65 protein-coding genes, 1 other RNA gene and 1 pseudogene (2 of these 67 running past the window's edge) are annotated in these 54,750 nt (G+C 45.8%); 28 read left to right on the plus strand and 39 right to left on the minus strand.

The window, feature by feature from the left end:
* The 7 genes from ICN26_RS08145 to dnaX form a co-directional block, all read right to left on the minus strand.
* A protein-coding gene (locus ICN26_RS08145) for a carbohydrate porin (protein ID WP_216267958.1) crosses the window boundary here: on the minus strand, positions 1-70 show its beginning. 1,349 nt of this gene lie to the left of the window's left edge; 70 of the gene's 1,419 nt are visible here — the first part of the coding sequence; its start codon is at positions 68-70; the stop codon falls past the left edge of the window.
* Positions 71-279: 209 nt separating this feature from the next.
* Complete coding sequence (locus ICN26_RS08150) at positions 280-468, minus strand: TA system antitoxin ParD family protein (protein WP_216267959.1); 189 nt, start codon at positions 466-468, stop codon at positions 280-282.
* Complete coding sequence (locus tag ICN26_RS08155; RefSeq protein ID WP_255534446.1) at positions 468-689, minus strand: type II toxin-antitoxin system RelE family toxin; 222 nt, start codon at positions 687-689, stop codon at positions 468-470. Before ICN26_RS08155 ends, ICN26_RS08150 begins: the two co-directional genes overlap by 1 nt.
* Positions 690-724: 35 nt before the next feature.
* Entirely contained in the window at positions 725-949 is a 225-nt protein-coding gene (gene relB, locus ICN26_RS08160) for a type II toxin-antitoxin system RelB family antitoxin (RefSeq protein WP_216267960.1), read from the minus strand.
* 204 nt (positions 950-1,153) lie between these two features.
* On the minus strand, positions 1,154-1,768 hold the full coding sequence (recR, locus tag ICN26_RS08165) for a recombination mediator RecR (RefSeq protein ID WP_216267961.1): 615 nt from the start codon (positions 1,766-1,768) through the stop codon (positions 1,154-1,156).
* A 25-nt stretch (positions 1,769-1,793) separates the two neighbouring features.
* Positions 1,794-2,117: a YbaB/EbfC family nucleoid-associated protein gene (locus ICN26_RS08170; protein ID WP_046330302.1), complete on the minus strand. Its 324-nt coding sequence runs from the start codon at positions 2,115-2,117 to the stop codon at positions 1,794-1,796.
* A gap of 27 nt (positions 2,118-2,144) precedes the next feature.
* Positions 2,145-3,800 (minus strand): DNA polymerase III subunit gamma/tau, encoded by a 1,656-nt coding sequence (gene dnaX, locus ICN26_RS08175; protein WP_216267962.1) that lies wholly within the window; start codon positions 3,798-3,800, stop codon positions 2,145-2,147.
* A gap of 32 nt (positions 3,801-3,832) precedes the next feature.
* Here dnaX and ffs point away from each other — a divergent pair.
* Positions 3,833-3,930: signal recognition particle sRNA small type (gene ffs / locus ICN26_RS08180), an RNA gene on the plus strand.
* A 48-nt stretch (positions 3,931-3,978) separates the two neighbouring features.
* On the opposite strand, the gene ICN26_RS08185 is transcribed toward ffs, so the two are convergent.
* The gene (locus tag ICN26_RS08185; RefSeq protein ID WP_216267963.1) at positions 3,979-4,128 is read right to left on the minus strand and encodes a hypothetical protein; all 150 of its coding nucleotides are present in this window, start codon (positions 4,126-4,128) and stop codon (positions 3,979-3,981) included.
* Positions 4,129-4,175: 47 nt separating this feature from the next.
* A complete protein-coding gene (locus ICN26_RS08190; protein WP_216267964.1) occupies positions 4,176-4,586 on the minus strand; it encodes a hypothetical protein in 411 nt (136 codons plus the stop codon).
* Positions 4,587-5,329: 743 nt separating this feature from the next.
* On the opposite strand from ICN26_RS08190, the gene ICN26_RS08195 reads away from it, so the two are divergent.
* Together ICN26_RS08195 and ICN26_RS08200 are read left to right on the plus strand one after the other, a co-directional pair.
* Complete coding sequence (locus ICN26_RS08195; protein ID WP_216267965.1) at positions 5,330-5,755, plus strand: bactofilin family protein; 426 nt, start codon at positions 5,330-5,332, stop codon at positions 5,753-5,755.
* Positions 5,756-5,803: 48 nt separating this feature from the next.
* Complete coding sequence (locus tag ICN26_RS08200; protein WP_215353875.1) at positions 5,804-6,202, plus strand: hypothetical protein; 399 nt, start codon at positions 5,804-5,806, stop codon at positions 6,200-6,202.
* Positions 6,203-6,221: 19 nt separating this feature from the next.
* On the opposite strand, the gene ICN26_RS08205 is transcribed toward ICN26_RS08200, so the two are convergent.
* The 3 genes from ICN26_RS08205 to ICN26_RS08215 all read right to left on the minus strand — a co-directional run bounded on the left by ICN26_RS08205 (position 6,222) and on the right by ICN26_RS08215 (position 9,470).
* Complete coding sequence (locus ICN26_RS08205; RefSeq protein ID WP_216268436.1) at positions 6,222-6,749, minus strand: HD domain-containing protein; 528 nt, start codon at positions 6,747-6,749, stop codon at positions 6,222-6,224.
* A 511-nt stretch (positions 6,750-7,260) separates the two neighbouring features.
* Positions 7,261-8,859 carry an ion transporter gene (locus ICN26_RS08210; RefSeq protein ID WP_216267966.1) on the minus strand — a complete coding sequence of 533 codons (1,599 nt, stop codon included), beginning with the start codon at positions 8,857-8,859 and terminating at the stop codon, positions 7,261-7,263.
* Between the two features lie 50 nt (positions 8,860-8,909).
* Positions 8,910-9,470: a hypothetical protein gene (locus ICN26_RS08215; RefSeq protein WP_216267967.1), complete on the minus strand. Its 561-nt coding sequence runs from the start codon at positions 9,468-9,470 to the stop codon at positions 8,910-8,912.
* Positions 9,471-9,574: 104 nt separating this feature from the next.
* Here ICN26_RS08215 and ICN26_RS08220 point away from each other — a divergent pair, with 104 nt between their 5' ends.
* The gene (locus tag ICN26_RS08220; RefSeq protein WP_216267968.1) at positions 9,575-9,754 is read left to right on the plus strand and encodes a hypothetical protein; all 180 of its coding nucleotides are present in this window, start codon (positions 9,575-9,577) and stop codon (positions 9,752-9,754) included.
* A gap of 37 nt (positions 9,755-9,791) precedes the next feature.
* Positions 9,792-10,448, plus strand: coding sequence for a putative quorum-sensing-regulated virulence factor (locus ICN26_RS08225; RefSeq protein WP_216267969.1), 657 nt, complete (start codon positions 9,792-9,794; stop codon positions 10,446-10,448).
* Positions 10,449-10,467: 19 nt separating this feature from the next.
* Here ICN26_RS08225 and ICN26_RS08230 read toward each other — a convergent pair whose 3' ends face one another.
* From ICN26_RS08230 to ICN26_RS08240, 4 genes are all read right to left on the minus strand, one after another.
* Complete coding sequence (locus tag ICN26_RS08230; RefSeq protein ID WP_216267970.1) at positions 10,468-11,010, minus strand: TIGR00645 family protein; 543 nt, start codon at positions 11,008-11,010, stop codon at positions 10,468-10,470.
* Between the two features lie 166 nt (positions 11,011-11,176).
* Positions 11,177-11,308 carry a hypothetical protein gene (locus ICN26_RS11035; protein WP_255534447.1) on the minus strand — a complete coding sequence of 44 codons (132 nt, stop codon included), beginning with the start codon at positions 11,306-11,308 and terminating at the stop codon, positions 11,177-11,179.
* 183 nt (positions 11,309-11,491) lie between these two features.
* A complete protein-coding gene (locus ICN26_RS08235; protein ID WP_216267971.1) occupies positions 11,492-12,793 on the minus strand; it encodes a Y-family DNA polymerase in 1,302 nt (433 codons plus the stop codon).
* Positions 12,790-13,278 carry a LexA family protein gene (locus ICN26_RS08240; protein WP_216860403.1) on the minus strand — a complete coding sequence of 163 codons (489 nt, stop codon included), beginning with the start codon at positions 13,276-13,278 and terminating at the stop codon, positions 12,790-12,792. The genes ICN26_RS08235 and ICN26_RS08240 overlap by 4 nt, the downstream gene beginning before the upstream one ends.
* Positions 13,279-13,474: 196 nt before the next feature.
* On the opposite strand from ICN26_RS08240, the gene ICN26_RS08245 reads away from it, so the two are divergent.
* Together ICN26_RS08245 and ICN26_RS08250 are read left to right on the plus strand one after the other, a co-directional pair.
* Complete coding sequence (locus tag ICN26_RS08245) at positions 13,475-14,542, plus strand: tartrate dehydrogenase (protein ID WP_216267972.1); 1,068 nt, start codon at positions 13,475-13,477, stop codon at positions 14,540-14,542.
* Complete coding sequence (locus ICN26_RS08250) at positions 14,539-15,489, plus strand: tripartite tricarboxylate transporter substrate binding protein (protein WP_216267973.1); 951 nt, start codon at positions 14,539-14,541, stop codon at positions 15,487-15,489. The genes ICN26_RS08245 and ICN26_RS08250 overlap by 4 nt, the downstream gene beginning before the upstream one ends.
* 95 nt (positions 15,490-15,584) lie before the next feature.
* On the opposite strand, the gene ICN26_RS08255 is transcribed toward ICN26_RS08250, so the two are convergent.
* From ICN26_RS08255 to ICN26_RS08265, 3 genes are all read right to left on the minus strand, one after another.
* On the minus strand, positions 15,585-16,430 hold the full coding sequence (locus ICN26_RS08255; RefSeq protein ID WP_216267974.1) for a tetratricopeptide repeat protein: 846 nt from the start codon (positions 16,428-16,430) through the stop codon (positions 15,585-15,587).
* 110 nt (positions 16,431-16,540) lie between these two features.
* Entirely contained in the window at positions 16,541-20,047 is a 3,507-nt protein-coding gene (locus tag ICN26_RS08260) for a UvrD-helicase domain-containing protein (protein ID WP_369411817.1), read from the minus strand.
* Positions 20,044-23,028 carry a PD-(D/E)XK nuclease family protein gene (locus ICN26_RS08265; protein WP_216267975.1) on the minus strand — a complete coding sequence of 995 codons (2,985 nt, stop codon included), beginning with the start codon at positions 23,026-23,028 and terminating at the stop codon, positions 20,044-20,046. Before ICN26_RS08265 ends, ICN26_RS08260 begins: the two co-directional genes overlap by 4 nt.
* Before the next feature lie 118 nt (positions 23,029-23,146).
* Here ICN26_RS08265 and trxA point away from each other — a divergent pair, with 118 nt between their 5' ends.
* From trxA to ICN26_RS08290, 5 genes are all read left to right on the plus strand, one after another.
* A complete protein-coding gene (trxA, locus tag ICN26_RS08270; RefSeq protein ID WP_215304272.1) occupies positions 23,147-23,473 on the plus strand; it encodes a thioredoxin TrxA in 327 nt (108 codons plus the stop codon).
* Positions 23,474-23,685: 212 nt separating this feature from the next.
* Positions 23,686-24,948, plus strand: coding sequence for a transcription termination factor Rho (gene rho / locus ICN26_RS08275; protein ID WP_046330324.1), 1,263 nt, complete (start codon positions 23,686-23,688; stop codon positions 24,946-24,948).
* 146 nt (positions 24,949-25,094) lie between these two features.
* Positions 25,095-25,442, plus strand: coding sequence for a type B 50S ribosomal protein L31 (locus ICN26_RS08280; protein WP_046330325.1), 348 nt, complete (start codon positions 25,095-25,097; stop codon positions 25,440-25,442).
* A 99-nt stretch (positions 25,443-25,541) separates the two neighbouring features.
* Entirely contained in the window at positions 25,542-27,269 is a 1,728-nt protein-coding gene (locus ICN26_RS08285; protein ID WP_216267976.1) for an ArnT family glycosyltransferase, read from the plus strand.
* A 3-nt stretch (positions 27,270-27,272) separates the two neighbouring features.
* The gene (locus ICN26_RS08290) at positions 27,273-28,664 is read left to right on the plus strand and encodes an MATE family efflux transporter (protein ID WP_216267977.1); all 1,392 of its coding nucleotides are present in this window, start codon (positions 27,273-27,275) and stop codon (positions 28,662-28,664) included.
* A 14-nt stretch (positions 28,665-28,678) separates the two neighbouring features.
* On the opposite strand, the gene ICN26_RS08295 is transcribed toward ICN26_RS08290, so the two are convergent.
* The 5 genes from ICN26_RS08295 to ICN26_RS08315 all read right to left on the minus strand — a co-directional run bounded on the left by ICN26_RS08295 (position 28,679) and on the right by ICN26_RS08315 (position 31,513).
* Positions 28,679-29,167: a glycine zipper family protein gene (locus tag ICN26_RS08295; RefSeq protein WP_216267978.1), complete on the minus strand. Its 489-nt coding sequence runs from the start codon at positions 29,165-29,167 to the stop codon at positions 28,679-28,681.
* A gap of 35 nt (positions 29,168-29,202) precedes the next feature.
* Positions 29,203-29,691: a hypothetical protein gene (locus ICN26_RS08300; RefSeq protein WP_255534448.1), complete on the minus strand. Its 489-nt coding sequence runs from the start codon at positions 29,689-29,691 to the stop codon at positions 29,203-29,205.
* 109 nt (positions 29,692-29,800) lie between these two features.
* Positions 29,801-30,781, minus strand: a complete 981-nt coding sequence (locus ICN26_RS08305) for a Bug family tripartite tricarboxylate transporter substrate binding protein (protein ID WP_216267979.1) — start codon at positions 30,779-30,781, stop codon at positions 29,801-29,803.
* Positions 30,782-30,791: 10 nt separating this feature from the next.
* Entirely contained in the window at positions 30,792-31,355 is a 564-nt protein-coding gene (locus ICN26_RS08310; RefSeq protein WP_216267980.1) for a disulfide bond formation protein B, read from the minus strand.
* A gap of 5 nt (positions 31,356-31,360) precedes the next feature.
* The gene (locus ICN26_RS08315; RefSeq protein WP_216267981.1) at positions 31,361-31,513 is read right to left on the minus strand and encodes a DUF5993 family protein; all 153 of its coding nucleotides are present in this window, start codon (positions 31,511-31,513) and stop codon (positions 31,361-31,363) included.
* 80 nt (positions 31,514-31,593) lie between these two features.
* Here ICN26_RS08315 and ICN26_RS08320 point away from each other — a divergent pair, with 80 nt between their 5' ends.
* The gene (locus ICN26_RS08320) at positions 31,594-32,367 is read left to right on the plus strand and encodes an enoyl-CoA hydratase/isomerase family protein (RefSeq protein WP_216267982.1); all 774 of its coding nucleotides are present in this window, start codon (positions 31,594-31,596) and stop codon (positions 32,365-32,367) included.
* Between the two features lie 31 nt (positions 32,368-32,398).
* Here ICN26_RS08320 and ICN26_RS08325 read toward each other — a convergent pair whose 3' ends face one another.
* The 5 genes from ICN26_RS08325 to ICN26_RS08345 form a co-directional block, all read right to left on the minus strand.
* Positions 32,399-33,451, minus strand: coding sequence for an alpha/beta fold hydrolase (locus ICN26_RS08325; RefSeq protein WP_255534449.1), 1,053 nt, complete (start codon positions 33,449-33,451; stop codon positions 32,399-32,401).
* A 21-nt stretch (positions 33,452-33,472) separates the two neighbouring features.
* Positions 33,473-34,165: a fumarylacetoacetate hydrolase family protein gene (locus tag ICN26_RS08330; protein WP_216267983.1), complete on the minus strand. Its 693-nt coding sequence runs from the start codon at positions 34,163-34,165 to the stop codon at positions 33,473-33,475.
* Positions 34,166-34,255: 90 nt separating this feature from the next.
* Entirely contained in the window at positions 34,256-34,525 is a 270-nt protein-coding gene (locus tag ICN26_RS08335; protein WP_216267984.1) for a SemiSWEET transporter, read from the minus strand.
* A 4-nt stretch (positions 34,526-34,529) separates the two neighbouring features.
* Positions 34,530-34,922, minus strand: a complete 393-nt coding sequence (locus tag ICN26_RS08340; protein ID WP_216267985.1) for a c-type cytochrome — start codon at positions 34,920-34,922, stop codon at positions 34,530-34,532.
* Between the two features lie 82 nt (positions 34,923-35,004).
* Entirely contained in the window at positions 35,005-36,030 is a 1,026-nt protein-coding gene (locus ICN26_RS08345; protein ID WP_216267986.1) for a substrate-binding domain-containing protein, read from the minus strand.
* 75 nt (positions 36,031-36,105) lie between these two features.
* On the opposite strand from ICN26_RS08345, the gene ICN26_RS08350 reads away from it, so the two are divergent.
* Genes ICN26_RS08350 through ICN26_RS08360 form a run of 3 tightly spaced genes read left to right on the plus strand, consistent with a single transcriptional unit; the run spans position 36,106 to position 38,041 of the window.
* Positions 36,106-36,927 carry an ABC transporter substrate-binding protein gene (locus ICN26_RS08350; RefSeq protein ID WP_216267987.1) on the plus strand — a complete coding sequence of 274 codons (822 nt, stop codon included), beginning with the start codon at positions 36,106-36,108 and terminating at the stop codon, positions 36,925-36,927.
* Positions 36,928-36,932: 5 nt separating this feature from the next.
* Complete coding sequence (locus tag ICN26_RS08355) at positions 36,933-37,808, plus strand: ABC transporter substrate-binding protein (RefSeq protein WP_216267988.1); 876 nt, start codon at positions 36,933-36,935, stop codon at positions 37,806-37,808.
* 8 nt (positions 37,809-37,816) lie between these two features.
* Positions 37,817-38,041, plus strand: coding sequence for a TOBE domain-containing protein (locus ICN26_RS08360; RefSeq protein WP_046330336.1), 225 nt, complete (start codon positions 37,817-37,819; stop codon positions 38,039-38,041).
* 89 nt (positions 38,042-38,130) lie between these two features.
* On the opposite strand, the gene ICN26_RS08365 is transcribed toward ICN26_RS08360, so the two are convergent.
* Positions 38,131-38,712: a hypothetical protein gene (locus tag ICN26_RS08365; RefSeq protein WP_255534450.1), complete on the minus strand. Its 582-nt coding sequence runs from the start codon at positions 38,710-38,712 to the stop codon at positions 38,131-38,133.
* A 140-nt stretch (positions 38,713-38,852) separates the two neighbouring features.
* Here ICN26_RS08365 and ICN26_RS08370 point away from each other — a divergent pair, with 140 nt between their 5' ends.
* The 4 genes from ICN26_RS08370 (at position 38,853) to ICN26_RS08385 (ending at position 41,732) form a co-directional block, all read left to right on the plus strand.
* Complete coding sequence (locus ICN26_RS08370) at positions 38,853-39,308, plus strand: GNAT family N-acetyltransferase (protein ID WP_216267989.1); 456 nt, start codon at positions 38,853-38,855, stop codon at positions 39,306-39,308.
* A gap of 16 nt (positions 39,309-39,324) precedes the next feature.
* Positions 39,325-39,744, plus strand: a complete 420-nt coding sequence (locus tag ICN26_RS08375) for a YbgC/FadM family acyl-CoA thioesterase (RefSeq protein WP_216267990.1) — start codon at positions 39,325-39,327, stop codon at positions 39,742-39,744.
* A 21-nt stretch (positions 39,745-39,765) separates the two neighbouring features.
* Complete coding sequence (locus ICN26_RS08380) at positions 39,766-40,347, plus strand: cysteine dioxygenase family protein (protein ID WP_216267991.1); 582 nt, start codon at positions 39,766-39,768, stop codon at positions 40,345-40,347.
* A gap of 104 nt (positions 40,348-40,451) precedes the next feature.
* Positions 40,452-41,732 carry a DEAD/DEAH box helicase gene (locus ICN26_RS08385; RefSeq protein WP_216267992.1) on the plus strand — a complete coding sequence of 427 codons (1,281 nt, stop codon included), beginning with the start codon at positions 40,452-40,454 and terminating at the stop codon, positions 41,730-41,732.
* Between the two features lie 39 nt (positions 41,733-41,771).
* On the opposite strand, the gene mmsB is transcribed toward ICN26_RS08385, so the two are convergent.
* On the minus strand, positions 41,772-42,653 hold the full coding sequence (gene mmsB / locus ICN26_RS08390; protein ID WP_216267993.1) for a 3-hydroxyisobutyrate dehydrogenase: 882 nt from the start codon (positions 42,651-42,653) through the stop codon (positions 41,772-41,774).
* A 68-nt stretch (positions 42,654-42,721) separates the two neighbouring features.
* Between mmsB and ICN26_RS08395 the strand changes: the two genes are divergently transcribed.
* A complete protein-coding gene (locus tag ICN26_RS08395; RefSeq protein ID WP_216267994.1) occupies positions 42,722-43,015 on the plus strand; it encodes a DUF1330 domain-containing protein in 294 nt (97 codons plus the stop codon).
* Between the two features lie 57 nt (positions 43,016-43,072).
* On the opposite strand, the gene ICN26_RS08400 is transcribed toward ICN26_RS08395, so the two are convergent.
* Complete coding sequence (locus tag ICN26_RS08400; protein ID WP_173942993.1) at positions 43,073-43,261, minus strand: Hc1-related histone H1-like protein; 189 nt, start codon at positions 43,259-43,261, stop codon at positions 43,073-43,075.
* A gap of 313 nt (positions 43,262-43,574) precedes the next feature.
* On the opposite strand from ICN26_RS08400, the gene ICN26_RS08405 reads away from it, so the two are divergent.
* Together ICN26_RS08405 and ICN26_RS08410 are read left to right on the plus strand one after the other, a co-directional pair.
* Complete coding sequence (locus tag ICN26_RS08405) at positions 43,575-45,158, plus strand: rhodanese homology domain-containing protein (RefSeq protein WP_216267995.1); 1,584 nt, start codon at positions 43,575-43,577, stop codon at positions 45,156-45,158.
* A 276-nt stretch (positions 45,159-45,434) separates the two neighbouring features.
* Complete coding sequence (locus tag ICN26_RS08410; protein ID WP_255534452.1) at positions 45,435-45,686, plus strand: TIGR02450 family Trp-rich protein; 252 nt, start codon at positions 45,435-45,437, stop codon at positions 45,684-45,686.
* 52 nt (positions 45,687-45,738) lie between these two features.
* Here ICN26_RS08410 and ICN26_RS08415 read toward each other — a convergent pair whose 3' ends face one another.
* Positions 45,739-46,266, minus strand: a complete 528-nt coding sequence (locus ICN26_RS08415) for a phasin family protein (RefSeq protein WP_216267996.1) — start codon at positions 46,264-46,266, stop codon at positions 45,739-45,741.
* A gap of 114 nt (positions 46,267-46,380) precedes the next feature.
* Between ICN26_RS08415 and ICN26_RS08420 the strand changes: the two are divergent.
* Positions 46,381-46,770: pseudogene (locus ICN26_RS08420) on the plus strand (group II truncated hemoglobin).
* Between the two features lie 27 nt (positions 46,771-46,797).
* Here ICN26_RS08420 and ICN26_RS08425 read toward each other — a convergent pair.
* From ICN26_RS08425 to ICN26_RS08435, 3 genes are read right to left on the minus strand one after another with little or no spacing between them, the layout of a single operon-like run.
* Entirely contained in the window at positions 46,798-48,015 is a 1,218-nt protein-coding gene (locus ICN26_RS08425) for a BaiN/RdsA family NAD(P)/FAD-dependent oxidoreductase (RefSeq protein WP_216267997.1), read from the minus strand.
* 3 nt (positions 48,016-48,018) lie between these two features.
* A complete protein-coding gene (locus ICN26_RS08430) occupies positions 48,019-48,534 on the minus strand; it encodes a hypothetical protein (protein WP_216267998.1) in 516 nt (171 codons plus the stop codon).
* Between the two features lie 41 nt (positions 48,535-48,575).
* The gene (locus tag ICN26_RS08435; RefSeq protein ID WP_216267999.1) at positions 48,576-49,433 is read right to left on the minus strand and encodes an LOG family protein; all 858 of its coding nucleotides are present in this window, start codon (positions 49,431-49,433) and stop codon (positions 48,576-48,578) included.
* A 197-nt stretch (positions 49,434-49,630) separates the two neighbouring features.
* Here ICN26_RS08435 and ICN26_RS08440 point away from each other — a divergent pair, with 197 nt between their 5' ends.
* The 4 genes from ICN26_RS08440 to ICN26_RS08455 all read left to right on the plus strand — a co-directional run bounded on the left by ICN26_RS08440 (position 49,631) and on the right by ICN26_RS08455 (position 52,715).
* Positions 49,631-49,840: a hypothetical protein gene (locus ICN26_RS08440; RefSeq protein WP_216268000.1), complete on the plus strand. Its 210-nt coding sequence runs from the start codon at positions 49,631-49,633 to the stop codon at positions 49,838-49,840.
* A gap of 168 nt (positions 49,841-50,008) precedes the next feature.
* Positions 50,009-50,728, plus strand: coding sequence for an ABC transporter substrate-binding protein (locus ICN26_RS08445; protein WP_255534453.1), 720 nt, complete (start codon positions 50,009-50,011; stop codon positions 50,726-50,728).
* A gap of 118 nt (positions 50,729-50,846) precedes the next feature.
* Positions 50,847-51,728, plus strand: a complete 882-nt coding sequence (locus ICN26_RS08450; RefSeq protein ID WP_216268002.1) for an NAD(P)H-hydrate dehydratase — start codon at positions 50,847-50,849, stop codon at positions 51,726-51,728.
* A 6-nt stretch (positions 51,729-51,734) separates the two neighbouring features.
* On the plus strand, positions 51,735-52,715 hold the full coding sequence (locus ICN26_RS08455) for a DMT family transporter (protein ID WP_216268003.1): 981 nt from the start codon (positions 51,735-51,737) through the stop codon (positions 52,713-52,715).
* 21 nt (positions 52,716-52,736) lie between these two features.
* Here ICN26_RS08455 and ICN26_RS08460 read toward each other — a convergent pair whose 3' ends face one another.
* The 3 genes from ICN26_RS08460 to ICN26_RS08470 all read right to left on the minus strand — a co-directional run.
* A complete protein-coding gene (locus ICN26_RS08460; RefSeq protein ID WP_216268004.1) occupies positions 52,737-52,994 on the minus strand; it encodes a protein tyrosine phosphatase in 258 nt (85 codons plus the stop codon).
* Between the two features lie 90 nt (positions 52,995-53,084).
* Entirely contained in the window at positions 53,085-54,233 is a 1,149-nt protein-coding gene (locus ICN26_RS08465; RefSeq protein WP_216268005.1) for an aminotransferase class V-fold PLP-dependent enzyme, read from the minus strand.
* A 104-nt stretch (positions 54,234-54,337) separates the two neighbouring features.
* Positions 54,338-54,750 carry the 3' end of a DMT family transporter gene (locus ICN26_RS08470; RefSeq protein WP_216268006.1) on the minus strand. 496 nt of this gene lie beyond the right edge of the window, so only the last 413 of its 909 coding nucleotides appear in the window; its start codon lies off the right edge, out of view; its stop codon occupies positions 54,338-54,340.

The following is a 54,750-nucleotide window of genomic DNA, read 5'->3' on the forward strand; positions in this document are numbered from 1 at the left end:
GGGCATGCGCAGTCGTGCTACCAAGGGCGGCGAGCAAGCTCAACAGAAGAACGTAGGATTTGTGGGTCATTCACAATTTCACATTACTTGACATCAATGATCAGCGAATAACTAAAAGTAACTTGTAGTAACTTGAAGCAACTAATGATCAGATCAACCAGGGTAAACACAAGACAGCTCGGTTAGGCACGGCGTGAGATTGAAGCTCAACAGGGGTGCAGACCAAATTATCCCCAAAAAGATGTAATTTACCTAGGGTTTATGTCGGCTTAGTGACCATTAGAGTTCAGGGGATTGGGTATTGAGGATATCTAGCAACATTTGCCCAGTTAACTCTAAATTATTTTCCGCAAGTTTTCCTAAGCGAGTCCAATGCTCAATTTGTTGAAATGGCAATCGACCCTCTAACCTTCCCACTCTCCTAGCATGCATCACTAGATTCTGAGACAACCTAATCACTTTGGACATTACTTGTATATGTGCTTTCGATCACCAATACTCACGACGTGAATGCTGATCTCTTTGTCTTGAATAGAAGCAATAATTCGATAATCGCCGACCCGATAACGCCAGTAGTCTCCATACTCGCTACCTTTTAAGGCTTCGCCAAGAATTCTTGGGTCAGCCTGAATTGCAAGCCTCTCTTTGCAAAACTTAAAAAAAAATTGTTTTAGCCACTTTAGGATCAAATTTTCTTAATTGTTTTTCTGCTGATGGGGCAAACTCAATCAGCCAAACCAAGATTTCGCTCCACCTGGTCTAATGGAATGGCTTTTACTTTGCCACTTTTTAACGCTCTCATACTCTTATCAGCTAGATATAGATCCTCCATATCTTCCATATAAGCCAAAATCGCTTTACGAGCATAAAAGGTTTTAGTTCTTCCAGTTGCCTTGGCTAAATTATCAAGTCTCAATTCAATTTCCTTGGGTAATCGTATTGCCAGCATATGACCTCCTAGTCTTTGCTATACAAGTATAGCAATTATGACGAATTTGTAGGAGGTACAGCAATGACAATTTATTAATTAAAAGAGTTGGGCAAAAAAGTTGTCAAAGTAATTGAGCAACTTTAAAGCAAGAAAGATATTTTATTGGAGTGGTGCCCGGTATTCAACGCTATTGGTAAAAGGGTTTTTGGGTAACCACCCAACTTAACGCCGGTCCATCAGCGCTCTAGCCAGGGTGCCTGCATCCACGTACTCCAACTCTCCACCCACCGGAATACCTCTAGCAATTCTGGTGACTTTGATGCCTTTGGATTTCAGTACTTCACCAATGTAGTGGGCTGTCGCCTCACCTTCACTCGTGAAATTCGTTGCTAGAACCACTTCTCTGACTGGCACTCCAGTATCGGGCGCTTCAATACGACCCAGTAGTCGATCAAAATGAATTTCATTAGGACCCATGCCATCGAGTGGTGAGATACGGCCCATCAATACAAAGTAATTGCCCTTAAAACTCATAGTCTGCTCAACCATGACTTGGTCGGCAGGAGTTTCCACAATGCACAGCAAAGATGGATCACGACGGTCATCCATACACGTGCCACAGATTTGGGTCTCTGAAAAAGTATTGCAACGGGCGCAGTGACCTACAGTCTCTACTGCTTCACCTAACGACTGAGCAAGTACGGCTGCGCCATTGCGATCATGCTGCAGTAGATAGAAAGCCATGCGCTGTGCAGACTTAGGTCCCACTCCAGGCAATACGCGCAATGCCTCGATCAAACGACCAAGGGCATCTTGCGGAGCTTCTTGACGCGCCATTAAATGAACCGTTTTTGGTTAATGATTAAAACGGCAACTTAAAGCCAGGAGGCATTGGCATGCCCGCAGTAGCACCAGACATCACTTGTGAGCTAGCTGCTTCGACTTGTTTGAATGCTTCTGTATAGGCAGTCACTAACAAGTCTTCAAGCATTTCGCGATCATCCATTGCACCTGGATCAATCTGAACACGTTTCATTTCGTGTTTGCCAGAGATGGTGACTTTGACTAAACCACCAGCAGCTTGGCCAGTGACTTCGAGCGCAGCCAATTGCTCTTGCGCTACTTTCATCTTCTCTTGCATCTGCTGGGCTTGTTTCATCAAACCAGCAAGGCCACCTTTCATCATCGCTTTATTTCCTTATGTTTTTAATCTTTAGATTGGCTTAACAGAGCCACCCACTACTTTGGCTCCAAACTCTTTTTCTAATTGCTGAATAAATGGATCTTGTGCAATCATCTGCTCTGCATTTTGCCTTTTCTCTTGATGAATCTGCGCATCTACTTTAGCAACGGTCTTACCTTCGACTTCACCCTTTTCGATGACTACTTTCACGGGTTTGCCAAAGTGTGCAGTTAATGCATCTGCAAGGCGACCAACAGAAGCTTCAGAGGCTAATTGCGGCATGGGTGTTACCACAGTGGCGCGCACGCCTGCAGGTGAATCTTCCCAATCTTGTAACTCTGTCTGAAACGCTAACTGTTGAACTAATCCTTTCACCGGCAACTGTCGGACCAAGGTATGCCAGTCGGGACGATCTGCGCTAGACGCGGTTGGCGCTGATACAGCAGGCTTAGCCACTGGAGCTGGTGCTGGAGCTGCAGACCTGACAGGGGCAGCAGTTTGATTTGCTGGCGCAGAGGGTCTTGGCGCTGATGCTACTGGTGGCGCTGAATTACTGCTTGTACCCACTGCTCTACCTGGAGTTTCATTGCCGGGACGAAAGGCCAACATCCGTAAGAGCGTCATGGCAAAGCCAGTTTGCTCATCGGGTGCTAGTGATAAGTCTGGGCGGCTGGTAATGCTAATTTGATAGAAGAGCTGCGCTTCTTCTTTTGTCAGTGCACTAGCTAAGCGACGAATTTCTGCCGCTTCTGGCCAATCTTCCAATACTGACTCAGGAACGATTTGTGCAGCTGCGATTTTCTGAATGAAGCTGGATAAATCTGCAAGCGCTAATGAGAAAGACATGCTGCGCTCACCCATTTCATTTGAGATGGCCAAAAGTGTTGCGCCATCTTTCGCAATGAGTGCATCTAAAATTTTAATGAGGTAGGCATCATCCAAAGTGCCAAGCATGCCGCGCACGGCTTCTTCGGATACTTTGCCAGCAGCATAGGCGATAGCTTGATCAGTTAAAGACAAAGCATCACGCATCGAGCCTTGGGCCGCTTTTGCTAAAACACGCAGTGCATTGGTTTCACATTCAACTTTTTCTGCGGCAAGTACTTTTTCTAGATGCTCCACGATGAGCGGAACTGGCATTTGTTTGAGATTGAACTGTAAGCAACGCGACAGAATGGTGACCGGGATCTTTTGGGGATCCGTAGTTGCAAGTATGAACTTCACATGTTCAGGCGGCTCTTCGAGCGTTTTGAGCATGGCATTAAAGGCATGATTGGTGAGCATGTGCACCTCGTCAATCATGTAGACCTTATAACGTGCATTACTAGGTGCGTAGGCTGCTTTTTCTAGTAAAGCCGCAATGTCGTCCACCCCGCGATTACTTGCAGCATCCATCTCGATATAGTCAACAAAGCGTCCTGCATCAATTTCTAGGCAAGCTGGGCATTTTCCACAGGGTTCTGAAGTCATACGACCTTGGCCGTCTTCTCCGGTGCAATTGAGGGCTTTGGCCATAATTCGGGCAATCGTGGTCTTTCCGACCCCGCGAGTGCCTGTAAAGAGCCAAGCGTGGTGTAGTCGACCCTGGTCTAAGGCATGGGTTAATGCCTTAACCACATGGTCTTGTCCTACCAATTGGGAGAATGTTTTAGGGCGCCACGAGCGGGCTAAAGCCAATGCTGTCATGTATTCCATTCTAACAAGCTAAAATGGAATTGGACGGGCCTCCCCGCATGGCGGTTTGGATAACCTGGTCAGGTCGGGAACGAAGCAGCCAAACCCAATTCTGTCAGTGCCGGGGGTCGGGCTCGTCCACCTTCCCCTACTCTTCATTAAGGCCTAGATTGCCTTTGTTGCCTTTGGCTCACTTTTTCCAAAAACAAGATAAACGACGGTCAATACCAGCAGCATAGTCGTGGTAGACCCACTTACTACAAATAAACTGGTCAACCGTAATGAGTAGGATTAGCGCTAGAGCTGAAAATATCAGCGCCCATTTAAGAGAAGCATTCATACAAGAAGATCCATTGAGGTTTTTGCATTTAAGAATAATTGACGCACTTAGGACTCTATCTTCATTTTCTTAAACTTATCTAACAGTGCCAAACTCGCCAAGATTTGATTGGCCATATCGGCATCAAGCTCCCCTTTGGCTAGCGCATAGAGCACTTGATCGGCGTGCTCTGCTTCTGGGGCAGCTAGTAGTTCCTTAAAGATTTCTTTTTGTGTCATGCCTAAATGAATCTGTAATGGCACTAGATTGATTTGCACGGCGCCTCCTTTGATGCCAAAGCGCACCTGGGCCATCTCAATGAGTTCACTACGCTGCTTTTCTTGGAGCTGGGTAAATGAGGGCATTTGGGTGCTTGCATTCGCTGCACTCGCAGCAGAAGCGATGGCAGGTCCTTTGCGAGGCTTTTTATATATCAAGTCATCATCCACAAAAGTCTCCAATCTCACGATGTATACCATTCTGCTGAAATACTACCTTGACTGAAGAGTTTTGACTGAACTTTTGTGGGATCGCTTGTACCCTGCAATTAGAAATACTAAATAATCTTCAAAATTTTAAAGATGCCCCAAATCATCCAAATGATGGCTATAACCAGCATGGTTCGAGAATCTAGCTGGATCTTGAATAACTGTAGCTGCCTATGAGAACACTCAATCGAAACTCGCAAAGCTGACCTCCTTCTGTAGAGAAAGGTATTAGCGTAGAGAGTTAGGTTGGTAATGAATAGTGATAAAGGATGAATTGGATGTAGGTAAGTATTGTCCCCTCCTAGACCCTAATTATAAAGACTACTTTTGCGGGCAATAGTTGATCGCCCACGATGACCCTTGCCGCAATGAATTTGCTCAAGTTGTTAAAGCATGTGGGCTTTCGCCCCAACTTCGTATGCGTTAACTAATAAGACAATAACCTTATTTGCATAAGGGATTACATCATTTTTTTGTCATATGTCTACTAATATTTTGATCCGTATATAGATGAATCAAGCACTTAGAAGCTACATGACATTGTTGCATTGCAACTAAATTTCATCTCGTAAAAAATTCAAAAATTGATTGGACAAGATGGCTCTTCAAGAACAAGATAAATCTATGTTGATGAATCAGTTAAGCGTGCGAATGGTCCCGTTTCGACACAGCATGAATTCACTGATTTGTTGGCAACCAAATTTAGCTTCTGAAAAAATGTATCGTGAATAACTATGTTTGATAGAAAACCCTCTAGCTCACAACTGACCTTTACCAATGAAATTGGTTCGGGATCTAAAGTGCTTGGAAACCTCGAGGGCAATGGCAACGTTCGGGTTTTGGGTCATTTTGTCGGCAATATTACAGAAGTAGCAGAGAGTAAAGCAACCTTAGTGATCGACAAAGATGGTGTTCTGACAGGCGATTTGCACTACACCAATCTCATTGTTGCTGGGACGATTGAAGGCACCATTACCGTAGATGAAAAAATTGAGGTCTACCCTAGCGCCTTGATTCACGGTGATATTCACTATAAATCGATTGATATCCATCCCAATGCCAGAGTCAATGGACTCCTCACTTGCTCAGTTTTAGATAAGGGCGCACAAAAGCCATCTGATGTGATTGCCTTTGATCTGACCAAAAAGATCGCCTCATAATCTACTAACGTCAGCTACTACTTCGGATACTACTCAACGGAGTTCTGTATGTCTTTTAGTATTTCACCTAAAAAAGAATTTCACCTTACCGAGCGTATGACCTACCGCAAAGATAATAAAGAAATGCATTGTGGCTTTCTTTGGAAAAGCGGGTCTTTCATTACAGAGAATCCGCCCAATTTTTTAGCCGAATATGATGAAAATATTGGTATTAGCGTGGGGAGTCAGGACTTTACGGAGGTAAACCTCTCTAGCGAAGGTCAGCACCTCATCTACTTCTCTGAGACCGTGCCACAAGATGAGCAAACAGACTTAAATGCCATTTTTCGGCAGAGCAAAACCACAGATGATTTTGATATTGGCTTTCAACACAAAGGTTGGCAATTGGTCGATATGGACATCGTGATGTGGGGTGAATTATCAATCACTAGCAAGCTCGATACCTAGATCCAGTATCAAGGCTCACCTACTGCATTTGCTCAGCCTCTTGTAGTAAGCCATCAAATACCTTTTCTAGCTTGGCATTAGTTCCTCTAACGCCAGCTACCACTGCTTCAGACCAAGCAAAATACTCTTGCTTGCGTTTGAGATCCCAGCCAGCTGGCGGTGCGACCAAAATATCACGTAGATTGCAAATCTTATCGGCGAGTTTGACAAGCTTGGCCTCATGACTAGCAAAGGGGGCGTGAGCAATTTGCAAGCTTTTACGCACCTCTTTGGCAAGCGATTTATCGTCGGTCAACTCTTTCACAATCGCAGTGACTTTTTTACCAAAATGGTTAATTAACTCTTCTTCAGTCGTTTGGGTATCTTCAAGTACATCATGTAGTAAGGCTGCGCACAGCACATCCCAAGACAACACCCCACCCTCATTTACCAAAACATTGACCAGTTCAATTGGGTGATTGATATACGGAGTGATTTGCGCATCTTTACGCCGCTGATTTTTATGCTTCTCGGCTGAAAATGCCAGAGCTTGGACAAAATGATTAATCATGATGTCATCCATTATAGGGATTGCTATGGTCTTTTTCCATTGACTCCTATTCCACAGTCAAGCTATTCAATACTGACTTGACCAATGACTGCGCCAGGCTTTTGTAAGGCCTCTGCACGGCGCGCAACATACTCCGGATTTTTGATCCCAGTATGCCTATTTGCTTATCAACACTATTGCTTAATATTTTTCGGTTTAAAGCCTAGACAGGCTATGTTGGTATTTGCCAAAACTTGAGCGTCTGGGGTTGTCTTAGACTTGATTTCATATAGCTTACAGCCATAGGGAAACCTCTTGTCCCAGGTAATGTAGAAAAATTGACATTCTTTACAGTTCATTGCGAAACCATAACATCAAGCCATAAGCAGCATCAAGTATTACAAACCGGAATTAAAAAAACCACCCAAAGGTGGTTTTGGTGCTGCTTAGCATCCCGGTTGAAATTCAACCGCTCTCTTAAGCATTTATAACCCTCAGCTAACCTAGCCTGAATGGGTCATTAGAAGATCTAGCCTTTATTCTTCGCCTTTTCTCCATCATGCTGCAAGAGTAACTTGAGTACATTGCTTTGTAGTGAGGTGACATTATCTGGGTTCTCAGCAAATTTACCGAGCTCCTGGCGATCCGACACACTGACAATTTGCTGCAGCTTAGAGATGGTGATCTTCAATTGCTCTGCTGCAAGCTCAGGATGCTTTGATAAAAATTCTAGGCTCATTTCGCTTGCAGCAGCTGCCTTATGACCCTTACCGCCATTGGTATCTGGCGCATGTTCTACACCCATCTCTACCTTAGCCTTTTCTAGTAAGCGCGCAAGCTCTCCATGGGATAGATGCAAACGCTTAGCCTCAGCCTCAATGAGTTCTTGCTCATCGGCTGAAATCACACCATCTTCTAGCATGTGATAGAGCTCATTCATCATTCTTTCGCGCTCAATCCGTAGTTGATCACTGAGTGCAGATGAAAGAATCGCTGCCGGAATTGCAAAAATACCAATCCCCAAGAGCGCTATGACAATGGTAACGGCTCTACCTGCAGGGGTAATGGGAGAAATGTCACCATAACCTACGCTGGCCAAAGTAATCACAGACCAATAAATTGCTTGCGGAATATTTTCAAACTTATCGGGCTGAGCTTCATGCTCAAAGACATAACCTAAACAGGCGGCGAGCATGACAAGTAATAGCAAAATGAAAACCGCAGCCTTCATGACAGGCCACTCGCGTTGAATCACAGTAAATAAAGATTGAGTAGCGCCAGAATAACGCGCTAGCTTTAGTAAGCGCATCAATCTAAAGACTCGCAAGAAGCGCAAGTCAAAGAGGTGATGAAGCAGACTCTCTAAATAGAAAGGCGCAATTGCCATGAGATCAATAATGCTCGTTGGTCTACATGCGTATCTTACGCGTCCTTTGAACCAAGCCTGGTACTTAGGATCCTCAGGGGCGCTATAAATCCTCATGATGTATTCTGTCGAGAAAATCACCACTGCAATGGTATCGAGAATAATAAATTCAGAATGTAGGTGGTAACTAATACTGTGGACTGATTCAAAAATTACCGCTAACACGGACACAATGACCCAGCTCACAATAAACATATCAAAGATGTAATGCAGCTTGCCACTGGTCGGTGTTTCATTGACTAGGGCATAAATCTTATAACGATAGGATTTGTCTTTGTTGAGCTCTAAAAACTCGTTGAACGCTGGTGCCAAAGCGCGGAAGAGTTTAAGTAAACGCAGTAAACGTAGGGCTCTTAGAATCCGTAAATCAGCCTCAAAGAAAGCGCTTAAGTAGAACGGCAAGATCGATACCAAATCAATGAGGGCAAATGGGCTCTTGCAGTAAGCAAGACGAGGATATTTAGCCGAACTAAAGGCAGGATCTTCTGGCGCAACATACACGCGCAAGACGTATTCAATCGAAAAGATAGCCAGCGAGACCACATCAAAAATATGAAAGAGGTGTTCCCGAGTTTCGTAAAAAACCGGAATATGCTCAAGCACTAAACCTACCATATTGAGTACGATCATGTACGCAATGAAGCGCTCGAACTGGTTGCAATAATTGGTTTTAATCTGGTGATTAAAGAATAAGTCAAACATCCGCTTACGGATGTGTAAGTTCAAACTAGACAATGAAATCGACTGGAGATTCATAATTTAAATTCTCCAATTCTGATCAGGTAAAAACCGGTATCGCAAAGACTCAGGCGAATTTGTAAGCCGCTGACGAGTCTTTCCCCAGGCTCTAGTGGAGATACTCCGGGAGGCCCTGCCGGATTGGCGGTCAGTTTTTCAAAGATGAGAGCTCCGCTATTGAGCAGATCTGTTTTATTACATTTAGCTGTATATGCTGGACCAGCCGGATTTAAAAGATTGACATAGCTCTCAAAAGGACCTTTGGCTCCAAAAAGTGCTTCAACGCAATTTTTCCAGTGGTTTGGCTTGACACCTTTAATCAATTTTTCATCTTCATCTATCGGTGTGCATGCTGCAGGTTCAATAGAATCATTGGCTTCGCTCTTGCTAGAAAGAGCCTCAAACCAGGCAACGATCTCTTCGGCGTTATCTTGTGATGTTGCTATCTTATCTGCGTTTTGATAGTTTCCTATTCCAAGATAGATCACTAGAAGCACGTTAGCCAATACAATCAAAATAAAGAAATAGTCCGAAACGCGCATGTCGCGAAATAAAATTTGGATATTCTTGCCCAACACGCTCTCCCAGCTTTTCTTTAGTTAATAGCGACTATCTTGCCGCTTTTAATTACTGTATATTCAGATATTGAGTTAATAAGACTGCCACTCGGGGATTATCAATGTTTTTCCAAACGCTTCTGCAAAGTTTAATCAAGAAAAAGCGAGCCAAACCAGCTGAGCCTTCTCAAGAATTATCCCCAATGGCTCAAAACATACTGCAAAAACTGGCTGAGCACGATAAAAACAAGGGTTTATCCCCGGATGATGCCAGTAAGTCAGAACTCCCAGGCAATCAGTAGCTAACTTGGCTTTAAGCCATTCTCTTTGAAGAATTTTATGTCTCAAGCCATTATTTTCGACGTTGAAGCCACCGATAAGACGGATGCCGTCATTATTGAAGCCGCTGCTTTAGATGTCACCTCAATCAATCCATTATCTGTTGGCAACCCTTGGGTGCAACGGTATAACCCAGGCAAGCCAATTAGCTTAGGTGCACTGGCCACCCACCACATCATGGATGAAGAGCTAGTGGACTGTCCGGCTAGCAGCTCATTTAAGTTACCTGTTGGCACCAAGTACATCATAGGTCATAGCATTGATTTTGACTGGGAGGCGATTGGCAAACCTGAAGTCAAACGCATTTGTACCCTTGCCTTGGCTCGTAGTCTTTGGCCGGATCTCGATAGCCATACGCAAAGTGCCCTGCTTTATCACTTTGAACGTTCGACCGCTAGAGAGCAACTGCGTAATGCGCATAGTGCATTAGCGGATGTGTGGATTTGCTCCAAGATACTTGGGCAGATTATTGAGAAGCTCAAACCTGCTTCTCTGGACGCTTTATGGGAAATGTCTGAGAAGTCTCGCATTCCGACGATCATGCCTTTTGGCAAACACAAAGGTGAATTGATTAGCCAGGTGCCGTCAGACTATAAGCAGTGGATGCTACGTCAGGACAATGTTTCTGAATACCTTCGCAAAGCATTGCAGACTTAAAGCTTCGCTTCTGATTACCTTAGTGCTGCTTATATGTTGAGGTCACTAGCTTTTCTGTATACGCAATCGCTACTGCTGAAAATACAAAGGTCATGTGAATAACGGTTTGCCACAGCAAGGTTTTTTCATCGTGTGAGGACGCATTAATAAAGGTCTTGAGCAAATGAATTGATGAAATTCCAATAATGGCAGTTGCCAGCTTCACCTTGAGTACGCCTGCATTGACATGCGATAGCCACTCAGGCTGATCTGGATGGTTCTCTAGCTCCAAACGCGACACAAAGGTTTCCCAACCACCAACGATGACCATCACCAACAAATTAGAGATCATCACCACATCAATCAGACCCAACACAATGAGCATGAGTGCAGTTTCTGTCATATTTTTCTCTGACATCATGCTAATCAGATGGGCCAACTCTAACCAGAACTGCCATACATAAACACCTTGGGCAACAATCAGGCCAATGTAGAGCGGTGCCTGCAACCAGCGGGACATAAATATCCAGCGTGGCAGTGGGCGTAATTTTTTATCTATGAAGGTTTGCTTGTCATCGATCATGTTTGGATTTTATCCATATTTATGACATTTTTATAGCCTCATTACACATATCTTGTGTAGGGGGATTCTGATGACTTTCGCCTTGACTAGGGAATAAGGAATCCGTGATTTCCTTATTCCCCTTCTAGGCAGCTGCTGCTTATTTTTTCTTTACTGCTGATTTTTCTTACTGATACTTGCGGCTAAATACTGGGGCATTACTACGCTCATTGCGCTTGGTGTTTTTTAGTACGGCGCAGTAAGACAAAATCATGATGATTGCAAGTGAAGCGCCGTTAAAGTTATTTAATAGTTCCATTTGATTTCTCCTAGTGTGTGTTTACGTTAATTGGTTTTTGCTTCTATTTTGCTTCTATGTATTCAGAATATTGACTTACTGGCTCACGAAATGAGCTAGTAAAATTTGCTTTGTTATTTGTTGTTTTTTATTCATTTTTTTCATTGTTTGTTCTATTGTTTGTTTCATTTTTTTGCTTGTTCTTTAGCGCACTACTGGCAACTCATCCCACTGTGTGGTGTAGTTTGGTGATTTGTTGCCCGATCTCATCTTCCAGTCTTGCTTGGTGCCAGATGCTGCGGTTTTGATGGCGGCATTCCCAAAGCGGCTATTGATTGAGTCCATAGCCTTCATGAGTCCAGCGGACTTGCCTTTGACTTCCATGTCATCAAATAGCGATTGCTGCATCGTCGGTTTATCAGCCAAGAGATTCAGAATGACTCCTGCTTTCTTGTACTTAAAGCCTGCTTTGTAGATTTGCTTTAAACCTTTTAATGCGGCGCTAGTCAGCGTTAAGGTGTTGTCACTAGGATCACTCAGAACTACTGTGATGCTTTGATGATGTTGTGGCTCAAATGGTTTGTGCGGGTTAGTTTGCACAAAGATTGTGAGCGCGCCCGTAACCGACTTCTGGCTTCTGAGCTTCTCAGCACCTCTTGCGGCATGAGTGGCAACAGACTCAGACAACCCTTCCATTGAAGTCACTGGCTTACCAAAACTTCTTGAGGAAATAATTTGTTGTTTAGCTGGCGCCACTTCTTCTAACTGTAGGCAAGATACTCCGCGCAACTCATAGCAAATACGCTCGATCACAACGCCAAACTGTTGACGCATGGCTTGTGGCGATATTTGTACTAGATCAAATATGCTATGGATCTTGAGCTCTTTGAGTTTCTTGGCAGTCTTCCCACCAATGCCCCACACCTCACCTACCGCTGTCTCGGCCATCCACTGATAGAGCGCTGCTTTAGGCATGGAGCTGATATCACACACGCCAGCAAACTGAGGGTGTTTTTTTGCCAAATGATTTGCTAACTTGGCAAGCGTCTTACTAGCCCCAATACCAACGCATACCGGCAAGCCTGTAGTGTCTTTAACATCTTGCTTCATGATTTGCCCCAAGCTAGTGGGATCAGCATATTGCTTGAGTACTGTCTCGATTTGCAGAAAGCTCTCATCAATGCTGTAGACCTCTAAATTGGGTGTGAACTTTCTTAAGACTTCTACTACTCTGCCACTCATATCGCCATACAAGGTGTAGTTTGATGAATAGGCTTGGATACCATGTTGCTGAGCCAGATCTTTCATCTGAAACCAAGGTGTACCCATCTTCACACCCAGCGCTTTGACTTCAGCACTACGCGCTACGGCGCAACCATCGTTATTCGATAGCACCACCATCGGTACATCTTCTAGCTTGGGCGCAAATACACGCTCGCAAGATACATAGAAATTATTTACATCGACCAGCGCGAAGAGTTGATTAGTTTGGCCGGCTTGGTTCATGCGGACCTTCCGTTTCTGCTGCTAGCGTGGCTGTACTTACGCACTACCCCAACGACCACACCCCAGATTTGGAGTTCGCTGTTCTCATTAAAGGTAATGGGCTCGTAATTGGCGTTCTCGGGCTGCAGCTCAGTTTTGCCACGCAGTTGATAGAGGCGCTTGATGGTGTACTCATCATCCACTACGGCAACGACGATATCTTTGTGTTTTGGCTTGAGGGCTTTATCCACTACTACCTTGTCGCCGTCACAAATACCCGCGCCCATCATCGAGTCCCCTTTGACGGTAAACATGAAGGTGGCTGGCTTGTTTTGGACTAAGTAGCTATTGAGATCCAGACCTTCCTCGGCATAATCGGCTGCTGGACTCGGAAATCCGGCTGAAATACGGTGACTTAAGAGCTTGAACTCATACGCAGAATGAGCTCCTAAGGCCTGTGGGGCCTGGCTTAAGGTCGATTTTGGGGAGATCAGCTGAGTCGTCATAGTGATTAATATACTGTATATCCATACAGTATATGTAAAAACCTGAAAAATGACTCTGTTTTTGTTGTTTTGCTGCTGATCCCCCCTTTTTCTAGTCATAAACCCCAAGTTCTTTAGCAGGGGAAGCACCACATAATGACTCTGAGAATGCATGTAAAAGCGCATGCACTAATCAGAAAATAGCAGTAGGAGACGAATGAAGACTTACAAAATAGCTTCGATTCCAGGTGATGGGATTGGCAAAGAAGTCATACCTGAATGCGAGAAAGTATTAAACGCTTTAAGTAAAAAACACCCTCAGGTAGCCTTTGCCTTTGAGCACTTTGATTGGGGCGGCGACTACTACCGCAAGCACGGCATCATGATGCCTCATGATGGCCTAGAGCCCTTACGCTCTAAAGATGCCATCTTGTTTGGTTCAGCTGGCGACCCTGATATTCCGGATCACATTACGCTGTGGGGTTTGCGTCTCAAAATTTGCCAAGGCTTTGATCAATATGCCAATGTGCGCCCCACTCGCATTCTTCCTGGCATCCAAACTCCCTTGCGCAATTGCAAGCCGGAACAATTGGACTGGGTGATTGTGCGGGAGAACTCAGAAGGCGAGTATTCCGGGGTAGGCGGCAGAGCCCACCAAGGCCACCCAATTGAAGTGGCGTCCGATATGAGCATCATGACGCGTGTTGGCGTAGAACGTGTACAACGCTTTGCCTTTAAGCTCGCGCAGTCTCGACCCCGTAAGCACCTCACAGTCATTACCAAGTCCAATGCCCAGCGACACGGCATGGTGATGTGGGATGAAATCGCTCAACTAGTGGCCAAAGATTTTCCAGATGTGACTTGGGATAAAGAATTAGTCGATGCTGCTACCGCTCGCATGGTCAATCGTCCTGAATCACTCGATACGATTGTGGCTACCAATTTGCATGCGGATGTCTTAAGTGATTTGGCAGCAGCGCTTGCCGGCAGTTTGGGTATTGCCCCCACCGCCAATCTTGATCCTGAAAGACGGTATCCATCGATGTTTGAGCCGATTCATGGTTCGGCATTTGACATTATGGGCCAGGGCTTAGCAAATCCCATTGGTACGTTTTGGTCTGCAGTCATGATGCTCGACTTCTTGGGAGAAAAGGAGCTTGGCAAGATACTCATGCATGCAATTGAAATCATCACTGCTAATCCGAAATTACATACTCGTGATTTAGGAGGCTCTGCAATGATGAGTGATGTGACTAATGCAGTAATTCAGGAGATTTCAAAATGAAAGTGTTTTCACTAATTAAACTTGCCGTACTTTCTTTCAGCTTTATCTCGGTTGTCAGTGCACAGCCATTCCCCGATAAAACGATCCAATACATCATCCCCTTTCCACCTGCTGGAGAGTCGGACTTAGTGGCACGCTATCAAGCCGATATTTCTGCTAAAAAGTTCAAGCAACCGATGGTGGTCATGAATCGCGCAGGTGCCGGTGGTGCACTTGTCTGGAGCGCTCTCAATACCTATCCCGCCGATGGCACCACAGTAGTCGGTGTCAATATTCCCCATACGATCTTGCAGCCATTGCAAGAAGGTATTCAGTACAAGACCGATGACATCAACGCAATCTACTACTACCACTTCACTCCAGATGCCCTCATGGTCTCCGCTGATAGCCCTTATAAGACCTATCAAGATCTGATTGCCGCCGCTAAAAAGGATCCTGGCAAGATCAACCTTGCTGGCTCTGCGCAATATTCTGCAAACCATATGGCAGTAGAGCGCTTAAATAAATTAGCGGGTGTAAAAATTAATTACGTTCCTTTTAAAGGTACGGGAGATTTAATTACTGCCTTAATTGGGATGCACGTAGATGGCGCCATGGGTTATCTACCCTTAGCAATTCAACAAAAATCTAAGGTGCGTACACTGGCGATTGCCACTGAAAAACGTAATCCTGCCCTACCAGATGTACCCACATTTAAAGAATTAGGTCTGAACTGGGTGGATGGCGCCTACCGCGGCGTTGCAGTACCCAAGGCTACGCCACTAGTCTTACAACAAAAACTGTCTGATTATTTTGCACAGCTCAATGCCGACTCTGAAACGAAGAAAAAATTAGAAGACTCGGGCTTTGTGATTGTCGATATCCCACTCTCAAAAATGCCGGCATTCATGAAAGAGAAAATTCCTCAGGCAATGGAAGATGCAAAGAATGCTGGGATGATTAAATAATTACTGAATAAGTTGATAAAGCAATATATTCATTTGTCTTCATAAAAACAAAAGCTACCATGTCGGTAGCTTTTGTTTTGCAGGTAGAGTAAAAATTAGACATCACTCATGAAATCACCGCCACCGCTGTCATCCCATGAGCTTGCGCCACCATCATCCCAAGAGCTGGCATCACGCACACCAAAGTTAGGATCCAAAGATGCTGGACCGCCCACTTGGTTCATATTGGAGTTGGTATTGGCATTGGAATGTCCGTTATCGTGACCGCCCATGAGGTTGCTGGCTAATGCTTGACCAGCATACATACCAGCACCCAATGCAGCGCCAGTGGCAAGACTACCCATCAAACCACTACCCATACCGCCTGCTGCCGGTGCTCCAGGGTAACCGGGACCGCCAGGGCCACCGGGACCACCAGGATAGCCAGTAGGGCCGCCCGGAGTTCCAGGATAACCTGCGCTTGGGGCGTTATAGACCTGTACTGCTTGATCTTTACGACGCTTCATCACAATAATGACGCCGACTACCAAGATGGCAATCAAACCCCAAAAGAGTGGATTGCTAAAAATGGAAGATGAGGGCGAACTAGCAACAGAACTACCTGCGCCACTGGCGAGTTGTACTTGCAGTTTTTGCACGGATTCTGGTTGAGCAAAAGGCAAACCAGGAGCTAAGTTTTGCGCTTTAATGAAATGATCGCGCGCAACTTCTACCTTACCTTCTTTGAGATAAAGCTCAGATGCCACGTAGTGCGCCTTTGCGCTATTCGGATGGTTTTGGAGCACTTCTTTCATCATGGCATCAGCTTTAGCCATCTGCCCAGATTGCACCGCTTTATATACCTCTGGCAAAGTGGCTTCGGCAAATGCGACGTTGCTAGTTAACAGTACCGCCGCTGCGAATACGCCAACAAATAAATGGGTTACTTTACGAATGTTCATCAAGACTCCTTATAGGATGTTTCGTGTGAATTTCATTATCCCTAGTTTGGGGATTTTTGCTATTCCCTACTCATATTGGGTCTTTAGAGGGGATTTCAAGGTCTAAATACTTAGACTATCTCGGCAATCTCGCCCTTGGCAGAGATTAAATAGGCCTTAGCTGGCTTATCTGGGCGTATTCTGGCCAGCTCTTGTTTGTAGTTACTGAGTTGTACCCGGTACTTGTTATGCGCCTCACTGCCCGCCTCGGGGATCGTGAGCTTGTAGTCGAGGATGGCCAAGTGATCGTCAAACTCTACTAAGCGATCTAGGCGGAAACTTTTGCCATCTAGACTAACAACATCAATCTCATTCCAGGCCTGTACCCACTGATTTGCTGTGAGATATTGGGCAAGCTCTTGAGTATGGAGAACAGTATTTGCCTGGTCTAGTGCTTTGTTTGCTAACTCCTCACTAACATCAAGCCAGCGAGCTACTTGATCCACGCTCATAGACTCTGGATTTGTTGCCCCAGTTTGCAGGGTGAGATGCTCTAGCAGTTGATGAAAGCGCACGCCCTCTTCCAATATTTTGGCGTTATCAGGTGTGCTGCTATCTTCTTGAAATATTTCCAAGCTGAAGCCGCTTTCGATATCTTTGATTTGCTGCTCATGACTCGCCTTAGCTGCACTCCACGAAACCTCAAAGTCATCCATCATGAAATTCTTTGGATTGACCGTCTTTTGGCTTACTGGCGCCTGAGTTTTACTTTCTACTAACCCTGCTTGATCTTCAAGGACAGCCAACTGCCCTAGCGTCGCTCTGCCATACCAAGACTTCTCATCTAGGCCTGTAGGATTATTTGCGGTAGGCGCTTTTGCCACACCACTAATCCAAAGTCCCTGCTTTGCTCTGGTCATTGCAACATAGAGCAGATTCCAGTTTTCGTTCTTGCCAATGAGCAGCTCGCGCTCACGCACTTCACTACGAGGATTGGTTAAGGTGGCCGTGGTATACATTGACAAATGACTAGGACTTTCGCTCTCGGGCGGCCAATCCAATAAGACGCCACGATGATCTGCCTTGCCTTCAGTATGGTTCGCGTCGAGCACGATCACAAATGGTGATTCCAAACCTTTTGCCCCATGAATCGTCATCATGCGTACGCGTTTGTTTTTATCTTCCTCAGATAAGTCACTCTCTTCGTCAAGCTCTACCAGATCAGGCTCCGCATCCACGTCACCCTCGTCTGGGGTTTCATCATCATCGCCACGCCGAATGGTGTTGATCTCTTCAATAAAGCGACCCAGACTTGGATAACGGCCGCCATCTTGATTGAGTGCCAGCTCTAGGAAGGCATCGAGGTTCGCCAAGACTTGTGCACGGGCAATTTCTTGAGAGGCACTCGCATATTTGATGCGCACGTCACTCTCTTGATAAATACGATCAAGTAAGTCATGAACTGGCAGACGCTCACCTAGCATGCGCCAATGCTCTAAATACCGCGCCGCCTGCATTAAACTGGCATCTAGACTATCTTGCAGGGCATCCCACCAAGAGTGATATTGATCTGATGTCATTGCCATGGCAAGAATTTGCATTTGATTTTCGGTAAATGCAAAGATCGGGCTTCTCAATACCTGGGCAAGTGGCAAATCATGGCGGGGCGTGACTAAAACAGTTAAGAGCGCGATGAGGTCATCAATCTCTAAGGTATTTAATAATCCACCGAGTCTTGAGCTCTCAAAAGCCAGGCCTGCCTCACGTAGCGCACGCTCAAATTGCGGTAGATACTTGCGACGCTTCACCAACAATAAGAAGTCACTCTCTCTAGCCTTGCGCCAGACTTCTTTTCCATTTTCACGATCGACTACAGGACGAGTCTGCATGAGATGCTGGATCAATGCGCTGACCCGCTGCCCCTCAACGAAGCGCTGAGTGACATCAGCAGTTTGTCGCGCATCTACAATCGCCCGCTCAAAAGCACTGCCCGCTCTTTGCTCAAGCTCTTCGGCCTCGTATTTCACGAGGGGTAATAAATAAGCCTCACCCTCGCTTGAGTATTGTGGGTTTAGAGCATTTCCTGCTGGCGCCTTCCACAGGGTATTTTGCGCTGTAAATGGATAGGACTCAGGCAATTGATCAGTACCGAATATCTGATTGACTGCTTCATTAATTTTCGGAGCATTGCGACGGGTCGTATTTTGATTCAATGAGGCTGCATTCATTTCTTTTAATAAGAAAGCCTGCGCATCATTAAATAATCTCGGGTCAGCACGGCGGAATCGATAAATCGATTGCTTTGGGTCTCCGACGATAAAGACGGTGGGTTTGGATTCATCCTGACCGTAACCCTCTAACCACGCCCGCAAAATTTGCCATTGCAAGGGATTGGTATCTTGAAATTCATCTACTAAAATATGTTTGTACTTCGCATCCAGTCGAGACTGCAAATAGGCTGCATTAGCAGAGTCCGCCATTAACTGACTAACCCCAATTTCCAAGTCATCAAAGTCACGCACACGCATGGACTCTTTTGTTGCGTTAACGTGATCCATCATTGCAGCACTCATTGCAAACCAGGCTTCATTAAGAGCTAAGGCCTCTTGCTCTTTTTTCCAAGCAACAAACTCTAAGAAAGCGCTTGCCCAAGCCTGCTTATAAGTCACATGCTCTTGCTCACGATCTAGCTCACCCTCTTTTTTGAGGTATTTCTTAAGATCACCTGCCGCTTTGTCGTTCGAGGTGCGATTGGTTTCGTCTTGAGTCAAAAATACTGACTGCAATATCGACGCTATCTCCATCACATCACCGCCACTAGCCTTTAAATCCATTGCCATCTGAATGGTGGGCGCATAAGCCATTTCTGTAGCACTGCTATTACTAAAGCAGCGATGCAAATACTCTAAGTCTGCTTTAGCGTTGATACCGTTCCAGACTCCATTGAGCGGATTATCAATCTTTAATCTCGATAAATCCGTTTTGAGTTTTTCTATGGGGGTAGTGCCGTGCGCTTTACATGCATGCGAGAAAAACGTCCAAGCGCCTCTTTGCTTAAAGAGGCTGTAATTACTCATTAAGAACTTTTGCGTTTCACTTGCGCCAAGAGCCTTTAGCAAGACGTCGTAATGCGCCTTAATACCTTCGGGTAAATTACCCCACCAATCATCTAAACACTCATCTTGCAAACGCTTTGCGTCTTCTCGCAAACTAAAGCCAGGCTGAATACCGGTTGATATCGGCGCCACCCCTAAGAGCCTACCAAACCAACCATGGAAGGTATCGATCACAATACCTTGTGGGCTTGATAGTACTTTGGCATAGAGAGACTTGGCGGAAGGCAGTAATACCTTCGCTTCATCGACAGTCAAGCCGCGATCAGTTAAATGCTGGAGCAACTCTTCATCACTAGATTGCGAAAACTCTTCCAACAAACGATAGAGACGATCACGCATCTCTTGCGCTGCTTTTCTGGTGAAAGTGAGCGCGAGGATTTCTTGAGGCTTAGCTCCTGCTAGTAGAAGGCGAGTCATTCGAGTGACTAATAGCCAAGTCTTTCCGCTACCTGCGCATGCAGATACGATTACGGAGCGATGGGGATCGCAAGCAATATTGACCGGGAATGTAGAGTTACTCACCACATCCCCTTTCTGCAGATGCCTCTGGCTTCGCAATACTGACAAACACTATCGGGTGCAAATGCCATTAGAGGTTTACCAGACCACAGTGATTGCACATCCTCAGTCATTTGCTCAGAAAACGCTTGCATCAGGTCTGACATTTCTGCGATGACTACTGAACGTTCAACCCCATTACCCTCTTTTTTCACCTCAGTTTTTAAGGCGACCCACTCGGCAGCACTCACTGCGTACCCGGGGATCTTCTTACTCTCATTGGAGGCCCTGGCATAGATTAATAACTGAGGGTCATCTAGCAGCACCTCGGAGCGCTGCTTTACTTTGGTGAGACTCTGATTCTTATAGTCAATGACCGATGCAACCTTTGGATCATGAACGCTTACATCAAAGCGATCTGCATAACCCTCAATTCGAATGTGACGCTCGTTACCATCGACATCCGTAAATGGCAGATCAAAGCCGACCTTCACTTCGGCATCGTGGAACTGCCAACCTTGAGCCTCACGATCTAACTGCCATTGAATAAAACTGGGGATTTGTTTTTGCCAATCCCTTAAGACGCCTAAAACTCTGGCATCACCTTCGATTAAACGCTTAAAGACTTGTTCGGAGATGAGTATGAGCTGATCTTGCATCCAAGCTCTGCGCATCTCTGGATCAGTTGTGATTGCTGTGACAGATTTTTGCGCTTCACTTTTCATGGCGTGATAAAAGTTACGCAAGATCTTGTGTAGCGTTTGCCCCGCGAGAGAGGCATCAAAGCCCTCTTCAAAGCCTTTTAGCTTGCGCAAGCCTAGTAGGCTGCGTACGTAGTATCGATAAGGGCAGTCACGCAAAGCTTTGTAAGCACTTGGACTCATCGAGACCGGCATCGGCAAATCCGAATCCAATGTTGCGATCGACATTTGTGATGGGGCTGCTAAAGCACTGCGAGGTGTAAATAAGGCGCTGGCATTTTGTGTCTGCCAATTGGGCAAACCTATTTGAAGGCGCTGGATCCAAGCAGATGGTCTTAGGGGCTCTCCACCCTTACTCTTGCTTTGCCAGAGGAGATCGACACTTTGAAAAGAGATGAGTAGCTGAGATAAATCTCGCGCCTGCTGAATAAACTGCGCCTCGATACTCGATCCACCCAAGAGTCGATTTAAGGCATCTGAGAAAAATAATGGTGGCTCTGAAAACGCAGGAAGTTGCTGTTCATCACAACCTACCATCACAATAGATTCAAACTCCCTAAAACGCGTGGAGCTGAGTGGCAGGATGCTTAAAGTAGCCGCTGCATTAATGCCCTTCTCTTCATAAGAAGACTCTTCGATGACAGTCTTTAATAAACTCAGCCATTCGTTTAAGCGCATGGCAATTTGCTGATGCTCTACATCAAAATCAAATGTTTCCAAAAGCTCAAGTAATTGCTTGCCAGCAGAATCTTTTTCTAAGCCCTGAGTCATTCCCATGAGCTCAAGATCATCCATCAGATACTGATGCGCAAGAGCGCAATTGATCTTGATTCCACGCCAGCGATTGAGTCGACCACGAATGGATTGCAGGAGCTCCAGCAAAAGCGGATTAGGTGCAGCAGAACGATGCGCGACCGATCCCTCGATCGCCATATGAAAAGTTTCCCAGCCAGATTTAGCTTGGCTAGCAATCAAAATATCCTCAAACTGCGCCACTAATCCATTTAAAGATTCTGGATCACGCGTGCTGTTGAAGTTAAGACACTTACCAAGGTCTAAGAATGGATTTTGTAAGAACTCCAATAGGTCAGCAGCGCTAGGCCCTTCAGGTGGAGCACGTAACAACTCAAGCCAACTATTGAGCGCTGCAGCAGCTCTGGTAGTAGATAACTTCCAACCCGTTTCATCTTGGATCTTGAGGGATGGGCCAAGACGCGCTAGTAGTGCTCGCGCCCTTCTGGCTACGAGACGATCTTGCGCTACTAAGGCGATATTCGTTTTACCGCTAATTAACTGTTGCTCAATTGTTTTAGCCGTTGCCCACGCCAACTCTTCAAATCGCTTCGCGGCAATCAAATGCCAATGCTCTGTGTGTGCATTGCTAATATTGGCTTGAATAGTTTGCAGCTTTTGCTCTTCAGGCATCTGGGGGCTTAATGCCTCTGACCAGAGTGCAACTGATTCCCAATTCATCGTCACCTCAACTGCGGGAGCGTGCTGTGCAAAATCCGTTAGATATTCTTGAATGAGCTGCTTATCAATCGGGGTTGGATCTGCTGTCTCTACCCAAATTAATGGCCTTGCATTTGCTGGTGCAATTTTTTGGGCAGCCTCAAGATGGGCGGCCATAGCAAATTGCTTTCTAAATGCAGGATCGCTTGAGCTGGTGATGTACCTCCAAAAGGTCAGTAATACTTGCGCTTCTTGATCCACTACTTTTTTGGCAAGAGTTGGGTATGCCTGACCAATAGCGCGATCTAACAATGGCTCTAGGGTTTCGACCCAAGATTGCGTGTTTTGCGTAATGAGCTCTGCTTGATTTGAAATCAACTGATGTAGCTCTTGCTGAAGACTAGGTGCTATTGAGTTAGATAAGGTATCGCAAGCTGCAATGATGGCTTGCGCCAATCCCCATGAGCCCGCTTCAGTTTCAGCCTTGAACCACGATTGCAGCTCTTTGTGTTTGCGAAGCGTGGCGTATACAGATAACCATCGCTCTAAATCAGTTTGTTTTTTTGGGAACTTCCATGCTCCTGGCGCCGCTTCTAGCCAGTCGTTAAAACTCATCACTTGGGGTAGAAAGGCGATGTGGCTCGGTAGATCCTTAGGTCGATACTGCTCTAAAGCCGTCCTCACTCCCATGAGCGGTCCAGCAGTACTGAGCACCACTAAGGGGCGTTGATTGGTTTGCACTGCACAATTCCAAATACCCTCGGCGAGCGATTGCAGTGCACCAGCGTTGGGTGCTATTGACCAAGCATATGGCTGCTTTTGCTCGTTTAGGGTTGGAAATGGGTGCGGCATTGAGGGTAGTTCTATGGCTTCTTTTGAGAATTTAGGCAGAAAGTGTGGCTTATTGCTAATATAAGCGCTGTATCGTAATCACTATATAAAACTAAGTAAGACTAATTAAGGAATTTTCATGAGTGCCGGCATCAAATATGTAACTGACGCTTCTTTCGAAGAAGACGTTCTCAAGTCCGATAAACCTGTTCTCCTGGACTTCTGGGCTGAATGGTGTGGTCCTTGCAAGATGATCGGCCCTATCCTTGAAGAGCTGGCTGGTGAGTACGGCGACAAGATCCAAATCGCCAAGATGAACGTGGATGAGAACCAAGGCGTTCCAGCCCAGTTCAATATTCGTGGCATTCCGACGTTGATCCTCTTTAAGAACGGCACTGTTGCCGCTCAAAAAGTAGGCGCTTTGGCCAAATCCCAGTTGACGGCATTTATTGATAGTCATCTGTAAATAGTCCTCGATCACAGGTTCACTGGGTTAGCCTGTGGTTCTTAGCTGTTTTTAGTGTAATATCTGTTTCATTAGTAGTTCAACGCACTTCCAGTGCCCCTCTTTTTTAGCAAACTCCCCCCAAATATTCCGCTTTTCAATTCTGTCTGATGTCCATCTAGACAGCGATACCCCAAAACACATTTACACCCTTATCTACACCCGAGAACCACATGCAATTATCTGAACTCAAAGTACTCCACGTATCCGCCCTGCTTGAAATGGCTGCTAGTCTGGAGATTGAAAATACGCAACGTATGCGCAAACAGGAGTTGATGTTTGCCATCCTGAAGAAACGCGCCAAGGAAGGTGAATCTGTTTTTGGTGATGGGACTTTGGAGGTGTTGCCTGATGGCTTTGGTTTCTTGCGCTCCCCAGATGCCTCTTATATGGCTTCTCCAGATGACATCTATATTTCTCCTGCCCAGATCCGCCGCTTTAACCTGCACACTGGTGACAGCGTTGAAGGCGAGGTTCGTACCCCTAAAGATGGTGAGCGCTACTTTGCCCTGGTGAAGGTAGACAAAATCAATGGCTTAGCTCCTGAGGCCCTGAAGAACCGCATCATGTTCGAGAACTTGACGCCGCTGCATCCAAATCGTGTCATTCAGCTAGAGCGTGACATTAAGGCGGAAGAGAATTTAACTGGTCGCATCATCGATATGATCTCCCCGATTGGGTATGGCCAGCGTGGCTTGATCGTGTCTTCACCTAAGTCCGGTAAGACCGTGATGATGCAGCACATCGCTCATGCGATTTCTGCAAACAATCCCGATGCCATTTTGATCGTATTGTTAGTGGATGAGCGTCCTGAGGAAGTAACCGAGATGCAACGCTCCGTTCGCGGTGAAGTTGTTGCCTCTACATTCGATGAGCCCGCTGTGCGTCACGTTCAAGTTGCCGAGATGGTGATTGAAAAAGCCAAGCGCTTAGTCGAGATGAAAAAAGACGTCATCATCTTGCTTGACTCGATTACCCGTCTGGCTCGCGCCTACAACACTGTCATTCCTTCATCCGGAAAAGTACTCTCTGGTGGTGTGGATGCAAACGCATTGCAACGTCCAAAACGCTTCTTCGGTGCCGCGCGTAACGTGGAAGAAGGCGGTTCGCTCACCATCATTGCTACCGCTTTGATTGAAACTGGTAGTCGTATGGATGACCTCATCTACGAAGAGTTCAAAGGTACTGGCAATATGGAAGTACACCTTGAGCGTCGTTTGGCTGAGCGTCGTGTTTATCCATCAATTAACCTCAACAAGTCTGGTACCCGTCGTGAAGAGTTGCTGGTTAAAGCCGAGAACCTCCAGAAAATCTGGGTATTGCGTAAATTATTGGCCGATATGGACGATATTGAAGCGATGAACTTTATCGTTGATAAGCTCAAATCCACCAAAAACAATGGTGAATTCTTTGATTTAATGCGTAAGGGTGGCTAATTTAGGCTCTCGAAGTCGGTAAAAGTGCGCTTTGTTGTTGATTTCATGGCATAATTTCGCCTTTACCGCTTTAATCATTTGCATTTAACTTGGGTAAGTATTTAGGTTTAAAGACCAAAACGGCTGCCCGCTAATAGGACTCAATAATGAAACCTGGCATTCACCCCGAATATCGTGAAATCGTCTTTGTAGACGTTTCTAATAACTTCAGCTTCAAGACTCGCTCCACAATGTCTACTAAAGAGACAATCAAGTGGGAAGACGGCAAGGAATATCCTTTGTCCAAGATCGAGACTTCATCTGAGTCACACCCTTTCTACACTGGTACCCAGAAGATTATGGATACTGCCGGTCGTGTTGAGAAATTCCGTCAGAAATTCGGTACTAAGGCTGTTGCTAAATCTACTGGTGATGGCGCTGCTAAAACAGCTGAGAAAAAAGCTGCTGCTGCAGAAGCTAAAGCTGCTGAAAAGCCAGCTAAGAAGAAGGCTTAATAATAGGCTTACTAACAAAGGGGCTGGGTATTCACTATTCACCCTCCCCTGCGAGATAATCAAGGCAGCGTTTGCTGCCTTTTTTATTGCTAGTTTTATATGGTCAAACTCACCGCCGCCGCCACCACCTCTATTCCACGCGTCATTATTTTTGCGTTGACCTTGGTCTATGGTTTTGCCGGCCTCTTTGCGCGTGACCCCTGGAAGAACGAAGATGCCATTGGATTTGGTGGCATGTGGACTTTGCACAGTGGCAAAGCACTTGATTGGATTGTTCCGCACCTTGCGGGACGTGATGTTTCTCTTGGCGCACCCTTTCCCTACTGGCTAGGCGCCACCCTGATGGATTTGTTTGGTCCATTCATTGGCATGACTAATGCTGCGCGCCTCTATGCGGCAGTTTGCTTCTTTGCTGCTGCACTAGCCATTTGGTATGCGACTTATCTATTAGGACGCCGCCCAGAGGTTCAGCCGATGGTGCTGGCAGTTGGCGGTCAACCTGGTCGTAAAAATTACGGCATGACCATGGCTGATGGTGCGCTCTTGATTTTCTTAGCCTGCGTTGGACTTGCACAGCGTGCGCATGAGACTACGCCGATGATGGCGCAACTCATGGGCATCAGCATTGTCTTGTACGGCACAGTGCGCGGTTTAGATAAACCTTGGCAAGGCGGCTTATGGACTGGTCTTGGTATTGCGATCGTTGCCCTCTCAAGCAACCTTACCTTGAGCTTAATCATCGTGAGCTCCACCATCATTGCAGTACTCGCTAGCAATGCGAAGTTGCGCTTTCGCTGGACTTTAACCAGTACATTACTAGGTCTGATTGGTTTTGCGATTTGGCCGGCGCTTTGGTATTTAGGCGACTTGACTCCAGAGTGGCGCCATATCGCACAAGAGGGTTGGCGCAACATGCCAGAAATGCGCGCAACCCCTTCTATCGAATCACTAGGTTTTTTAAGCGTTAACTTCTGGGCCTACGCCTGGCCAGTTTGGCCCTTGGCTATCATCTCGCTCGCACACTGGGGTCGAGTAAAAGAGGCAGGCCAATGGCGCGCTCCACATCTGTGTATTCCGCTGAGTTTGTTTATTGGTTGCTTGATTTATGTTCTGTTCCGCTTAGAGGCAAACGAACATGACCTCATCATTTTGATTCCCAGTTTGTCGATCATTGCCGCATTTAGTTTGCCGATTCTCAAGCGCAACCTGATTAGCTTTATTGATTGGTTTGCGATGTTTAGCTTCACCATGATTGCATTGGCTATTTGGATTATTTGGCTTGCAAAAGTAACTGGCTTCCCAGAATCAACCGCTGCCAATTTGGCAAGACTGTTGCCGGGATTTCAGGCGCAATTTGATTACATTGGTTTTCTTGTTGCGCTTCTGATTACCGGCGTCTGGCTAGCAATTGTGCGCTGGAGAACTTCTCGCGCCCCTAAGGAAATCTGGCGCTGCCTCATCATCTCGGCCTCTGGCACCACCTTGATGTGGGTATTGTTGATGACTTTGTGGCTACCCACAATTAATTACGCCAAGACCTATCGCTATGTTTCTGATCGCTTAGTTCAAATTATTGCCAACACACCTGGCTGTATTGATACTACTAATCTGGGCTCAGCTCAATTAGCTTCATTTAGTTATTTCACAAAACTTCCTTTGCGTGATGATTCCAACTGCAATCTGATGCTGACTCACAGCTCATCAGAGGCCAAGGCATACGCCAGTCTCAATAAAAAGAAAATTGAATTACTTTGGGAAGATCGCCGTGCTTCCGATCGTGATGAGCGCCTGCGCCTCTATCAAATTACCCCTGCAGGTAAAGAATAAAACGTGTTGCACTTTAAATTATCGCGTTTGCGCGAGGATATTCCCTCCCTTCTCAAACTCGCTGGCCCACTACTGATTGGTCAGCTAGCCGTCATTACCTTTGGTGTTTTGGATACCGCAATGACTGCACGTTATTCTGCCGATGACTTAGCTGCTCTGGCGATGGCTTCAGCAATCTTTATTAGTGTCTATGTTGGCCTCACTGGTGTGATCTCTGCTCTCGCCCCAATTGCCGGACAACTCTTTGGAGCCAAGCGTTTTGGTGAGATTGGTGAGGAAGTGCGCCAAGCAACTTGGCTCGCTCTTGGGCTCACCTTATTTGGTACTGCGATCTTGCTCAATGCAGATCACTTACTAGAAATCTCTCAAGTAACATCAGATATTGAAGGCAAGGCCAAGTTGTATCTCCATATCCTAGCAATTGGTTTGCCGGCCAGCATGGCAATGCGCGTACTCATGGCGCTTCACAATGCGGTTTCAAGACCCACCGTCATTACCGTAGTGCAGCTGATTGGCTTGGGCTTAAAACTGCCACTCAATCTCTTATTTATTTATGGTGGCTTTGGGATTGAAGGTATGGGCGGACCTGGTTGTGCAGTTGCTACTGTCATCATCAATTGGTTTTGGCTCATCATCACACTAGGCTTTGTACTCTTTGATAGCTTTTATAAGCCATTCAAAATCTTTGAACACTTTAGTTGGCCTGACTGGCATCGCATCTGGACTCTTCTGAAATTGGGTGCGCCCATTGGCTTTAGCTATTTAATTGAAGTGACATCATTCACTTTCATGTCACTCTTTATTGCGCGTCTTGGTACCACTGCTTTAGCTGGCCATCAAATTGTGGCTAATATGGGAACGGTGATTTACATGGTGCCCCTGTCCCTATCGATTGCTACGATGACTTTGGTATCTCAATCTATTGGCGCAGATAAACAAGAGCGTGCAGAAGAAATTGGCTGGTCGTCGGTTTTCTTCACAACAACTTTGTGTGTTTTTATTGGTGTGATGGTGTGGATTTTTAGAGTGCAATTATTAGATCTTTATGATCCGCCGGACGAGGTGAAGGCATTCTCTATTCCCCTCTTTTTGTTTATTGCTTTTTACCAACTCTTTGATGCCTTGCAAGTGACTGCAGCCTTTATTCTGCGCGCCTATCGCATTGCCTTCTGGCCTATGCTGATTTATGCAGGCTCACTTTGGGGTGTAGGCTTAGGCGGTGGATATTTGATGGGCTTTAATGTATTTGGTAATACCCCGGAGTTTTTGCAAGGTGCCAATGGCTTTTGGGCTGGCAATAGTATGAGCTTAGGATTAGCTGCACTGTTATTGCTCTACCTTTTTAGAAGAACGGCGGCACGCTTTGAGAAAACACATCCGCCGGTTCAGGTCTGATTTAAGTCAATGTTTTACTGAATCGGTTTAAATCCACTGCTTGGAGGTCTGTAGTTAGAGCCCCCTCCCTGTGATGAATAACTCGGTACCTGATTACCTTTGGAGTACATGCACTGCTGATAAGCGATGTTGTATTGAGCCTGCGCTTGGTTTTGTTTACCAGAGGCATTCATAGCACCCATGGCTGCGCCACCAAGCAAGCCAATGCCAGCACCAGTGCCGATGTTCTGACTGCTACCCCCCTGAATGACAGCACCCGCTGCAGCGCCGATAGCTGCGCCAATAGCAGCACTAGTTGCACCCTCTTTTAAGGAAGCATTACTGGTGTCTTTAATCGCATTTGCGGCAAAATCACGGCACTGCTGATCCTCCTGCTGAAACACATCAAATGGCTTGCCTTCACGCGGCATGATGGCGATCGTTGGGCCAGTTGGCGCGGAGACACAAGCAGCTAAAGAGGCTAAAGAGCTGATGATGGCCAAAGTCAGTACAGCACGTTTCATATTCAATCCTTCAATCGGGGCAATGAGTTAATTAATTAGTTTTGTCTCTGCTGCCTGGTAGGCGTACTACCAGATGGCGGCATTGCTGGCTGAGTCTGCCAACCTGATGAACAGCTTTGTACATATGGAAAATATTGCCCACTCGCTTCGCAGTAATACCAAACTGGGGCTTGAGGCTGAGAAGCCAAGACCATAGGCTGTTGAGGGGCTGCATAGCTCACCACGGGTGGCGCTGCATAAACCACGGGTGGCGCATAGTACCCAGCAGCATAAGGGTAGCCATAGCCAGGGCCGTAATATCCGCCACGCCAGCCCGGACCCCATCCACCGCCATAACCTGGGCCATATGCTGCAGGACGCCAACCGCCACCATAGCCGCCGCCCCCAACGGAGACGGCCCAACCGACATTACCTGCCTGAGCTGGTGCCGACGCCGATATGAGCGCCAGTAATCCAGCTGCCGTGAGGAGCGCTAGCATCACTTTAGAGATGCTGAATTTGTATTGCAGTTGAGCTGTATTCATAGTGGACCCCTTCAATTGGTCGCCTCCTACTATCTTTAACGCTTCACCTAAATCTAGGCTGACAGGAATTAGGCTTTTATTGAGATATTTATTACTTTGCTACTAGGAACTACTGCTCTAATTTTGCGCCTGATTTGTAAATAACCCTACCCCATTTATTCGTCTCGGATTGGATCAACTTATCAAGCGCTTGGGGGCTGCCTGGCGCTGGCTCCAAACCACTGGCACGGAGCTTGTTTTTAACTTCGAATTGATTGAGGGTTTGGCGAGTTAAGGCATTTAAACGCTTTTGTAAGGCTGAAGGTAAATTTGCTGGCGCCATAAGAGAAAACCACGATGTAGCCTCAAAGCCAGGTAAGCCTTCTTCTACCATGGTCGGAATCTCTGGAGCTACTGGTGAGCGTTTGAGAGTCGTTACTGCTAAAGCCTGAACCTCTCCTGCCTTAATCAAAGGCAAGGATGAGGACAGGTTATCAAACAGCATTGAAATACGTCCACTAATCAGATCTGGTAGGGATTGAGCTCTACCTTTATATGGAATATGACGAATCTGCACTCCCGTCATTTCTTTAAAAAGTTCGCCAGACATATGCAATGAAGTGCCGACACCAGAGGAGCCAAAAGTCAGCTCATTCGGTTTGGCTTTAGCGAGTTCAATCAGCTCCTGAAGATTATTGACGCCCAACTTCTTATTGACCACCAGTACATTGGGGGTGCTCGCTAAAAAACTAATGGGCGTGAAATCATTGATCGGATGAAAAGATAACTTGTCATAGAGAGCACCGTTGATTGCATGTATGCCTACAGTTCCGATGAGGAGTGTGTAGCCATCCGGTTCGCTCTTGGCTACCAGCTCAGCACCGATGTTGCCGCCATAACCAGGTCGATTTTCTACTACTACTGGTACGTCTAGACTCTTCTGCCAACTCTCAGCCAGTACACGCGCCAAAATATCGGGCGCCCCACCAGGAGTGAAGGTCACCACAATTTTGATGGCCTGTTTAGGCCAAGCAGTATCGACTTTGCCTGTTTGGGAATGAGCGAAATGATTCAGACCCAAGAAAACTAGCAGGGCTAGAAAACACTTCATAGGCACCGACTTAAAAACCAAAACGCGTGCGCAACCAAATCCATCCCTCATATTTAAGGGGATCATCAGCACAAGGGCCGATGCCGCATTCCAACAAAGTGGAAGCTAGGTTAGCAAATACTAAAACAATAAATAGAATGATTAATGTATTGGCAAGCAGTGAACGCGAGCGCACGTCTCGGTTAGGCAACATCAATAGAATTGCTAGCCCTGCAATAAGCCCAAGATAAGCTACAAAGGCCCAAGTGTAAAAGTGCAACTCTAAGAAGGTGGCACCAAATCCTTTGTCTCCCGGTAAAACATGCAAGAGCACTTGGCGCAAAGACACCATCATGCCCACCAAGCCGCCGATGATGCCCCAGCCATAGTGAGCAGAATGCGCTCCACAACGAATATTGAGCACCAATGCAAAGCCAATAATCACAAAACCCATGCGCTGCATCAGACACAGTGGGCATGGCAGTTCACCGAAATACAGTTGGTCGACAAAGGCATAAGACAACATGCCAATAATCGCAGTTAAAGCCAGCTGATTACCAAGACCTGCCAAAGAAGGAAAAGAATGCTTACTCATCTTCTTTAGAAATTAAGATTGAGATGACTGTTCGCATGAATGCGGAACCAGAACATCAAAATACCGACGGTGATAGCAAGTACGAATAGACCTGCCAGACGCTTCTCAAACCACACAAGGACAAGGCCGATAAAGGCTGTCAGGAAAGGTAGAAACATATACATGAATGAATTTTATCGCAGGTCGATCCAGACTCAATAACAAGTGACTCAAAGGGTCTTTTGTTTAGAATGGGATCATGAAATCCATCCCACCCTGCATCGACCTTCAGCTTGATGGCTCTATTGCTCGAATCACCTTCAATAATCCCACTGCACGTAATGCCTTGACGTGGCCAATGTATGAAGAACTTAAGCGAATTTGCGATGCGATAGCCAATACGCCAGAAATCAGAGTGGCTATTTTTAGAGGCGCTGGCGATAAAGCCTTTGTGTCAGGTAGCGACATACAGCAATTTGTAGATCTCCAAAAAGATGAACCTTATGAAGTTGCCGTAGATGCTATCTTTCACTCTCTCCAACATTTGCCTATTCCGACAATTGCACTCATCGAAGGATTAGCAGTAGGTAGCGGCTTACTCATTGCTACTGCATGTGATTTCAGAATATCGACTGATGATGCGCGCTTTGGTATTCCAGTTGCAAAGACTTTAGGTAACTGTCTATCGCCTAGCAATCTATCTTGGATCGCTTATCACTTAGGTGTGCCAATGGTAAAGCGCATGTTACTCACTGCAGAACTCATTAAAGCGCCCGAGTTACTCAACTCAGGCTACCTATATCAAACCACTTCGCCTGATGCTATTAGAGAGGTCACTGAAGTCTTGGCGAATAAATTAGCAGCACTCGCGCCAATTACACAAAAGGCGAGCAAAGTCACCTTGGCACGCTTGATGGAGAGCAACTTACCGAATTGCACTGAACTCATGCGCGAGACTTACAACAGCGTCGACTTCAAAGAAGGAGTCAATGCCTTCCTTGAAGGGCGCCCGCCTCAGTGGCTTGGCAAGTAAAGCTCGGTCACCATATCGATGGCCGCCTGATTTAGGATTTCGAGTTTAAGAAATCCACTACCGTCTGAACAAAAATATCCGGTACTTCAATATGGGGAATATGTCCGACATTGTCCAAGGGCACTAACTTAGCATTCGGAATCGCCTGCGCCGCTTTACGACCTAACTCAGGAAAATTACCTAAAGACTTGACTGCTTCAGGAGGAGCAAAGCGGCGACCAAATACCGTTCTATCTTTTTGGCCAATCACTAGCAATACCGGCATCTTCAGTTGAGGCAAGTCACCTACTACTGGTTTTTCAGCAATCATCTGATAAGTTAACACCGAGGTCTTTGCAAAGGCTGGGTAATCAGGTCCTTTTTGAATCCGGACATAGACCTCTAGAAACTGTTCAAAGCTTGGTTGCCATACTGGGAAATAAGACTGCAAGAAACGGCGATAGCTAGTTTCTGTTTGTGCCATTTCCAACTTCAGTAAGTTGTCATTAGTCTGTGGCGGAATGTCTTTACTGTAGTCCTCAAGACCCAATGGGTTTTCTAAGATCAGTTTCTGGATAGTTTTAGGATAAAGGCGCGCAAACCGAATGCCCACCATGCCACCCATCGAGTTGGCAATCACTGAAGTCTTTGTGACACCAAGCGATTTCAACAAAGCTTGTGTGTTCTGGGCAAGATCATCAAAGTGATATGCGACATCTGGCTTGGAAGATTTTCCAAAACCAATTTGATCCGGAGCAATGACTCGATAGCCTGCCGCAGTCAAACCTTTGATCGTAGGCGCCCAATAATCGCTTGAGAAGTTCTTCCCATGAAACAAAACTACCGCACCCTTCTGCTTACCAACTGCAGGCACATCCATATAAATCATGCTGGCGGGCTGCCCTTGAAGAGAAGTTTTAAATTCTTTGGTGGGATAGGGGTAAGGCCAAGCACTGAGGCGCAAATCTAAAGGACTTGCATTGGCATAGCGACTGGGTGGTGGAGCCTCCGCTTTAGGCTGATCAACAGATGTACAGGCCGAGAGGAAGACTCCGCCCACACACATCACCAAAGCGATTCCCAGTGTCTTTATTTTCATCTCCATCCCTCTATCTCTTTTAACTATTTATACGATCTTGATTTTCAGTGGGCTGAGACCTTCAACCGATCCCTCAAGTACATCACCTTTTTTCACAGGACCCACGCCTGCAGGTGTACCAGACATAATCAAATCACCTGGCTCAAGTGTGAACAAAGTAGAAAGGTACGCAATGGTGTCAGGAACATTCCAGATCAGTTGGTTTAAGTCGCCCTCTTGGCGCACTTCACCATTGACCAAGAGCTTGACTGTGCCTTTAGTGGGGTGACCAAACTGAGTGGCAGGTGTCAGCGCTGCACAGGGGGCGGATTGATCAAATGCTTTACCGGTATCCCAAGGGCGACCCATTTTTTTTGCCTCACCTTGCAAATCACGACGAGTCATATCCAACCCAACTCCGTAACCATAAACATGCTCAAACGCTTTATCCGCAGGAATATTGGCGCCGCCCTTACCAATCGCGACAACCATCTCAATCTCATGGTGTACATCATTTGACAAGTTTGGATATTGCATATCTTTACCGTCGGTCACAATTGAGTTGGCCGGCTTCATAAAAAAGAATGGCGGCTCACGATCGGGGTCATGACCCATCTCACGGGCATGATCAGCATAGTTACGGCCAACGCAATAGATGCGATTCACCGCAAAACGGCGGGTATCACCTACTACGGGTAGCGATGGAATGATGGGGGGATCAATAACGTATGCAGTGCTCATGATGACCTTTGTAATGAATGTCTAATTTTTAATAACTCTGATCTAAATAAATTATGACATTACTTGAATCAATGTCATTGCTGCCCCTCACTAACCCTTGCTTCGGAGTTTGAGCATTAAGATGCTCAGAGCCAAGGCAAAGGTCAAGGCGTTAGCTAGAATCAAAGGCCACTTCTCAATAATGAGCCCGTAGATAAGCCACAAACCTACCCCAGCGGTAAATAGGCTATACATTCCCACTGAGATCCCAGAAAGATCTCGGGTACGCCAGGATTGAACAGCCTGAGGCAGAAAGGCAATCGTCGTTAAAAATGCAGCGCAGTAGCCAATGATCTCAATCTGATGTGGCAGTAAAGTCATGCGCTTACGGCTTCTTATTCAGACTCGCTTTACGCGCTTCAATTTCCTTGTTGATGGCTGCTAGGGTTTTTGCGTCAGGAGTCTTCCAGTTACCACCGGCCTTATTGACCATATAAGCCACTGCATCTGCGAATCCCTCCACCGAGAGGTTGGGATTGCCGCCTTTAGCGGGCATTCCTCTCACGCCAACATAACCATGTGCAGTGAGGATGACCTGACCTTCGGCAATCAATGGGGCCCACTGAGCTTTATCACCAAACTTAGGAGCCTTCAGAACGCCAGCGCCATGGCAGGCTGCGCAGACTTGCTTATAAGTGTTCTCACCAGGTTCAGCAAAGGCGGCTAATGGGGAGAAAAAACAAGCGGCAAGAATAAAGGGGCGAAGGAGCGATTTCATGGGTAGCTTCTCTGAGATAAGTGGGTATGACTCATAATTTATCTCATTTTTCAATCGGCGTACTCATTTAGGCTTGCGCTAGTTAAAGCCAACCTGCAATCTGCCGCTTGAGCCCGATCGACTTATAGCCTGGACTAGCGCTGGAAAGAACCCGGATTTTCCGAATCAGTTTTGCGAAATCGGTATTCAGACTCAGGTCCTTGTTCATGGCAAGAAAGAAGATTTCATCTTTCAATTGAATGAAATCTAGCCCATTCTCCAATGCAATACTTTTGACACCCATGCCGGCATCTGCTTTTTTAGCCAATATCGCTGTAGCAATTGCGGAGTGGGTGAACTCTTCATTTTCGTAACCCTTAATGCCCTGCGCATCAATACCTTCCTTAGCCAAAATAGTATCTAGAAGCAAACGTGTACCAGATCCTTTTTGGCGATTAATAAAGCGAATTTTGGGTCTTAGTAAATCTTTAGGAGAAATAATATTGAGTGGATTTCCTTTGGCCACCAACAGACCTTGTACACGCTTCATTACAGGGAATATTTGCATCCCCTCTTTTTGCAGTTGCTTGGAAATAATCAAGGAACTTTTGGGATCTGAAACGTGGTAGCCGGCAATATCAACTTCATAATTTTGTAGTCGCTCTAAAGCCTCGCCCGATCCAGCAGTAATGAGTTCAAAGCCACCAATATTTAAAACCGCTTTCTGAATGATCGGATCACTACTACTAGCAAAGCGCCATTGTTTTTTGGCCTTCACCCTAAATTGAGCAAAGCCTTCCTCTAGGTGCGACAGGCTGGATTGCCCTAATCGCATCGTCTTTTGATCAAAGTCTTCGGTAAATTGAATCAAGTATCTTGCGTATTCTGATAATTGAGAGCCATGTCCCCTCACGCGATCCATCAACTTAAATCCTAAGGCCAGCTCTACATCATTGAGTTTTTGCCAAACATTTCTATAAGAAAGCCCCATTTTTTTACAGGCAGACATCAGCGTTTTACCGTGATCAATGTCTTTTAATAAGGCAGTCAACCACACCAAATCCACCACAGCTGGATCTTTAGCATTCTTATTTCCAAAAACGAGGGTTGGCCGAATCTGAATTCTCATATGTAATTTTTTGCATATTGATGTTTTGTAATATGACAAATCTTAACCGAACCTACCTTATGGAGCTCTACTCAAATGAAATTCTCACTGAACCGATTAATGGCAAGCAGTATTGCTGCACTGATGCTGATCAGCAGCTCAGCTTACGCACAAGAGAAAAGTATTGTCCTTTCCTCAACGACCTCCACAGAGCAATCTGGTCTTTTTGGATTTATCTTGCCGATCTTCAAAATGAAGAGCGGGATTGATGTCAAAGTAGTTGCTGTTGGAACTGGTCAGGCCCTAGACATTGGACGTCGTGGCGATGCAGATGTCGTGTTTGTTCATGACAAACCTGCCGAAGAAAAATTTGTTGCTGAGGGCTTTGCTACAAAACGTATTGAAGTCATGTACAACGACTTTGTCTTGATTGGACCTAAGTCAGATCCAGCCAAAATTGGCGGTGGCAAGGACATCAAAGTCGCATTTCAAAAGATCGCTACAGCACAGGCACCATTCGTATCCCGTGGTGACAAAAGTGGTACACATGCGGCTGAATTGCGTTACTGGAAAGATGCTGCTGTCACGGTGGCTCCAAGTGCTTGGTACAAAGAAACGGGCTCAGGTATGGGTCCAGCATTAAATACTGCTTCAGCAATGAATGGCTACATCTTGGCTGATCGTGCTACTTGGCTTTCATTTAAGAACCGTGGCGATTTAACAATCCTAGTTCAAGGTGACCCAAAGCTATTTAATCAATATGGCGTGATGTTGGTAAGCCCAACTAAATTCCCACATGTGAAAAAAGCTGAAGGCCAAGAATTCATTGATTGGATTACTTCTAAAAATGGTCAAGACGTGATTGCCAGCTATCAAATTGGTGGCGAACAACTCTTCTTCCCGAACGCCAAGAAATAATGCATATGAAATATCCACATCTATTCACTAGCACCCTACTCACCACTTTGCTATTGGGACTTGGAATGCAAACGTCGACAGCGCAATCCAATCCGCCAAAAGTAGAGGCTACTTATGGTCAAGGTGCTAAGAGCTTTAAATTAGCCACTGGTAGCCCTGGTGAGTTGGGTTTACTACAACAACTTGGTGAGGCCTTTGATAAAAAAGAAGGTGCGCGCTTGGTGTGGATTAAGGCAGGAAGCGGCGCCTCCCTCAATTTGCTGAAAACGAAGCAAGTTGACATGATCATGGTGCATGCACCAGATGGGGTTAACAAGGCAATTGCTGAAGGATGGGCAACTGGTAGAACGCTGATTGGATCTAATGAGTTTTATATAGTGGGCCCTAAAGCCGATAAGGCCAAGATCCAATCTGCAAGTAGTGGTGCAGATGCTTATACAAAGATTGCGAAGACCCAAGCCAACTTTATCTCTCGAGGTGATAAATCGGGTACGCACCAAAAAGAAATGGATATTTGGAAAAAAGCGGGGGTCGTGCCAGAAGGTAATTGGTATATCGTAACCAATGACTTTATGACAGCATCACTCAAAAGAGCAAATACAGATAAAGCGTATTTCATGACAGATAGCAGCACTTGGGTGGCAGAGAAAAATATCGCTCCTGAGTTGCAAATTCTGTATCGAGGTGACCCTTACTTAGTCAATACCTATGATGCTTTAGTAGCACCTGTTGGTGCAACTGAAAATCGCGATATTGCCGCTAAGTTCATTCAGTTTGTAGCATCTGATGAAGGTCAGGCCATCATTCGCAATTATGGAAAAGCTCAGTACAAAGAAGCCCTCTACAATGACGCCGTCTACGCCAAACAATACGTCCAATAGGAGAAATCATGGAACTTAAAGTCAAACTCAGCGCACGCAATACTCTTAGCGGAAAAGTAGTTGAACTCAAAATGGGTCAAACTACCTCTCACGTTAAATTAGATATCGGTGCTGGTCATATTGTCACCGCCTCCATTACCAATGAGGCAGTTGACGAGTTAAATCTCAAGGTTGGAGATCAGGCTTGGGCGGTCATTAAAGCCTCTGATGTCATGATTGCTAAAGACGCTTAAGTGATTAGCTGGTGTGCAAAAGGCCCGCAATGCGGGCCTTTTTCTTTAGTACATCAGCACTAAGTCATGCTGAATCCATTATTGAATACTTACTTCTTTGGTGTTACGAAACCAATTGCTGTGTCGTCAACGAACTCAACCATCACGTCATCACCAGCCTTGAATTTCTCAAGACCTAAAACGCTTTGATCCACTTTCACTCTTTGCTTCTCACCTGATGGCAATGTGAATGTCACAACACGGGTTTTTGCATCGATTGTGCTAATTTTGACGGTTGCATAAACAGTATCAGTAGTCTCTTCAAATGGCTTAGCTGAACCTTTGCCAGAGATGACGACCGCACGGACACCTGAAATGCCAGGCTTGGCATCCTTAGGAGCGACAACTAAACCAACTGCAATCGCTTGAGCGTGCTCAACCACAAACAGATCGCCCTTCTTCACTTTATCCAAATCATTGACTTGCTTGGATACGTTCATTTGAGCCAAGTTACCGTTAGCGTCTTTTAGCACTACGATGCGCTTCTTTACGTCGACTGAATCAACAGTAGCAGTCAATACAACTGCTTCGGCTGCCAAAGGCAACATCTTTGCAGGAGCTTGAGCAAATACCGAGCTTGCAGCAATCAAACTGAGTGAGGCAACTAATGTAGCTAGTAAAGATTTCTTCAAAATAACTCCTAAATAAAGGTTTTAAGGGGCAATGCTAAGCAAAGCCACTAATCCATTCTAACCATGAAGTGAGTTACTTTTAAGTCTTAGAGACCACATTTACACCTTTAATGGGTGCAATTTGCTACATTGAAGCCCATATGACTGATTCGCAGATACCTATCGTGATCCTAATTAAAGCTTGGCAGGATGCCAAGCTAGATGCTTACTCCATTCGAAAGCGTGTCTTTATCGAGGAGCAAGGGGTTCCAGAAGAGATGGAGCTCGATGAATTCGACCTCAATGCTCAGCATGTACTTGCCTATGCAGACTCAGAATGCATAGGCACAGCTCGCCTTGTCACCCTAACTGGGAGTGTTGGAAGCATTGGAAGAATTGGACGTATGGCGATACTGCCAAAGCATCGAGGGGACGGCATTGGTAAACAACTACTGGGGGCTTTACTAAAAGCATGTCAATCTCAGAGTATTAAGCAAATAGAGCTGCATGCCCAAGTAACAGTGATCCCGTTTTACGAGCAATTTGGGTTTATTGCCCAAGGTGATATTTATGACGAAGCCGGCATTCCACATCGCGATATGATTCTACGTATCTAATAGTATTGAAATGATCATGACTCAAGTTAATCACCCCCCTTTTCTTTTTCGCGTTTGCTACTCTGATACCGATGCGGCAGGCTTCGTGTATCACGCTCGTTATCTAGAGATCTTTGAGCGCAGTCGCTCAGAGTGGCTTCAGCAACGAGGTTTAAGTCCAACAAAATTGGTGAGTGAGTTTGGTATTCTTCTTCCCGTTCGAGAGCTCACGATGAACTTTCATAGGCCAGGACGCTTGGATGATCTGTTAAGCATTGATCAGCTGATTGAACATCGAGGTCGCACTCAAATTGCAGTAAAACAAACCGCTAAACGAATTGTTACAGGTAGCGAGCCCGAGCTGATTGCCAGCGCTGTTCTTCATATTGTTTGTGTTGATACCACCACCCTTAAACCTAAGGGCCTTCCTGATTGGCTGTTTGCAGCTGATCAATAAGACTTCAATTTAGGAACATATATGCAAGAAGGAAAATTACTGAGCTTTGTAAAAGGTCTCGCAACGCTACTGGAAACCCATCCGAGTGAGGAGATCATTTTTTCCAAAGGTAAAAAACTCTTAGAAAACTTAATCCAGTCTGATGACTGGCTGTCAGAGGAGTTTTGTAAACCACACCCACAGTATTACCAGCAATACTTGCTGTATGCAGATCCATTAGATCGCTTTTCCGTAGTGAGCTTTGTATGGGGTCCTGGTCAAAAGACGCCGCTGCATAACCACACCGTCTGGGGAATGATTGGTCAGTTACGAGGGCAAGAACGTAGTGCCGATTATTACCGCCAGCCTGATGGCAGCTATCAAGCCGACGAGTCTTTCATTTGCAATCCAGGTCAAGTAGCCACTGTATCTCCCAATACACATGACATTCATGTAGTTGAGAACGCCTTGAGCGACCAAACCTCTATTAGCATCCATGTTTATGGTGGAAACATTGGCCGCATCGAACGAGCTGTGTTTGACCCCATTACAGGTGCAGAAAAATTATTTATCTCGGGGTATGCCAATTCTGTAACGCCAAATCTTTGGAATGCTGTTCAATAGCTTAAAATAGCAACTCTTTCTGCAAACACTGCAAGTGTGGCAGCTCACCCCATTGGCCGGGATAGTCGTTTAATTGAATACGGGCCAATATTTATTTGGCTCCTATGTTATTTACAGATCTTGGTTTATCAGAACCCATTCTTCGCGCGATTAGCGAGGAAGGTTATACCAGCCCTACCCCCATTCAAGAAAAATCAATCCCCGCCGTATTGAAGGGTGGAGATTTACTTGCCGCTGCTCAAACTGGTACCGGTAAAACTGCCGGCTTTACTCTGCCGATTCTTCAGCGCTTAAGCAGTACGGCCAAGACTAGTGGCAAGCGTCAATTACGTGTATTGATTTTGACCCCCACCCGCGAACTAGCTGCTCAGGTTCAAGAATCCGTCGTTACCTACGGCAAATACACTGGCCTTAAATCAACTGTTATTTTTGGCGGCGTTGGCGCTAATCCTCAAATCAAAGCCATTGCTGCAGGGCTCGATATTTTGGTGGCAACACCGGGGCGCTTGCTGGACTTAATGTCACAGAACTGTGTCTCACTAGCCAATATTGAAATTCTGGTACTTGATGAAGCAGATCGCATGTTGGATATGGGCTTCTTGCGGGACATTAAAAAGATCCTAGCAGTATTACCAAAGCAACGGCAGAACTTATTATTTTCAGCGACCTTCTCTACTGAGATCAAAGCATTAGCGGATGGCTTACTCAATTCACCAGCATTAATTGAAGTGGCGCGAAGCAATAGCACCAATGATGCTATTGCTCAACTCATCCACCCGGTAGATAGAAACCAAAAGCACCCTTTGTTGGCCCATCTGATTAAATCAAATCAGTGGCAGCAGGTTCTGGTGTTTACTCGCACAAAACATGGTGCTAATAAATTAGTTACTCAGCTTGAGAAAGATAGTATTACCGCCATGGCTATTCATGGCAATAAGAGTCAGAGTGCTCGCACCAAAGCTTTAGCAGAATTTAAGGATGGAAAAATCACCGTCTTAGTAGCTACTGATATTGCTGCACGCGGTATCGACATTGATCAACTACCTCACGTTGTGAACTACGACCTGCCAAACGTCTCTGAGGATTATGTTCACCGCATCGGAAGAACTGGCAGAGCAGGCTCAAATGGAGTTGCGGTTTCTTTAGTCTGCGTTGACGAACATCAGATGCTCCGAGATATTGAAAAACTCATCAAGCAAAAGCTACCTCAGGAAGTAATAGCCGGATTTGAGCCAGATCCGAATGCCGTAGCGCAACCAATCCAATTGAGAAGCCAACAGCACCAACAAGCCAGAAAGCCTCGAGCAGGCAATGCTGGCGGTAACGGCGGAGCGAGACCTGCAGCTAAGCGAAGTAGTCCATCTAAACGCAGCTTTAATCGATAAATCGAGAATTTAAGATAGGTGGTATTGAATCAGTTGATCTCAATCTACCTTGAGATTAAATACGCTAGAAAAGTCGAGTTGCCCATTGCCGGCTTGACTATGGACTTCGTAGAGTTTGCGGGATAGCTCTCCGAGCGGAATACTCGCATCTAAATCACTTGCATTCTCAGTGGCTAAGCCTAGATCTTTCAGCATCAAATCTACGCCAAATCCACCCGCATAGCCTTTTGAAGATGGCACGTTATCCATGACCGCAGGACAAGGGTTGTAGAGCTCTAATACCCAGTTACGTCCAGAGCTCTTAGACATGATGTCGGAGAGTACCTTTGGGTCCATGCCATTAGCAATGCCCAGGCGCAATGCCTCGCTCGTGCCAAGCATCTGAATACCCAAGAGCATGTTGTTGCAGACCTTCACAGTTTGGCCGCTACCGCTTGCACCTGCATGGAAGATATTCTTACCCATCTTCTCTAGCGATGGTCGAGCTCGATCAACATCTATGACATCTCCACCGACCATGAAGGTTAAGGTTCCAGCCTGAGCACCGGCAGTTCCTCCGGATACGGGTGCATCAATCATGGCAAAGCCTTTGGCTTTTGCTTGGGCAGCTACAGCTTGAGATACCTTCGGAGAAATCGTCGAGCAGTCAATGAGTAAGGCCTTGGGATTAGCTACAGCAAGTAAGCCAGAATTACCCAAGTACAAAGCCTCAACATGTCGTGAGGCCGGGAGCATGCTAATAATGACATCTGCATCAGCAGCAGCGTCGGCTGCACTGGGCGCAGGAACACCTCCGCCAGCCTTAAAAGCATCCAGTTGAGTCTGAACCAGATCAAACCCCTGAACCTGGTGACCTGCTTTAACTAAATTGAGGGCCATCGGAAGACCCATATTGCCCAAACCTAAGAATGCGACTTTCATATGCGCCCCGTATGCAATAGTAAAGTTCTAATATCTCACTATAGCTTGCTTAATTTCTGGAGAATGAAATGACTCTTAAGGTAATTGGTCTTATTCAGCTAAATGATCTTGAGGCGTTTGAGGAGTACCGGTCGCAAGTAGGAGACACAGTCAGCCTTTATCAGGGCAAGATCCTCTCACGTGGATCGTTCAATACATTTTTATGGAATGAATTGAAGTGTGACTCCTTCAGCGCCGTTGTAGAGCTGGAGTTCCCAGATCTAGAGCACTCAGAATTGTGGGCCAATAGTCCTGAGTATCAAAACTTACTGGCGATTCGGAGTAAAGCGATGAAGCTCACTTTATTTTCTGTCAGTCTATAAAAATAAAGCCCGGCTCCTTGTGGGGGCCAGGATGAATTCAGTTCAGGGTAAGAAGAGTTACTTCTTAGCTTCCATGGCCTCTTTGGCAGCAGTAATTTCTTTACGACGCTCTTTGCATGCGCCAGCAATTTCTTGCAAAGCTTTACGAGCACGAGCAGCAGATGCCTTAACGCCCTTTTCAATAAACTTTTCGTTCTCTGCTTTGTAAGTTTCAAAAGCAGCCAACAATGTATCGTGTTGTGACATCCTGTCTCCTAGATCTTTAATTAAAGTTTGAGTATTGAGCTCGGAAATAGTATATCCCCATAAAAAGCAGGGAATTACAGGTCTAGCCCTAGGGATAACTCTTATATTGCCTAAATCCTCCAAAATAGAAAAACTAATAAAAACGATGGAGACGGACATAAAAAAAACAAAAATGCCCCATTTATAGCCTATTGTCTTAAATAAGCCAGCCGATACTTTCGGGGTATTTTTAGTCCGAAATCTTGCGTGAAAATTGAATATTTCCAGTGATTTACACCTAAATTAGCCACCACAATTAATACAGAAAAGAATGATGCCCATCAAAAATCAAGACTATGCATTTGTCCGAAATAAGTTAATCAAAAAGGAAGAAATCGCTCTATTAGATGTTCGCGAGGAAGATCCTCATGCACAAGAACATCCTCTGTTTGCTGCCAATCTTCCCCTATCACGGATTGAGGTGGATGCACTCAGTAAGCTCCCTCGAAAAGATGTGCCGATTGTCACGCTAGATGATGGTGAAGGGCTTGCGCAATTAGCAGCCGAAAGACTCTCCAAGCTTGGCTATGTAGATGTTGCTGTATTTGAAGGTGGCGTTACAGGATGGAAGGCTGCTGGCGGAGAGGTCTTTAAAGACGTGAATGTTCCCAGTAAATCTTTTGGTGAATTTGTAGAGTCCAAACGGCACACGCCTTCCCTGTCAGCACAAGAAGTGAAGAAGTTAATTGATGACAAGGAAGATATAGTCGTTGTGGATGTGCGTCGCTTTGATGAATATCAAACCATGAGCATTCCTACGGGCATTAGCGTCCCTGGTGCCGAGTTGGTTTTACGCCTTCCAGAATTAGCGCCCAATCCAAAGACGAAGATCATCGTCAATTGCGCAGGCAGAACGCGCAGCATTATTGGCACTCAATCGCTCATTAATGCCGGCATTCCAAATGAAGTCAATGCATTGCGTAATGGCACGATTGGCTGGACCTTGGCTGGTCAAGAACTTGATAAAGGTCAAAGCCGTCAATTCACAGAGGTCAGCGAAAGTACTGCTGCCAAAGCTGCTGAGCGTGCACGTAGCGTTGCAGATCAGGCTGGGGTGAAGCGAGTGAAGCTTGCCGATATCGAGCAATGGAAATCCCAAGCTGAACGAACTACCTATTTCTTTGACACAAGAACACCTGAAGAATATGAAGCAGGCCACCTGCCTGGATTTAGGTCAACACCGGGCGGGCAATTGGTTCAAGAAACAGAAATGGTGGCGCCTGTTCGTGGTGCACGCATCGTGTTATCCGATCCGGGTAGCGTCAGAGCCAATATGCCAGCTTCATGGCTTGCGCAAATGGCTTGGGATGTTTATGTGATTGATGACATTAAAGCAAGTGATCTGACTGAGAAAGGGGCGTGGATTGCACCTCATCCGCAAGCGCCTCACATTCAGATGGTAGATGTGAATACTGCTTCATCATGGTTAAAGAATGATGCCAAGACGATTTTCATTGATCTGAGCACCCACGCAAATTATGTCAAAGGCCATATTCCTGGTAGTTGGTTTGCACTACGCTCCCAATTTGCGAGCGCCTTGAAGAATCTTCCTGCAGGAAATCGCTATGTACTCACCAGCACTACGGGTGATTTAGCCGTATTTGCTGCACAAGAAATTCAGGGTCTCACTCAGGCGGAAGTGCACGTATTGTCTGGAGGTAATGCGGCATGGATCAAAGCTGGCCTTGATATTGAAAAAGGGGCGACTCATTTAGCATCACCCCCGATGGATCGCTACAAGCGGCCATATGAAGGAACCAGTGTTGATCCCGCAGCGATGCAGGCCTACCTAGATTGGGAATTTGGTTTAGTAGAGCAACTTGGTAAGGATGGAACCCATCACTTCTGGGTGCTTTGATAATAGTGATATACAAAACAATCGCCGTCTTGATATTGGCTTTCGGACTCTCAGCTTGTGGGCGAGAAACTTACACTACCTGGTCGTGTACAGATAGCGCCGGAACCAAATCTTCTCTGATTCTCAAAAAAGCGCAGATGCAGTTTCAGGATCGTCAATATGACTACTGTGGGAGCCTTGGTCCTCTGAGTTATTTTGATCTGAAATGTCCCGCTCAAATACAGGACTCTAGCAATATCTTTACTACGAGTTCAGGCAAACTCGTCAGCAACAAAAATGAATTTCGATGCAATGAGCTCTAAAGAGAAAAATCTCCTTAGCCCTAAAAAATTACTACTCAGTAAATGGACGGCAGTAAAGCCAAGCCATAAGAGAAAACACTTTTTAGTCAGTAAAGTCATTCTGCCAGAGTTACCAGAGACGGCAATTGAGTTTGTAGAGCTTGAGGCGGTTTTTGACCGGCATTCCCAAATCATTCCTTGGCGTGAGCTTAAGGATACTGAAGTCTGGCTCCAAGGCTGGGTATAAAAAAACCGCCAATACATTGGCGGTCTCTGAGAACTTAGTTAGAAAAAGATACCTACTTCGTCTTCTTGTTTGTGTCTGAAGATTTTCTCAAATGCTCTTCGATATTTTTCTCAGCAGCATCAGCAACTTGATTCACAATTTTACGACCCTCTTTAAACATCTTCTGACCAGCGGTTGACATGTCATGAACCACTTTAGATAACTTGTCAGCATGTCCCGGCAATTTACCTTCAACATCTTCAAGCCAGTTCACTAAAGAGCTGCGAACTTTTTCTAAATGCTTTTCAGTTCCATCAGCCGCATCATCACCAATGTCTTTGAGAACAGATTTCACTTTCTTCTGATAAACAGTCGCACGTTTGGCAGCTTCCTTGGCAGCCTGATCTTGAAGCTCTTTAAGCTTGGCAAGATCATTTTTGGCTGCGGACTTGGCGCTCTCCATCGCATTTTTCATGCCCCACTGAATTTCTTCAAGGTGGTGGGCACTGAGATCTTTGGCGGCATCCAATAATTTATGGGAATAAGCAAATAGCTCCTTCGCCTTTTCTTGTTGCCATGCTTGAATATCTTTGTGGTCCATTGCATCTCTCCTTGAGTTAAATAAACGTTCTGATCCATTAAAAAGCACTCTTCTATGCTATACCCAAATCACATTCTTGCCAATTCCCTACAGCCTTGGCATTAAAATTAGGGCATGAGCGAGAGAAAAAACCCTTACGAAATGATTGGTGGCGCAGCGAAGATTGAGGAGTTGGTGGATCGCTTCTACGATTTAATGGCTCTAGAAGAACCCTTCGATGCATTAAGAGCCATTCACCCCCAAGATCTATCGAACTCCTGAGACAAGCTCAAACTCTTTTTGTCGGGTTGGCTGGGAGGTCCTGATATCTACTCTCCGAGGCATGGTCACCCCATGTTGCGCGCTCGGCACTTACCCTTCAAGATTGGCCTCAAAGAGCGTAATCAATGGCTAGACTGTATGTATCGCGCAATGGAGGATTGCGGAATTGATAGTCAGATTGGCGCCCAGCTAGAAGAGTCTTTTTTTAATACTGCCGACTGGATGAGAAATCAGCCAAACTAAAAAGAGTGCTGAAGTTTCGGGAACTCTCTAAATAGATTGGGCACAGGCAAAGCCGCTAGCCCAAGCCCACTGAAAGTTATGGCCCCCAAGGTGCCCCGTGACATCGACACACTCGCCAATGAAATACAAGCCTGGATAATTGCGAGCCATCATCGTTTGACCATCAAGCTCTTTAGTATCTACGCCGCCCAACATCACCTCGGCTTTTTTCCAACCCAGCGTACCAGCTGGCTTTACCGACCAATTGGTAATGAGCTCTTTGAGTGAATGACGATCCTTTTTAGAAACCTCTGCCCATTTTTTACCTAGGAGATTTTTCTGCTCAGCAAATGCTTTTGCAAGGCGCAATGGCATTACTGAAGCCAAGATATTTTCCGTCAACTTGAGGCGGTTATCCTCGTGATTGAATAATTCATCGCAACTAAATTGACCATGAGCCTCTACCGCGCCTAACCAATCAACATGAATTTCCTCGCCTTCGACCCAGTAGCTGCTAGCCTGTAAAACTGCAGGTCCGGAAAGACCTTTATGCGTTAAGAGTAGATCCTCGTTAAAGCGACATGCGCCATAACGCTTTCCCTTGGAGCCTGCCGCAATCCGCACCGGTAAGCTTAGGCCGGATAATTCAATGAGATTATCAAATTCACCAGACGTGAATGAGAGCGGCACAAGTGCAGGACGCGGATCAATAATATTTAATCCAAATTGCTTAGCAATATCTAAGGAGAATGCCGTTGCACCAATTGCCGGGACTGGTAGACCACCTGTTGCCATGACTAGTGATCTGGCTTTCTCATCGCCCGTATTTGTTTTAACAATCCATTCTCCTGCCACATTTGAGACTGACTGTACTGAGACTGGATGGCGAATATCGACATGACCTTTAGCGCATTCAGCAAGCAACATCTCGATAATTTGCTTTGCTGAATCATCGCAAAATAGCTGACCCTGATGTTTCTCATGATAGGCAATACGGTAAGACTGCACCAGCTTAATAAACTCTTTAGTGGGATAGCGTGCTAGAGCACTTTTTACAAAATGGGGATTTAAGGATAGAAAATTTGCTGGACTACTATGCAAGTTGGTGAAGTTACATCTCCCCCCGCCACTAATCCGAATTTTCTCGCACAAGACGTCAGCATGGTCAAGTACCAAGACTCGCTTGCCTAACTGACCAGCAACCCCAGCACAAAAGAGTCCAGCAGCTCCACCGCCAACAATGATGGCATCCCATGCTTTACTCATGACCTACTTAAAACGATCAATGACTTCAGGTGCCATCTTCAGTTTTTGCATATGCAAACGGGTGTAAGCCTGACGGAAATTTTTTGTCATGGAGATCATGACGGATGCGGTCCAAGCAAAGGCGAACATTCCTGAAAAAGCAATAATGATCGCCAGCATCTTCCAACCGCTCGGTAAAAGATCGTCCATAAAACCCATCGCAGTATAAGTACTGCCGCTGAATAAAATGCTCTCGCCTAAATTCGGCAGAAGATTAAATACTCGAAGTGAGATACCCCAGAGAATGATCTCAAAGATATGAGTCAGAAATAGACACAGCACACTGACATAAAACACGAAAGCTACTGAAGAATACTTATGCTCTGACAAATATAAAAATGACTTCACTTCGTAGCGCTTGGCAATTTGGAGCAAAGCAAACCCATGTACTAGCATCACAATGAGGAGCATGGCGATACCAAACAAGTAGGCCGGTAAATCTAGCTCGGAAGTAAGGGTAACGGTATTGGTAATGGACATGATCTTTAGGAGACTATTTTACAGGTCTTATGAGCATTCTCTTAGGCCAATTGATACCAATTCCGAATCACCGTCCAGGCCTCATCGGCAGTCTCTACAAAATGGATTAAATCCATATCTGCTTGATCTATTACGCCATGATCCAGCATGTGCTTGAAGTTGATCACCTCTTGCCAGAATGTCTTTCCAACCAAGATGATTGGGAAGCGTTCAACTTTTTTAGTTTGCATCAAGGTAAGTACCTCGAAAAGCTCATCAAAGGAACCAAAGCCTCCTGGATAGGCCACAATCGCTCTTGCCCTCAGCATAAAATGCATTTTACGAATCGCAAAATAATGAAAGCGAAAGCTCAAGCCCGGCGTGAGGTAAGGATTGGGATGTTGTTCTCTTGGCAGGCTAATATTAAAACCAATAGCTTTATCCCCTGCTTCAAATGCACCACGATTAGCGGCTTCCATAATTCCGGGGCCACCACCAGTAGCGATGTACAACTTATTTCGATCTTCAGATTGAGTAGCGTTATAACCCGCAACGATTCCCCCGAATTCTCTAGCCGAGTCATAGTACTTACAGTGCAGCAAAGCTCGTTTAGTATCCGCTTGAGCTTCTGGTGTTTTGGCGCTCTTTTCCAATTCCTGAGCCGTTTGACAACTTACAAAACGGGTTGAACCAAATACGGTAATGGTGTGTTCAACACCGTGCTCATGCAACAGGATCTCTGGCTTAAGTAACTCCAACTGAAAGCGTAGACCTAAAGTTTCACGGCGCGCCAAAAAAGCCTGATCATCAAATGCAAATCTATAAGAATCGTCGGAATCGCTCTCTGCTAGTTGGCTTTTCTGAAGTTTTAAAAAATCAGTAATGGTTTGGGAGTTGTTTAGAGGAAGTCTTGGGCTCATATTTAAACCTTGATTTCAACCTTTAAAAAATGACTTATCTTCATTTGGGCAGATAGACAAGCCCTAGGATACAAGCTCAGAATTAGTATTACTACCTAGAATTTTGCATTAATTTCACATCTAGGGCTGATTCGGATTTACCGTATGCGATTCAAGCGTTAATATAAGGAAATATTAACTAACCCGAAGGAAATGCAATGAGCAACCGTTCAATCATCATCATGGTACTAGTATTAATCTCTGCTACAGCCTATTTACTCATCAAAGGCGACGGCGACATTGATATGGGTGGCGAGAAGCATGGTGCTGAAGCTGCTCACATGGAAGAAGCTAAGAAAAATGCTCCTGCAGCCCCAGCCGCACCAGCAGAAGCTCCAGCAGCTCCTGCAGCTGACGCTAAGAAATAATCTCTTCCCGAAAAAAACAAGCCGCGGTTCGCCGCGGTTTTTTTATATCGATTTATTTACCCTTGCCATTTCATGAAAAAAATATTTGGATGTAGTCTGCTGTTGATATGCCAGTTAGTTTTAGCTCAAACACCCAATGCAGTTCTAAATAAACCCATCGATAACGCTATGATGAAATCTTTCGCACCAACTGGCACTCTTCGTGTTGGCATTAACCTAGGCAATCCCGTTTTAGCAGGCTCAATTGATCGGAGTGAACCTCAACCCAAGGGAGTGACAATAGATATTGCCAAAGAAATTGGAAAACAATCCGGCATACCAGTCGAGCTGATCTCCTTTAAAAGTGCTGGGGCAATAGTGGAGGCCCTTAAAGCCAATCAGCTAGACCTCATTTTTGTAGCCATCGATCCAGTACGTGGAGCAGATATTAGCTATACCCCTGCCTATATACAAATTGAGGGCGCCTACATGGTCAAAGCCTCTTCACCCATCAAGAATAATGAAGAGGTTGATGTTGCTGGCAACGAGATTGTGGTTGGTAAAGCTAGTGCCTATGACCTGTATCTCACACGTGAAATCAAAAAAGCCACTCTGCTTCGGTCAAGCAACTCTCAATCTGTCGTGGATGACTTTATGAGCGGAAAAGGAAATGTTGCTGCAGGAGTAAAGCAGCAACTAGAGGCAGATTCAAAGCGATACAGCAATGTACGCATGTTGCCGGGTAGATTTATGGTGATTAATCAGGCAATTGGAGTCCCAAAATCACGCGCTGAGTACGAAAAAATAACCGTCTATTTGAGTGGCCTCATTGAGCAATTAAAGACTTCAGGTTTTATCGCCAACTCCATGAAAAAGCATGGCATCGAAGGTGCTAAGGTAGCCGAGTAAAAATAGAAATGCTTTGGGATAATGACATTCTTTCACTCCAACTCTTCACGGATAGTTTGCGCTAAGTTCACCCGATAAAATTCCTCATTAAGCCACGTATAAGAGCGATACTGCTTAAATGAACCACCCTACCGAACTGAGATCACTCGAGCTCATTACCCGTCTTAAGCGAGCACCCTCAGAGCATAAAGGAAATGCTGGCAAAGTTTTGCTCATTGGTGGCGCACCTGGAATGGCCGGTGCTCTCATCTTGGCAGGCAGTGCCGCACTGCATTTAGGGGCAGGTTGGACTATGTTGGAGATGCTAGATCCAACAGCTGCCCATGCAATGCCCGAACAACCCGAGCTGATGGTTCGCCTAGCCAGCTTTAACGCCCAAGTGCAATTAGCAACTACAGCACCAGATGTAATTGCGATTGGGCCGGGCCTTGGTTTTTCTGTGCTTGCTAGAGATTGGTTAATAGCCTCGCTATGCTATCCAAAAGTGCCACTCGTGATTGATGCCGATGCACTCAACCTGATTGCCGATAACCCTGAATTTTTAGATCTCCTCAAGCAGCGTAATCAAGTATTCCCAGGCATGACTGTACTCACCCCACATCCTGGAGAGGCCGCCCATCTTCTCAATACGACCACCTCGGTCATGCAGACAGATCGCTTCACCGCGGCGTTGAACTTGGTCAATCTCACCGATTGCATCGTCGCCCTTAAAGGTCAACATACCTTAGTTGCTTCACCTCTTCACCCAACAGTGCAGTGCGCTCAAGGTAATCCCGGTATGGCCGTTGGCGGAATGGGCGATGTCTTAACCGGCACTATCGCAGCCATCGCAGCACAAGGCATTCACCATAATCTCAATTTATGGGAGTCTAGTTGTATTGGCGTGCAATTACACGCTACAGCAGCCGATAGTTTGGTAGCGCAGCAGATTGGCCCCATTGGACTTACTCCAACAGAGGTCATTTTGGAGATGCGGAGTCTACTCAACAAACTGTTATAAATCATCATGCAATCAGTTAGTGAAATTCTTCATCATCGCCGTTACGTCTACGGTCTCTTAATGGCTGGACTAGGCTCCATACTATTTTCTGGCAAGGCTATTTTGGTCAAACTTGCTTTTGGCTACGGTGCAAATGCTGAGACACTGATTGCCTTAAGAATGCTGATGGCACTTCCCCTCTTCTGGGGAATTTATTGGTGGCAAGCTCGCAGGCAAGTCATGAGTCCGCTGACCTTTAAAGACAAAATGAAGATATTTTCCCTGGGATTTATGGGCTACTTTCTTTCCAGCTATCTTGACTTTTTAGGACTGCAATACATTTCTGTTGGACTAGAACGTATCGTGCTGTACCTTACACCTACCATCGTATTGTTAATTTCTTATTTTGTATTGAACAAATCGATTAGTCGCTTGCAGTGGTATGCACTCGCAGTGGGGTATCTTGGCGTCATCGTCGTATTCATTCAAGATGCCAGCTCTACCGGATCGATGGCCCTGCTCGGCATGCTACTGGTCTTTGCTAGCGCGTGCTCGTATGCAATCTATATGATTGGGTCCGGAGAAATGGTCGGGCGCGTTGGTAGCGTTCGCTTAGTTGTTTACGCTAGTTCAACATCAGCACTCATGAGCGTCATTCAAATTCTGATTTACGATCCTGCCGCTGTTTTTGTACAGGTACCCCAAATCTATTGGCTTAGCCTACTCAATGCAAGTCTGTGCACGGTCATTCCGATGTTGTTAATCATGATTGCCATTAATCGCATTGGCTCACCTCTAGTTGCTCAAGCTGGAATACTGGGGCCCGTCTCTACCCTATTTATGGGTTGGATCGTATTATCCGAACCTATTACCTGGATTCAGATGGGCGGGATGAGTTTGGTGATGGGGGCGATGTGGTTGCTGGTACGTAATGATGCGCCAAACAAACAACAGGGTCAGGGCTCTACAAAGCCCCTAGATCTTGAGGGATCTGACCCGCTAAATTAAATAGTGAAATAAGCATTTTTGTTACTGAGCAGTAGGCTCTTGGGCTGCTGGTTTCTTCTTAGTTTTTTTCTTAGCTTTCTTCTCCGCTTTTTTATCTTTCTTGGATTTCTTCGCGGTCTTCTTTGCCGCTTTTTCTGGCTGGGCATCAGGCGTCGTTGCAGGAGCTGCCACGGGCGCTCCTGCTGGGGCTGGATCCGCTGCCATTACAGTCAATGGTGATAAAGCAATTGAGGTAGAAACGAAGGTAGCTAAGATCAATTTTGTAAAGGGGGGGTTCATTTGAGGTTCCAATAGATTCATGGGTAGTTAAATGATGCTCAACTAAAAAGCCGTCCTAAGACGGCCTTTTGTGAAAACAAATAAAGCGACTTAAGCTGGCTGCGCTTCAGTCTCAGTAATTTTTTCTAATGCTGTTGCAAGATGATCCACTGTGCGATCAACATGCGCTAACTTCTCTAGGCCAAATAAACCGAGGCGGAATGTGCGGAAGTCTGGACGTTCATCACACTGCAAGGGCACGCCAGCTGCTGTTTGCATACCCATAGCAATAAACTTTTTACCTGACTGAATATCTGGATCCTTGGTATAGCTCACGACCACGCCAGGAGACTGAAAGCCTTTTGCTGCAACTGAGTGGTAACCATTGGATACCAATAAGGCACGAACTTTATCGCCTAACTCTTGTTGCTTAGCTTTGAGTGCAGCAAAACCTAAAGACTGAGTTTCTTTCATCACGTTACGCAAGATTTTGAGCGCATCGGTTGGCATAGTGGTGTGATACACGTGACCACCCTTTTCATAGGCTTCCATAATTTGGAGCCACTTCTTAAGATCCATTGAGAAGCTACTGCTTTGGGTTGATTCAATACGCTCGCGCGCTCTATCACTCATTGCCACCATAGCGCAGCAAGGTGAACTACTCCAACCTTTTTGAGGCGCAGTGATCAACACGTCGACGTTGCAAGCCTTCATATCTACCCAAGTTGCACCTGATGCGATGCAATCGAGAACAAACAAACCATTCACAGAGCGTACTGCTTCACCCACTGCCTTGAGATAGTCATCCGGCAAAATAATGCCTGCGGAAGTTTCTACATGAGGAGCGAAAACAACTGCTGGCTTTTCTTTTTTAATAAAAGCCACTACCTCTTCGATCGGCGCAGGGGCAAATACACCTTGCGTAGCATCTTCCAATTGTCTACCTTTGATAACGGTAATGTCCTTGGTGATATTGGCTAAATCAAAAATCTGAGTCCAACGATAGCTAAACCAGCCGTTGCGCAAAATAAGACATTTTTCATTATTGGCAAATTGACGGGCAACGGCTTCCATACCAAATGTGCCGCTGCCAGGAACGATCACTGCAGAACTTGCGTTGTACGCATCTTTCAGGACGCTAGAAATATCCACGATGACTTTTTTGAACTCTTCAGACATGTGATTTAGCGAGCGGTCGGTGTAAACAACCGAGAACTCTAAGAGACCGTCTGGATCAACATTCGGGAGCAAGCCTGGCATAGTAATTTCCTAGTAAATCGTATGAATAGCCCTAAATGATACTGATTTAGTGCTGTTTGAGTACTTCGTCTTTGAAAACGGCCTTTTTGAGCAAATAAAGGGGGTTAAGCACTTTTCTTTGTCGCAGAGGAAACCAGTATTCCGACCACAATCAGGACAAAAGCTAAGCCATGAAAAAGCTGAGGTGGATCCCCCAAGATCGCGGCAGACAGTAAGGCTGTAAATAAAGGTATGAGGTTGGCAAAGAATGCTGCCACCGTGGGTCCAGCACCATTCACCCCCAAACCCCAACACCGATAAGCAATTAAGGAGGGGCCAATGGCTACAAACAAGATTAATGCCCCAGTCCAATAATTAAGATCAATAAAGGCGTGCCCCGTGGCAATTTCAGCACCCTCAAATAACATCGTCCACAAGAATCCAATCAAAACCTGCGCCGTCAAAAACTCAGCCCATGGCCACTGCCGCTCAGTACTCTCTCCTGGGCGGCTAATCATCCAGCTATAAAAGGCCCAGA

This window comes from Polynucleobacter hallstattensis, from assembly GCF_018881835.1.
GTDB classification, from domain to species: domain Bacteria; phylum Pseudomonadota; class Gammaproteobacteria; order Burkholderiales; family Burkholderiaceae; genus Polynucleobacter; species Polynucleobacter hallstattensis.

Coding starts and splice junctions, on each gene's coding strand:
- ICN26_RS08190 (WP_216267964.1), bottom strand. CDS start 4,586: ATGGTATACATCGTGAGATTGGAGACTTTTGTGGATGATGACTTGATA.
- ICN26_RS08345 (WP_216267986.1), bottom strand. CDS start 36,030: ATGAGAATTCAGATTCGGCCAACCCTCGTTTTTGGAAATAAGAATGCT.
- ICN26_RS08200 (WP_215353875.1), top strand. CDS start 5,804: ATGTCTTTTAGTATTTCACCTAAAAAAGAATTTCACCTTACCGAGCGT.
- ICN26_RS08265 (WP_216267975.1), bottom strand. CDS start 23,028: ATGCCGCACCCATTTCCAACCCTAAACGAGCAAAAGCAGCCATATGCT.
- ICN26_RS08185 (WP_216267963.1), bottom strand. CDS start 4,128: ATGAATGCTTCTCTTAAATGGGCGCTGATATTTTCAGCTCTAGCGCTA.
- ICN26_RS08445 (WP_255534453.1), top strand. CDS start 50,009: ATGATGAAATCTTTCGCACCAACTGGCACTCTTCGTGTTGGCATTAAC.
- ICN26_RS08315 (WP_216267981.1), bottom strand. CDS start 31,513: ATGTTTCTACCTTTCCTGACAGCCTTTATCGGCCTTGTCCTTGTGTGG.
- ICN26_RS08220 (WP_216267968.1), top strand. CDS start 9,575: ATGTTTTTCCAAACGCTTCTGCAAAGTTTAATCAAGAAAAAGCGAGCC.
- ICN26_RS08240 (WP_216860403.1), bottom strand. CDS start 13,278: ATGACGACTCAGCTGATCTCCCCAAAATCGACCTTAAGCCAGGCCCCA.
- ICN26_RS08325 (WP_255534449.1), bottom strand. CDS start 33,451: ATGGAGATGAAAATAAAGACACTGGGAATCGCTTTGGTGATGTGTGTG.
- ICN26_RS08400 (WP_173942993.1), bottom strand. CDS start 43,261: ATGTCACAACACGATACATTGTTGGCTGCTTTTGAAACTTACAAAGCA.
- ICN26_RS08235 (WP_216267971.1), bottom strand. CDS start 12,793: ATGAACCAAGCCGGCCAAACTAATCAACTCTTCGCGCTGGTCGATGTA.
- ICN26_RS08340 (WP_216267985.1), bottom strand. CDS start 34,922: ATGAAATCGCTCCTTCGCCCCTTTATTCTTGCCGCTTGTTTTTTCTCC.
- rho (WP_046330324.1), top strand. CDS start 23,686: ATGCAATTATCTGAACTCAAAGTACTCCACGTATCCGCCCTGCTTGAA.
- mmsB (WP_216267993.1), bottom strand. CDS start 42,653: ATGAAAGTCGCATTCTTAGGTTTGGGCAATATGGGTCTTCCGATGGCC.
- ICN26_RS08230 (WP_216267970.1), bottom strand. CDS start 11,010: ATGATCGATGACAAGCAAACCTTCATAGATAAAAAATTACGCCCACTG.
- ICN26_RS08450 (WP_216268002.1), top strand. CDS start 50,847: ATGAACCACCCTACCGAACTGAGATCACTCGAGCTCATTACCCGTCTT.
- ICN26_RS08320 (WP_216267982.1), top strand. CDS start 31,594: ATGAAATCCATCCCACCCTGCATCGACCTTCAGCTTGATGGCTCTATT.
- ICN26_RS08425 (WP_216267997.1), bottom strand. CDS start 48,015: ATGAGTAAAGCATGGGATGCCATCATTGTTGGCGGTGGAGCTGCTGGA.
- ICN26_RS08335 (WP_216267984.1), bottom strand. CDS start 34,525: ATGACTTTACTGCCACATCAGATTGAGATCATTGGCTACTGCGCTGCA.
- ICN26_RS08410 (WP_255534452.1), top strand. CDS start 45,435: ATGAATTTCGATGCAATGAGCTCTAAAGAGAAAAATCTCCTTAGCCCT.
- ICN26_RS08360 (WP_046330336.1), top strand. CDS start 37,817: ATGGAACTTAAAGTCAAACTCAGCGCACGCAATACTCTTAGCGGAAAA.
- ICN26_RS08150 (WP_216267959.1), bottom strand. CDS start 468: ATGTCCAAAGTGATTAGGTTGTCTCAGAATCTAGTGATGCATGCTAGG.
- ICN26_RS08440 (WP_216268000.1), top strand. CDS start 49,631: ATGAGCAACCGTTCAATCATCATCATGGTACTAGTATTAATCTCTGCT.
- ICN26_RS08370 (WP_216267989.1), top strand. CDS start 38,853: ATGACTGATTCGCAGATACCTATCGTGATCCTAATTAAAGCTTGGCAG.
- ICN26_RS11035 (WP_255534447.1), bottom strand. CDS start 11,308: ATGGAACTATTAAATAACTTTAACGGCGCTTCACTTGCAATCATCATG.
- ICN26_RS08435 (WP_216267999.1), bottom strand. CDS start 49,433: ATGAGCCCAAGACTTCCTCTAAACAACTCCCAAACCATTACTGATTTT.
- ICN26_RS08250 (WP_216267973.1), top strand. CDS start 14,539: ATGAAAGTGTTTTCACTAATTAAACTTGCCGTACTTTCTTTCAGCTTT.
- ICN26_RS08305 (WP_216267979.1), bottom strand. CDS start 30,781: ATGAAGTGTTTTCTAGCCCTGCTAGTTTTCTTGGGTCTGAATCATTTC.
- ICN26_RS08405 (WP_216267995.1), top strand. CDS start 43,575: ATGCCCATCAAAAATCAAGACTATGCATTTGTCCGAAATAAGTTAATC.
- ICN26_RS08415 (WP_216267996.1), bottom strand. CDS start 46,266: ATGGACCACAAAGATATTCAAGCATGGCAACAAGAAAAGGCGAAGGAG.
- ICN26_RS08170 (WP_046330302.1), bottom strand. CDS start 2,117: ATGATGAAAGGTGGCCTTGCTGGTTTGATGAAACAAGCCCAGCAGATG.
- ICN26_RS08330 (WP_216267983.1), bottom strand. CDS start 34,165: ATGAGCACTGCATACGTTATTGATCCCCCCATCATTCCATCGCTACCC.
- ICN26_RS08350 (WP_216267987.1), top strand. CDS start 36,106: ATGAAATTCTCACTGAACCGATTAATGGCAAGCAGTATTGCTGCACTG.
- ICN26_RS08225 (WP_216267969.1), top strand. CDS start 9,792: ATGTCTCAAGCCATTATTTTCGACGTTGAAGCCACCGATAAGACGGAT.
- ICN26_RS08195 (WP_216267965.1), top strand. CDS start 5,330: ATGTTTGATAGAAAACCCTCTAGCTCACAACTGACCTTTACCAATGAA.
- ICN26_RS08375 (WP_216267990.1), top strand. CDS start 39,325: ATGACTCAAGTTAATCACCCCCCTTTTCTTTTTCGCGTTTGCTACTCT.
- ICN26_RS08385 (WP_216267992.1), top strand. CDS start 40,452: ATGTTATTTACAGATCTTGGTTTATCAGAACCCATTCTTCGCGCGATT.
- ICN26_RS08255 (WP_216267974.1), bottom strand. CDS start 16,430: ATGAACATTCGTAAAGTAACCCATTTATTTGTTGGCGTATTCGCAGCG.
- ICN26_RS08355 (WP_216267988.1), top strand. CDS start 36,933: ATGAAATATCCACATCTATTCACTAGCACCCTACTCACCACTTTGCTA.
- ICN26_RS08380 (WP_216267991.1), top strand. CDS start 39,766: ATGCAAGAAGGAAAATTACTGAGCTTTGTAAAAGGTCTCGCAACGCTA.
- ICN26_RS08280 (WP_046330325.1), top strand. CDS start 25,095: ATGAAACCTGGCATTCACCCCGAATATCGTGAAATCGTCTTTGTAGAC.
- ICN26_RS08300 (WP_255534448.1), bottom strand. CDS start 29,691: ATGAATACAGCTCAACTGCAATACAAATTCAGCATCTCTAAAGTGATG.
- trxA (WP_215304272.1), top strand. CDS start 23,147: ATGAGTGCCGGCATCAAATATGTAACTGACGCTTCTTTCGAAGAAGAC.
- recR (WP_216267961.1), bottom strand. CDS start 1,768: ATGGCGCGTCAAGAAGCTCCGCAAGATGCCCTTGGTCGTTTGATCGAG.
- relB (WP_216267960.1), bottom strand. CDS start 949: ATGCTGGCAATACGATTACCCAAGGAAATTGAATTGAGACTTGATAAT.
- ICN26_RS08430 (WP_216267998.1), bottom strand. CDS start 48,534: ATGTCCATTACCAATACCGTTACCCTTACTTCCGAGCTAGATTTACCG.
- ICN26_RS08285 (WP_216267976.1), top strand. CDS start 25,542: ATGGTCAAACTCACCGCCGCCGCCACCACCTCTATTCCACGCGTCATT.
- dnaX (WP_216267962.1), bottom strand. CDS start 3,800: ATGACAGCATTGGCTTTAGCCCGCTCGTGGCGCCCTAAAACATTCTCC.
- ICN26_RS08310 (WP_216267980.1), bottom strand. CDS start 31,355: ATGAGTAAGCATTCTTTTCCTTCTTTGGCAGGTCTTGGTAATCAGCTG.
- ICN26_RS08295 (WP_216267978.1), bottom strand. CDS start 29,167: ATGAAACGTGCTGTACTGACTTTGGCCATCATCAGCTCTTTAGCCTCT.
- ICN26_RS08210 (WP_216267966.1), bottom strand. CDS start 8,859: ATGTTTGACTTATTCTTTAATCACCAGATTAAAACCAATTATTGCAAC.
- ICN26_RS08465 (WP_216268005.1), bottom strand. CDS start 54,233: ATGCCAGGCTTGCTCCCGAATGTTGATCCAGACGGTCTCTTAGAGTTC.
- ICN26_RS08395 (WP_216267994.1), top strand. CDS start 42,722: ATGACTCTTAAGGTAATTGGTCTTATTCAGCTAAATGATCTTGAGGCG.
- ICN26_RS08460 (WP_216268004.1), bottom strand. CDS start 52,994: ATGAACCCCCCCTTTACAAAATTGATCTTAGCTACCTTCGTTTCTACC.
- ICN26_RS08245 (WP_216267972.1), top strand. CDS start 13,475: ATGAAGACTTACAAAATAGCTTCGATTCCAGGTGATGGGATTGGCAAA.
- ICN26_RS08455 (WP_216268003.1), top strand. CDS start 51,735: ATGCAATCAGTTAGTGAAATTCTTCATCATCGCCGTTACGTCTACGGT.